Here is a 47176-nt window from a genome sequence, read left to right as displayed (position 1 = left end):
AAGGTTTATATACAATAAAGAAATATTAGATAAGTAAATGTTAAAGAAACCACCGCGCTAGCGGTTTAGTGCTATTCAAAAAATTGGATTTGTGATTTTTTATTACTCAATATTAAGAAAGTGTACAAGTTAGTTAGACCACTAAACATTATAAGAAGATGAAGTAGATGCTCTTAGGAAAAAAGAAAGTAATTAATATTTTATAAACGCTTAGGATTTAATTATCTTAGGTGTTTTTTACGTAATTTAAAAAGATGCACAATCTGTAAATTTTATATAGTAACTAAAAAATAGTTCTTTGAATAGTGTGATATAATACAATACATAACAGTAATTTGTTATAAGTTAATAAATTATGAGAAAGGTGGCATTAGTATGGGGATTTTTAATAGACTTTAATAGTCTATATGTAGAATGAAACACTAATTCTCCCATGTAGACTATATGAAAAATTTATTATGTTTATAATTGGGAGGTAAAAAATGTCTTATTTTGAGTATAAAAATTATAATATTTATTATAAAGAATATGGTAAAGGTATACCGTTACTTTTAATACATGGTGATTCAGCGTCTTCAAAGATGTTTATTCCAGAGTTAAAATTCTATTCTAAAAATTTTAGAGTAATTACGTTAGATTTAGTTGGTCAAGGAAAATCAAAGAGAGTATCTGAATTACCATTAAATTATTGGCATTTTAATGCTATGCTAATTATTGAATTATGTAAGCATATAGGTATAAGTAATGTGAATCTATTAGGTACAAGCGGGGGAGCTATTGTTGCATTAAATGCAGTGTTAGAAGAACCTAAGTTATTTAATAAGATAATTGCAGATAGTTTTTTAGGTGAAAAGATATCTTATGAGTTTGCTCAAAAAATTATAGATGATAGAGAAAAAGCAAAACATAAATTGAGTTCAAAGTTGTTTTGGTTTGTTATGCACGGACGTGATTGGGAATATGTTATTGATCAAAATACTGATTTAATTAACAATTTTTCGAAAAAGATAAGTTATTTTTATAATAACAGTGTAAGTAATATAGAAAATGAAATTATTATTACAGGAAGCAAGAAAGATAATTTAATACCTAATATTCAAAGTATATTAGAAAATATGAATTCAAAAATACAAAATTCTAAATTAGTTCTTTTTGAAAAAGGAAATCATCCAGCAATGTTTAGTAATAGTAAAGAATTTAGAAAATTAGTTTTAAATTTTTTTAGTTAGATTTATCTTAATAGATTTTACTAAGATGCATAATAAAAGTAAATAGAAGTTTTAAATATCACAGTATTCATTTTTAATTTTGAATAATGTGATATTTTTAATTTACGTTATAATTGATTCATAATAATAAGATTATGCGAAGTAATGATTATTTAAATAATCATTCATAAATCAAATATATATTTTTATATGTCATTATATTAAAAAAACGTCACTATAAATGTGACATTTTTCTAAATTTTTTGTTTTTATTATATCCAGCATACCATAAAACGTGAAAAATGTCAATGCTTGTAATATATTTAATAAATTGGTATTAATTATTAGAGGTGATAATTTTATGGAACAAAAAAGTATGACTGCACTCATAAGTGCATTTTCAAGAGCATATCATTCAATACAAAATACAGAGAAAGTTTTTGATGATTATTTAGCAAAAGATATTCTAACTCAGAATGAATATGAACAAATTGCTAGTAATATGTCAAAAGGTATCAAATTTTTCAATCCATCATTTGATGGAACACAAGATGAAGCATTACGCTTTATTGTTGATAATCAGTTATCTCCAACTCCAATTGGTAGAGCAGCATTTACAGAAAGGTTACTTGAAAATGCAGTAAAAATTGGTGTAAAGCAATATTTGATTTTTGCTGCTGGGTATGATACATTTGCATATCGTCAGCCTGATTGGGCAAGAAATATTCAAATATTTGAACTTGACCATCCTTTAACTGGTGAAGATAAGCAAAAGCGTATTCAAAAAGTAATGACAGAAATACCTTCTAATCTACACTATATACCTATTGATTTTACGGAAAAGACTTGGGAAAGAAATATAATTAAATGTTCTCAATTTGAGCAAAGTAAAGTAAGTTTTTGCAGTTTACTTGGGGTGAATTACTATTTGAGTAAGAAAGATTTTGCATATGCAATTAATACTATTTCAAGTATTGTGCCAAAAGGCAGTAGCATTGTTTTTGATTATCAAGATGAAGATACGTATACTCAAAAGGCAGGTGAAAGAGTTAAAAAGCAAATTGAGCTTACTAGTGCATCAAATGAAAAAATGCTTGCAAGTTATTCTTATTCAGAGCTAGAAAAACTATTGGCTGATAGCAATTTCTTAATTTATGAACATTTAACACCAAATGAAATAACTAAGCAGTATTTCAAAAAATATAACCAAGCAAATCCAGAGCATCCTATAAAAGCATTTGATAATGTGAATTATTGCTTGGCAGTTAAGAAATAAAAGCAAAATTGAAGAGATTAGTATCCTTGCTTAATTAATATATTTTTAGAAAAGATAACTTCTTATCTTCTTATATTCATATGTTGATAAAAATATAACTTCTTTTAATTTTGAATATTAGTTTTAATAAACAATTAAACTATTTTTATAGCAAATATAATATCAAATTTATTGTTTGCATAATAATATTCGTCTATAATATATAGTAAATATAACTATTTTATTTTTTGAAATTTATAGGAGATAAATTTAGATGAGTATAAATAAGCCAATTCGAGTATCATTAACTAAACAAATAGCAGATGAATTTGAAAATGCAATTTTACGAGGGGATTGGAAAGTTGGAGAAAAAATTCCTTCTGAACCTGAATTGTGTACCCAATTTAATGTAAGTAGAAATACTATTAGAGAAGCTCTTCAATCATTAATTCAAGCTAGTGTTTTATCGTCACGTCAAGGTTCAGGAACTTATGTTATAGCAAGTAGTAGATTTGAAGCGAATATGAAAGAGATGTTAACAAAATCTAGTGTTAATGAGATAGCAGAAGTTAGATGGTTCCTAGAAAAACAAATTGTACGTTTAGCTGCAGAAAGATGTAATGAAAATGATATTAGGAATATGAAAGAAGCTTTATTAGAAAGAAACACTATTAAAGATACTGTAAAGGAAAATTCTGTTGCAGACCTAAAGTTTCATATAGAGATTACAAAAGCTTGTCATAACTCTATTTTTTATGATTTATACAAAAGTATTTCTAAGTATATTCAAACTGAAATACATAATAAAAATCTTAAAAACTTAGATGAAAATAAAATAGATAATTTTCATATAGAGTTATTTGAAAATATATCTTCTCATAATCCTGATAAAGCATCTAATACAATAGAAAAAATATTAAATCTATAAATAAAATGCTATACTATATCAAAAGTAAATTTGATATAGTATAGCATCTTTATGTTTTTAACACTTTTCTACAGTTAAGTCTTCTAAAAAGTCATCTACAACTTCATTTTTCCCGCACTTTAATCCGCATCCAATTAATAATAAAATACAGAAATTTAGTATTATTAAGGGAATCATCCATGATGATGTAAAATCAAAAATAAATCCTAGCATAAAAGGACCAATTGCAGCAAATGCATATCCAGCTGATTGAGCCATTCCAGAAAGTTCAGTTGCTTTTTTATCATTTGGAGAACGAAGAGCTATAAATGCAATAGCAAGACTAATACTTCCACCCATACCAATACCTACAAAAATAAGTGAAATGATTATTAATGAAGTTGATTTGAAAACCATAAGAAAAATCATTCCTACAAAATATATTGCAGATGATAGAGTAGCTATTCCTCTTTGATTTTTAAACTTATCAGCTATTATGGGAAATAATAGAGTAGCTGGAAGTCCTACTAACTGAAATAAAAAAGACATAGTACCGGCAAATTCAGAACTCATTCCTTTTGAAATTATAATTGATGGTAACCATGCAACTAAGCAATAAAATATTAGGGATTGGATTCCCATAAACAAAGTAACCCACCAAGCAAGAGGAGATTTCCAAATAGATGAATTTTGTTTGTTTTCAGTATTATTGTTAGACATTTTAACTTGATTATTATTTTTAAGTTGTGGTATCCAAATAAACACAGTTATTAATGTTAGTATTGACCATATGCATAATGAATTTCTCCAACTTAAGTTGAATTTATTTACTAATGGTACACTTATACCAGATCCTACCGCTGCTAAAATACACATGCTTGTTGTATAAATACTTGTAATTACCCCTGTATTTTTTGAGAATTTTAGCTTTATAATACTTGGAATTAAAACATTACCTATAGCAATTCCAATTCCTATAATAGCAGTACCTAAAAATAATCCTAATGCATTTGTATAAGAACGTATTAGCTCTCCGATAAATATGAATGCTAGACCACCCATCATTGTTTTCCCATATCCTAGCTTAGAATTTATTTTAGAAACAAACGGTGAAAAAATAGCAAATATAATAAGAGGTACTGTTGTAATAAAGCCTGCAATACTATTACTTAAATTAAATTGGCCTTTTATTAAATTTATTATAGATCCAACGGAAGTAATTGGCGCTCTTAAATTAAAAGATATGAAAATTATTCCTAAAATTAAAAATATTTTTGTTGATTTTTTCATTTAAATCCTTCTTTCTTTCAATTAACTTGTCCAATCATTGGACAAGTTAATTATAATAATATATAATTCAAAAGTCAATAAAAATGATATCCTTTGAAAACTGAATAATGTGATGCTTATAAAGTATGTTATAATTAGTGCATTATCGTAAATTATTATGAAGATTGTAGATTTGGTACTAATTGAGGAGGGCTAATATGGATGTAATAAAAGCAATAGAAGAGCGTAGAAGTATAAGAAAATTCCAAGATAAAACAGTATCAAAAGAGATAATAGAAAAAGTTTTAGAATTAGCAACTAAAGCGCCTTCAGGGAAAAATCGTCAACCATGGAGGTTTATTGTCTTACAAGATAGAAGAAAAGAAGAATTGGTAAGCCTTATGAAGTGCTCCTTAAATAGAGATAAGGAACAGAATAAGTCTACTGGCAGTTTTGAGTTAAGTATTAATTCAATCAATGAAGCGTCAGCAGTAGTTTTAGTATTTAATACATTTTCTAATTTTGAAGAAGACTATAATCATTATAGATTGCTTACTGATACTCAATCAATTGGTGCTGCTATACAAACACTACTTTTAGCAGCACAGGATTTTAAATTAGGAACTCTTTGGATTTGTGATATATTTCATTGTGACAAAGAAATATGTTCATGGTTAAATATTAAAGATGAAATTGTAGCAGCAGTAGCAATTGGATACCCCAACCAATCACCATATCCAAGACCACGAAAATTGCTAGATAAAGTTATAAAATGGATATAAATTTTATTTAATTTTATTAATACATGAAATTCTTAGATCATGTATTAATAAAATTAAATAACAGGTTGTAAAGTCTCATTATTCAAGAGATTGAATTTGCGATTTTTTTACTGCTCAATACTAAGAAAGTCTACAAGTTAACAGTTTAAGCTTAACATGAGATGCACAATAAAATATCCTTATAGCTATAATTTTGATTGTGTAGCTATAAGGATATTTTTAACTTTTAATAATGTTATAAAAATAGTTACTGAAAATGTAACTAGCAATGTTACAAGATAGATTAGTAAGCTAAAATATTTTTAGAGAAGACAACTTCTTATCTTCTTATATTCATATGTTGATAAAAAGATAACTTCTCTTAATTTTAAATACTAGTTTTGCTAAAGAATTTAAGATTATCTTAGGACAAAAGAAGGTAACTAATATTTTTAGAAGCACTTAGGATTTAATTGTCTTATGTGTTTTTTTATATGCAATTTTATTAAAGCGCATAGTATTTAAATTTGATATAACAATTAATAAAATGATTTTTGAAAATTGAATAATTTAGTATTTATAAAATATGTTATAATCAACACATAATGGTAAATAAGTGAGATAATAATAATTCATAGTAATTATTTATTTAAAGGGGTTAAAATTATATGAAAAAAATAATATTAACAATGTTAATCATGTTATTAACTACAATCCTGATAGTTGGATATAGTAATCTTAGTAAAAATAAATCTGAAAATTTACAAGTTACAGCAAATAAAACAATTGGAAGCATTAATAATAGTACAAATGATAACATTCCACTTGAGCCTACTACGCCACAATGGTCATTGGAACAGATTACAGGAGCATCAATGGCAGAGATTGATTATGCATCAGGTGATATTGTGATATTTCATGGATATTTTGGTCTTTTTGTATATGATTTAAATAAATTAAAGATTATTCGTAGTTTAGATTTGAAACCAATTCATTGTAATTATACGCAAGGAGATTCATATTGTAATGTAGATGTGAGTAAAGATGGTAATACTGTACAATTACATGCTAATGATAGTAAAAAAATGTACGTATATTCTGTATGTGATAATACTTTATGTGAAACAAACTATAGTCCTATGGAAAATTCTTTTCAATGTCAACTTGTAAATATAGAAAAAGCTGTTGGTAAGCGTAATGGAACTTTTAGTTATTATGCAGTTGAATTTGATTCTGGAGAATATGGTTATTTAACTTCAGATGATGAAACGCTTGGAACATTAGATTATATACGTGATAATAAGATATACAAATTATTTAAATAAATGGCTATGTTTTAAGTGAATGTTGATTTTTTAGTATAAAGCCCATGGACGGGGGATTTGCTTTAAGAACTCTAAAATGACCATTAATAATTTTTTTAGTCATAAAAGGAGAATTGGAATTATGAAAAATAAGACCAGTAGATTAATTTATTTTGAGGAATATGCGCCCATTAATGGTATAAAACAATATATATTTCATGCTGGTACAAAGTATGATAATCCAGTAATGTTGTTTTTACACGGTGGGCCAGGTTTTGCAGAATCAACGCTTTCATATATTTTTCAGGAAAAATGGGAAGAAATTTTTACAGTAGTTCATTGGGATCAGCGTGGAGCAGGAAAAACGTTAACTAAAAATCCAGATGAATGTGTTACAATTGATTTATTAATAAAGGATTTATTTGAAATTATTCAATACTTAAAAAGAAAATATAATAAACAAAAGATAATTATATTTGGACATTCTTGGGGAACTGTTTTGGGAAGCATATTTATAAAAAAATATCCAGAAGAAGTAGCTTGTTATATTGGAGTTGGGCAAGTTATAAGTATGTTTGAGAATGAACGTGTTGGTTACGAAAAAGTTAAAGAATTAGCATTGCTAGCTAATGATAAAAAATCTCTAAAAGAGCTTGAAGCTTTAGGCAATTATCCAGGTGATAATCATGGTATTGCATTTAAGAAAAAATCTGAGAAACTACGTGCAGTTCAAGGTAAATATAATTTAGCTGCTAAGGGGAATCTTTCTGTAATTATAGGCTTAATTAAAAGTCCTATTTTTAAGTTATCGGATATTTCTGCATTGATAAAAATGGATAAATCAAATAAAGAAGTAATAGAGTTTTGGAGTAATTTTGATATAAGATTAGAAACGGTAGAATATAAAGTTCCAATTTATTATATTCTAGGTGAAAATGATTGGCAAACCCCTTATGTTATTGCTGAAGAATACTTTAAAAAAATTAATGCACCGTATAAAAAATTATATTTAATACCTAGGGCTGGACATATGACAATGATAGATCAACCTAACTTATTTTTTGATGCGTTGGTAGACATTAGTAAAAAAGAGAAAAAGCAAAGTAGATCCATAACAGTAATATAACTTTGATTAACAGAAGAAGTAGTAGATTACATTAGAGAAAAATAAGGTAATTAATATTTTTATAAGCACTTAGGATTTAATTGTCTTAGGTGTTTTTTATATGCAATTCATTAAAATATATAATATTTAGAAATGATTTAGCAAGTAATAAAAATAATTTTTGAAAATTGAATAATGTGATATTTACAAAATATGCTATAATCGATTTAGTACAGTAATTTATGATGTCAATAATTTTTACATGATGTAGATAAATGTTAGGGAGGTAAAAAATGAGTATTAGAAGTACAGCAAAAGCGATTATTATAAATAATAATAAAATTTTATTAAACAAGTGTTTTGATGAGAAGAATGGGGATTATTACTCATTACCAGGTGGAGGACAACATACAGATGAAACTTTACATGAAGCTACTATAAGAGAATGTCTTGAAGAAACAGGATACAATGTTATTCCAGTAAGATTTTCTGCCTTATATGAGGAAATATGCGATAATCCTAAATTTCGAGAGTTATATCCAGAATATATTCATAAAATGTATCATATTTTTATATGTAAATTAAAAAATGATAAAACTGTTGAACCAACAGAAATAGATGATATGCAAATTAAAAGTGAGTGGATTGATATTAATGATTTAAACAAAATATATTTATTACCTAGTTTTTTAAATGATAATATTTTAAAAATGATAAATAGTGAAACTCCTCAGTTTTTTGGTTCTGAACATATACCATATAATCATGGTTAAAAATATTTTTACAATTAAAGTAGCTATGGTATTTTAATAGGGTGTAAGTATAATCTATAAAATAAAATATGTAATTTGAAAATATAGCTATAGAAAGAGGATGTAAGCTAATTCATTTAGATACATTTGATTTTCAAGCAAAAGATTTTTATATAAAACAAGGATATGAAATTTTTGGAGTACTAAATAACTGTCTAGAAGATGATAAAAGATATTATATGAAAAAGGATATATAAAGATTATATATAATTTAAGGGGAAATAAAATGACTGAAATACAAATGTGGAATGAATATATTAAAACAAGAGTGAATGTGCGATTTTTTTACACAATGTTAAAAAGTGTATAATTTAATGAACAAACTTTATTGGAACTTATATAATTAAAGTAGATAAATAAGCTTTATTGTGTTTAAGGGGTAATGATAATGAAAAAGATATTAATTTTAATTATTGCAGGAATATTATTAATTTCATCTATAGGATGTAACATTAATTCTAAACAAAAAAACATTACATCTAATCAAGAAATTGAAACTTTAAATGAAAAGAAAGTTATAGATGAAAAAGTTAATCTTGATAATGTAACTGATATTGATATAGAAATCTGTGCAGCAAAGGCATCTATTAAGAGTTATGATGGGGAAGATGTAAGAGTGACAGGTGAACTTTATGAAAAAAGTAATGATATTGATATAAATAAAGATGGTAATAAAATTCAAATAATTGAAAAAAGGGATAAATTAAAAGGTCTTGATATTGATGCTGAAAATGATGTATCTAAGTTTGATATTTTAGTTCCCTCAAAATTTAATGGAAATTTTATATTTAAGCAGAAAGCAGGAACGGCTGATATAAAAGGAATAAAGGTTAAAAATATTGCTTTTACTGGTGATTCAGTAAAAGCAATATGTGAAAGTATTAAATTTGATAAGTTAAATCTAAGTTCAGGGGCTGGAGAATTTGATTTAAATTTAAAGGAAAAGTGTGGAGACATTGAAATTAAGGGAGGAGTGGGAAAATTAAATCTTAAAATGGCAGAAGTGGGAGGAAATCTTAAATATGAAGGAGGAGTAGGTGATATTAACATTACAATACCTAAAAATTCTCCAGTTAAGTTATTAGCAGAAAAAGGTCTTGGACATTGCAATATTGATGCTAAAACATCAGGTGAGGAAACTTATACTTTTGATTTAGAAGTTGGGGTTGGGTCAATAAATGTACGAAATTAGATTGAGGCAATCCTAAAAATGAAGAAAAGTAATTAATATTTTTAGAAACACTTAGGATTTAATTATCTTAGGTGTTTTTTATATGTAATTCTAAAAAAGTGTACAATATGTAGATTTAATATTGAAATTAAAGAGTTAAAAGGATTAAAAAAAGTGTAGATAAACCTAAGATTGATAATATGGGAGAATATGATATATTGAATAATTTATTAATAGGTTCACTAATGGTGATTACTTATTAATATTTATTATATAACTATTACATACAAATATGATAAATAGAGGTAATTTGCTGTTATAATTTATATGTAATAGAAAAAATGAGTTTAATCTACATAACATTGTTTTGGTACGTATTAATAAAGTAAATGAATAGGTCTAAACTAAAAAATTGAAACTTTATCACATTCTTCAAAGTCTAATGTGTGTAACATTGATATCAATAGAAAATGTTAACACTCATAAAGGAGAGATAAGAAAGGCATGGCTACTATGAAATCAAAAATACTTAATTTAAAAATAGATGATGAAACTCGTCTAATAAAAAAGTCCATAGCTGGAGATAAGCAGTGTTTTAGTGAGCTTATAAGAAAATATAAGATTTATCTGTTTAAAACAGCCTATACTTATGTAAAAAATGAAGAGGATGCAATAGAAATATTACAGGAATGCACTTATAGAGCTATGATTGGCATAGGGAAGCTTAAGAAATCTGAATATTTTAAAACATGGATAACTAGGATAGTTATAAATTGTTCTTTGGATTTTATAAACAAAGGTAACACTGTATATTCAATAAATAATGAAGTGAATATAAATACTATGAATATATCTATAGATGAAAAATTAGATTTATATAATGCCATAGATTTATTAAGAGATAACTATAAAACTGCAATTATTTTAAAATATTTTAATGATATGACCATAAAAAATATCGCAAGAGTAATGGAAGCACCAGAAAATACAGTTAAAACTTATTTAAGAAGAGCCAAGGAGAGTCTTAGTAAGATTTTAAAGGAGGATTACTTAAATGAACAATAATGAATTTTTTAATATAAAAATTACTGAAAGTCTTGAAAAAGCTATGGATAATGCTATAGATAAAGGTATAGAAAGAGCTTCTAGTGAGATAAAACCTAAAAAAATTAAGAAAAGAAAAATAGCAATTGGAATTACAGCAGCGTGTATTAGTTTTGTAGTTAGCTTTGGAGTTATAAATCCAGCTTTTGCTGCAAAATTACCTATAATCGGAACTGTATTTAAAGCAATTGAAAAAAATATTGAGTTTCCAGGAGATTACTCTCAATATGCTACATCGTTAAATGAAGTTGTATCAGATAATGGAATAAAGATTACTTTATCTGATATTTTATGTGATGGTGAAGAATTATATGTAACATATAAAGTGGAAAGCAAAGAACCTTTTAGATATGAGAAAGAAGGAGATGAACCATTAGACAGTGATCAACTTTTGGAAAATGAAGCATCTCATAAGGTTAGCTTTTCTGAAAAGGAATTAGTTATGGATGCGATTGGTGGATTAGATGGAAAATTTATAGATGAACATACATTTATAGGTATGAAAAAATATTATCTAAAGTTCTTGGATAAAGAAATACCTGACAGCTTTAATTTTGAGGTTAAAATAACTTCAATAGGAACTCATGTTTTTTATAATAATCCTAAGAATCAATTTTTTTATGGAAATTGGGCATTTAAGGTGCCGGTTAAAGTAGATAAATCTATAAGCAAAAATATAAATGTTAATTATAAAACAGATAATGGATTTTCTCTAGAGTCTATTATAATTACGCCTTTTAATGTGGTAATAAATAGCACTACTCCAGATTATGAATATTATGATATGAAAGTAATTGATGATAATAATAGAGAACTTGATTTTACTAATAGTGGATCACTTAATGATAATAAGAAAATAACTTATTTCAATGCTTTACCTAAAGATTGTAAGAGCTTAAGAGTTATTATATATAGAGATAAACTAGAGGAAAAAGAAACAATAAAAAATCTAGATGGTAGCTCTGAAACCACCTATGAGGATGTAGGGAATGAAATTTTTCTTGATAAAACTATAAGCATAGAGTAAAGTATATTCAAAAATATATCCCAAGAGAACATTTAATATCAATGTTCTCTTGAGATTTTTAAAGTTATAAGTAATGTTAAAAGTGTTATCACTTACTAAAAATTAATTAACTTTTTTTCTACTTTTAGCTTTAATGGTATCACCTATAATAACTAAACTAGTACCTAAGAATATTATAGTGCAGCCTAATAATACATTAGGTGAAATAGTTTGTGAAAAAGGAGGTAACATCAATATAATAGGTATCCAAAGTACATAAGTAATATTTAAAATCATTGCTGGAGCAACACTTATATATTTCATTGAAACATACCATAAAATATATGAAGCACCACCTATAAATGAACCTATTATAAATGTAGGTAATACAAGTGATTTATTAATATATGCAAACATATCTGAATATTGAATTCCACTATAAAATTCAATTATATATGAATATTCTCCACTTATAAGTAAAAATACTAACAAACATATTCCTAATATAACAATTGAATAAATATGTCTTATAGTGATTGTTACAATTGGATTTATATCATCTTTAATTAATTTATAACCAAATATAGCTTCTAATCCCCAACCAAAAGCAGGTATCAGTGCTATTATATATACAATTAAACTAACTGTTTGTAATTGATAAGTTGCCATAACCCCTAAAACAGCCATTATACCACCAATTATTTTTAATTTTGGTAATTTTTCTTTAAAGACTAAAAATGATGTTACTGCACCAACTACAGGATATAATGCTGAAAATGCTCCTGCAACTGGGGCTGATATGGCACTGGCAATTGCATAAGGTATTAACCCAAATGGTCCTGCTAATATAGCTGCTGGAATTACTCCAAATCCTTTTTGTGAGAATAATACACTTTTAAATTCATTAAGTAAATTCTTTTTACTTATTAAAATTAGCTCAAATACAATATTAAAAAATAAATCTACCAATGAAATTAAAATAGTAGTAATTATAATTAACATTACTCCATTTAAACTTAAAAGATCTCCTTTTGCATTAGCATACAAATTTAACACTGTATAGAGTATTATCGTATATAATCCCCATGTCAATCCAGAAAATAAGCCTATTGTATTTCCTTTTTTAATCAAGATCCATCCACTCTCCTCATTTGTTGTTTAAAATATAGCCTTTATTTAATAATTATTTTTAAATTCACTAAATGATATTTTTATAAAATAATAGAGTTCATTATTTGAACATTACATATAAAATAGCATATTAATTTTTCATTGTCAATGTATCATGATAGTATTTTTAGAAATGATAATTTATACATTGTAATCAATATAATAATTATTAATATTATGTACAAAAAATATATAGAAAATTTATTATTTGGATATAATATAATAGAAATTAAAATTATGAACTCTAGAAATAGAGTTCTTTTTATAATTTTGAAAAATAAATTAATCAAGTTTTGCAAGTGCCACTTGTTAAAGAATAATCAAAAAATAACAAGTCCATATGCCTAAAAGTAACAGGATATTGCAGAGTATTAAGAATAAACAAAAAGAGAATTTATTAAGATAAGTTGCAAATGTAAAAACATATATGGAAAAATTGAAATAAGAAAGGAAGGTGAAAACCGTTATAAATTTACTAATATTAAAAAATTGGAGTAATCTTATGACAGAACAATTTGAGTTAAATAAGGAATAAATCTTTAAATATTAGATTTTAGTAGATTTTATGTAACGGTGTTTTATTTGGATAATTATAAAGGAAGAGTAAAAAGATATTTAAAAACATTTACTATAATAATTATATTAGCTATTTTATGTATATTATTTTTATGGATAGGTAAAGGTGGAGAATATAAATTATATTATTCAGCAATAGGATGTCTATTAGGGGGAGTGGTTGGAGGTACAGGAACTTTAATAGCTGTTGTTATAAGTACAGAAGAAACAAGAAAAATTCAACAAGAAAATAAGAAAGCTATAATGTATAAAGATTATTTGGAAGATGTAAAAAGAAATAAACCAATATTAATATTAAAAGAACAAGATTTAGGAAATGATTATGTTAAAGAAGTGAGATTTAGCGTTGGGACAATATATAATACAAATGTAAATTTATATGAAATAAAAAATGTAGGAATAGGGATTGCTAAAGATATAAAAATAAGTGTAATAACTAAAAATAATTCTAATATTAGTGAATTCTATATCAATTTATTGGAAAAAGATGGAGTTATAAAAGATTATTCAATAAGAAGCTCTCAAGGAAATAGAATAGAGGGAATTGTAGAAAAAATAAAAATAGAATGTAAAGATATTTTTGATAATTTATATTGCACAATTTATGATGTAGAGGAGTTTAAAATTCAACATCAGGTATATTTAAAAATAACCAAAATTGAACATAATAAAAAAATTAAAATAAATAGTATTTAAATTAACAGTGACAATTAGGTACTAAAGCCAATCACCATATCTAAGACCACGAAAGTTACTAAATAAAGTTCTAAAATAGATGTAAACTTTATTTATTTATGTAATACATAAATTTTTTAGATTATAAATTTTATAAATGAGTATCTTTTAAAAAACGAATTATTGATAGCTAATATGGAACATTTACAAAACCTAAAACATATGATAATTCTGAAATAATATATAAAGGAAGAAATAAGATGAATAATTCTAGAATGTATACATCTGAGTATTATTCAAATAGCCCATACCATATATATAATAATAATTGGGATTATCCTAGTCCTCATTTTAAGGCTGTTCCATATACTACACTTTTTGATGATACAGAGTGTGGATTAAGATTTGATTCCTCAAAATTAGAAATAAGCAGCAATCAAATTGTATTAAAAGATTATGGTCCACAACCTTTAGTAATTAATATTGATAAAGCTACCAAGCAAAACAATAATTTTCGTACTGGTTTATGGACAGGGGAACATTTTCAAGTTACCTTAATGAGTATCAATGTTGGTGATGATATTGGTTTAGAGGTTCATCCAAATACGGATCAGTTTATACGTATTGAAGAAGGACAAGGTCTTGTTAAAATGGGAAGAAGTAAAGAAATATTAGATTTTCAAGCAAATGCTCATGATGACTTTGCAATTATCATACCTGCTGGTATGTGGCACAATATTATAAATACAGGTAATAAACCACTTAAAGTATATGCTATATATGCACCACCTGAACACTCTTATGGTGTGGTTGATGTGACTAAACCAGTTGAATAATTTGTTCAAGCAACTAGGAAATAATAAGAATAAATAATGTCTAACCATATATCAATTGATATCAGAGGGTTAGACTTTTTTATTAAATAAAGTTAAAATATTTATTTTCCATCTAGGGATATTTTATTAAAATTTTATTCTTTAAGATTTGTATTAAATTTCGATAATAAAATTATAATTACTATACGGTAAAGTTAGAATAGTAATTAAATATGTGTTTGTTGGAGGGAGATTATAATGGAAAATGGATATATTGCAATATTTTCTGCTTTCGTAGGTGCGTTTGTTTGTATTTTAGCTGCCATTAACAAAGTGAAAAAATAAAAGTTTCTTGATATTTATATAATAAAGAATGTATTTTTTAAGACTTGAACATAGTACATTTACAAAATATGATATAATTAATATTAGAATAGAAGATAAATGGATGTTAATATGAAGTATTAGAGGTGTATGATGAATAGAAAGAAAATAGTACTGTTTACAAAGATTCTCTATTCCATATTTATAATATGGACAATAATTTCATTTATTATTATTTATAGTAATATAAATAATAATATAGTTTCAAAATTTGTAATTGGATATGCACTATTTGCTTTCTTTATGTTATTTTATATTCCTATAATTACTATATTTAATGCAAGAAATTTAAAATGGAATTATTTAAAAAACGTATTGAATAAATTTATTTTTTTGTTTATAACAATTTTTGTTGTTAATTGTGCTTTTGATTATATTTTTAAAAGTTCTAATATAGAGGTTTTTAAATCGTTTTATCATGCTTTAGGTTTATCTTTTGGTTTGGCTTTCATGGATATTATATTCTTGAAAAAAGAAAAGGATTAGAATAGTTTAATGTATAAAGTTTTAATAATATGTATAAGTAAAAATGGCTAACATACTGAAATATCACATTTTCATTTTGGATAATGTGGTATTTTTTTTGTTTTATAAGTTTAAAAACAATGAAATATAAGTAATCATGGTACAGAAATTTTAACTAGTTTAGTTAATAGGGTAAGATTAAAGGTATTCTTAAAAAATTTAAGTAATTCTATTCTTATAAAACATAGCATAATTTTAATAAAGGAAAATAGTAAGTTTTAAAGTATATATTGCAATAATAAATCTACATCTAAAAATTTGTAAGAAGAAATAAACTTACAAATAATCTTTATGTGAAAATATAATTGCAACATATAATAATGCTAGATAAAATCTATGTTCTGTGAGGTTAATATGATTAAAAAGATACCAAGAAAAGTTGTTAAGCTATTATCTATTATAATGTTTATTATTGGATTTATATTTTTTTGTATCTGGCAAAATAATAGTATTACGATTTCAAAATATAATTATGTCAATTCTAAGATACCACAGAATTTTAACAATTTTACCATAGCTCATGTTTCTGATTTGCACAATAAAATGTTTGGAAAAGATCAAATTAAGTTATTAAATAAAGTCAAGAGCATTTCTCCAGATATAATTGTTATTACAGGTGATTTGGTAGACAGGCGTAAATATAATTTAGACACTGCTTTAATGTTTATTTCAGGTGCTGTAAAAATCTCTCCTGTATATTATGTTTCAGGTAATCATGAGGCTTGGTCTGGAAAATTTCCTTTGATAAAAGAAAAACTTATAGACATGGGTGTTCATATTCTTGATGATAAATCATTTAAACTTTCAAATGGTAGTAGTTCAATACATTTATTGGGTTTATCTGACCCAGATTTTCTTACATATAACTATAGAGATGGTACAGATACTAGTAAAATGGAAGAACAATTAAATATGTGGTCAACTGATAAAAATTTTAAAATCTTACTTTCTCATAGGCCTGAACTCTTCCATTTGTATGTTCAAAATAATATGGACTTGATTTTTACAGGACATGCACATGGTGGACAATTTAGAATTCCTGGTATAGGGGGAGTGGTTGCTCCTGATCAAGGAATATTTCCTAATTATACAGGTGGAAGCTACAATAAAGGTTTATCTACAATGTTTGTAAGCAGAGGACTAGGTAACAGTATTTTCCCTATAAGAATTTTTAATAGACCAGAAATCATTAAAGTAACATTAAAAACACAATAAATGAAATACACTATGTTTTAAGTGAATGTTGATATTGTAATATAAAGCTCATGGACAGAGGAATTTACTTTAAGAACACTAAAATAAAGCTTAGTCCAATTAATGCATGCTCCCACTCAAAGATTGCGGACAAGCAATTAATTGTACAAATCTTTATTAAGAGTTCTAAAAAGCAAATTCCAATGCCAGTTCGCCCTTATACTACAATATCAACATTGTTTTAAAACATAGTCATAAAATAAACACTAGTCATATATTATTATGTTTTATCATATACATAATAATGATTTATGATGGGAGATGGTGTTGTGAAGAAAAACTTATTTACAAGGGATCTAACAATTATTTTATTTATTGTTTCTATAATTGAATTTTTTATGTTGCTAATAAATATTAAGGTTCCATCTATAATGTTAATAATATCTACTATATTGATATTTGGTATTACTATATTGGAAGCTATCAAAACACAGGTTTTCAAGAAGTTATTATATCCATTAATTGCAGTTTACTTTCTTGTGGCAATCCCAATTATAAAGGGATTAATATCTAATAATATTTTGTTTATAGCCATAGTAATAGCAAGTTTTATTATTACTATGATGTTTTTATATAATGATTTATTAAAATTAAATAAAGAAAAGTTCTAAATAAATATGTTATAATTTGATCATATTTGCAAGTAAATACATTTAACTTAAAGCTATGTTTTAAAATATCAACATTCACTTAAAACATAGCATAATTTAAAAGGCGGTGAAGTGATTGAATTACTTTTCTTTAGGGACAATTTTTTCTATAATACTAATTATTTTTGTAACAGGTTTATTATTAACAGATTTATATGCAGCATACCATCATGGAAAATGTGTTATAAAAGTAAAAAAAAACAAGAAGTTAACTATTTTCTGGATTGTGATGTTAATAATATGGTTTATATTACTCTTGTCTAATATAAGTTTTTATATTAGTTATGAGAAAAATCATATTATTTATAATGTTTTAACAGATATATTTTGGATAGAATTTTCAATCTCAAATATAATAAAAGCATTAAGAAGTTTAGAAATAAGAGAAAATGGAATATATAAATGTGGTTATTTTTATAAATGGTCTAAAATTAAGAGTTATAATTGGATATCATCAAATACAATTCAATTTAAAGCAAATGCATTTTTAAAAACTCATAAAAATATTGAAATGACTATAAAAGAGGAATTTAAATTAATAGTAGATGAAGTAATACAAAAAAACATTACTTTATAATATACTATGACTATAAATTCTTACTAATAAGTATTTATAGATATCATTTAAAATAAACTGCACTCTGGTTAAGTAATACAGTAGAAGTACTGTTATAAAGTTTACTTAATGGAGTGTTTTTTTATTATCATTTTAGCAACATTTAGAATGTATTTATCTTAGGTACTTTTTCATTTCTGCTTATTTTTAGCTGCAATACAATTCTAACCATTTTATCCCCTTAAATATAATTTAAGTAAAGATACCCATAAATTAGACGATAATAACAGATATAACTGTAAAAAAGATGAAAATAATAGTTTTTATGTAGGATAATATTCAATATTAATAGAAATTTTTATTAGTAATTAATGTAAAATATATGAAGTAATTTATGAGTAAAAAGTTAGAAGAATCGGATCAAAATTAAATTAATAAAAAAGAGTAATCACAAACTTTGACCAGTTTTTGTGATAGCTCTGTAAATATAAGGAGATAATTATGGAAGATAAATTTAATGAGAATCTACCGGAACCAGAATTAATTACTAAAAGTAGAAAGATTTTAGATATTATACAAGCTGTATTAATAGGTTTTAGAGTTATAATGATTTTATTTTGTGTTATATTGTCAATTATGGGGGAAGAAGATATGAGAGGAAATGCCATAAAATTAGTTATAGAAATAGGTGTAATATGTGTCTTTTTACATATTATCAAAAATGGAAAAAAGCAAATTGCTATACTGCCTTTACTAGGAGGAATTAAATCTATAGTTGAAGTTTTTAGTCTGTCTGATAGTAGTATTATTGTTACATTTATAAGTTACTGTTTAGTATTTATGGTATTTTTTCAGATTTCATCTATGCTCTATATTCTTTATAGTAAAAAAATTGAATTTTATTGTCATTATGTTTTATATAATAGGAATAATTAAAAATAGCTCTGTAAATAATTTTGTGTAAACTGAATAAAATAAACTCCTTCTTGTAATAATTTGTTATCTTAATTATTACAAGAAGGAGTTTTTTATCGAATTGAATATGCTTTTTGTTTATTTTATTATAAATTAATTATTAATTTTTTGTGATAAGGCCAAAATAAATGTTTTAAAAGATTCTTGGCTAAGAATATTACAATAATATAATTCTCTAGTATTAAAATAAAATGAACTTTTATTTTTTAAAGCTATCTTAATTTCATCAGCAGTCTTATTAATTTTAAGCTTTTTTATGTCATTATGAGTGATTCGAATTCTTGCATCATATTCGACATTAATTTCTTTACCAAATTCATATGGTACAAAGTACATTTCATCATTACCAAATATAATGAAAAAGCTTGTACTTTCATAATGAGAAAAATGTCTATAACCAGTTAATAGACGTATAGCATCATCTTTTAGACCCTCTTTTAACATATCAGTAGTATTTTGTAATGTTTGTGCTGCAATAATTTCATATGTATAACTATTTTCTGTTACTTTTGCAATTATGGCTTTAATTTGGCTTAGATAATCAATTTTTTCAGAACTGTTTATTATTGCATCTCTACGTTTTTTAACAAAGATTAAAAAAGTTGCAATAAATGCTATTATAATGAATGGTATAATAATAAGTATAATTTTTCCTTCTGGTGTCATTTCTGGTGTCATTTGTTAGTTCTCCTTTCAAAAATATACCATCACATTATATCATAAATGGAATATATTTTAAAAGTTTTATAAATTTAACTTGTCATTATGTTTTATATAATAAGAATAATTAAAAATGTTAAAGCTTAAAGTTTATTAAAATAACTATACTTGTGCAGTGATTTGGATATATGTTCCAAAAAGCCAACATTCTATTATTTTTAAGCATAAATTTTAGAATTAAATAGATTTTAACTTGTTATATTTGAAAAATAAACCAAATTTATACAAAGGATTGAGTAGAGTATATCTGAAATCTATTATTTGATATTTAATAAACCTTGATTTTAAGCCAGTTGGTAAAATTACTCAATTTAGTACACAAGTCAAGTAAAATAAGTGACGTAATTAATAAAGTTACAAATAAATCTAATATATTGTATGTTTTAAAGTATAAATATAGTTTTAGACCATAACGAAATAGTTAAACCTATTATATTAATACTTTTAGCAATAACAATATTAAGGGTTTTATTAGTATATGTTAAGGAATATATTTATGATATAGCTAGTAGTAAGGTTCATGAAGAAATAAAAGATGATTTATTTACTCATATACAGGATTTAGAATTCAAATATTTTGATGATATGAATACTGGAAAACTTATGTCAAGAATAGGTTGGATACTGAAACAATTTGGGAAACCATAGCATTTCACTTAAGATTTATAGGATTAAAGGTTGTATGCATAGTATTTGTGATAAGATCGAAGAATTATTGAATCTGACAATCATGAAGAATTAATAAATAAGAAAATTATTTATGGTATTAAATTTCATAAGTTTAATATTAATTATAGTATTAATAATTTTTATATTTATTTAAATGTTTAAATTAAACTTAATTATAAAGTGTTTTTTTATGAAAAAAGTAAGATAAGTATAAATAATTAATGGTTTTATTTGTTAAGTTAAAAATTTTGAATAAACTTATTTCAATAGGACAATATAATAGGGTAATAATTTTAAAGGAGGTAATCAATATGGCAGGAAAAGCACAAGATTTTGTAAATCAAGGAATGGGTACTGTTCAAACTGCTGTAAATTCATTACAACAAGCTATGAATAAGGCAGAAAAACAACAAAATAAAGATGTAATTCAAAATGCTATTAATAATCTTAATAGTGCATGTAGTTCTTTATCAAATTATAAAGACTAACATAGTTTAAAACATTAAAAAGTTTAGACTTAACTGGTATTTTTAGTTAAGTCTAAACTTTTTTTGTGACTTAATTAATAATATCTAGTTATAAGCATACATATTATAAATTTTTATATAAATTTATAATTGTAGTGGTAAGTTATATCATTTATAAATTTTTTAAGATTTATATAAATTAATAAACTTTATTGAAACTTAGATATTAGAAAAGTTAATAGATTTTTAGTTTAAAATTCATACTAGTAAATATAATTTAATTATTTTATACAAAATATTGATAAACTCCTAGAATAATTACTGTAAATCCACATATCAAGTAAGAGTATTTAGTAATGAATTTTGAAAAAGAAGTTTTACTTAAATATTCTCCGACAATAATAGATAATATAGTAATTATAAAATTAAAGAAAACACTAATAGGTATATTTATTCCAATAAGTCCTCCTAAAATGCCAAATCCTAAATTATTTTTTGAAAGATTTAGTGACAATAATAGAGAGTTTTTAAAACTTATATTGTTGGAATTAGCAACTTTAGAAAAATCTCCTTCGTTTAAAATAACACTAAAGTTAGATGTATTTTCTACATAATAATAAGTATCTTTTCCTAAACTCTTTTTTTGCATTCTTATATATTCTACAAAGAAGTAAATCCCTATAAATATTAAGACAACACATCCAAACAAAACTAAAATTTCATTTAATAAAAACTTTTTAATAAAAACTCCTAAATACATCGAACAAAATGTTGAAATTGTTGTAATAATTGAAATGATTATAATTTGAAATTTGCTAATAGGTATCTTTTTTATTCCTTGAAAGTTTGAAATTCTAAAAGTATCTAAGTTTGATGAAATTGATAGTAATAATGGAGAAAAAAATTCCATATCGTACTCCAAAAAACATTGATTTAATATAGTATATTCTTATTAATCAAAAATGACTAAAAAATAGGTCTATTAACAAATAAATAAAAATATATTAAAATAATTAATAAAACATATAATAAAAGTCATATTTATTTTACATATAGTTAAAAATATGGTAAGATAATTCTAATTATTATTATATGTAAGTTATTTGTAATTAAAAAATAATATTAAAGAGGTGATTTAGGTGGGGTTAAGAAAGTAGACAAAAAAATTATATTTATTATAAAAATATATGGAATAATTGAGGGACTGCTTCTCTGTTTTTAAATTGATTTATATTTTAGGCATAATCAAAAAAATAATTAGGGTATTTTGTACTCATTATTTTTATTCATATGCCTTATAACACTTATTTAATTTGGGGAGATGATAAAATGTTAAATTATAAAAAATATAAAAGATTTGAAACAGTTAAGTTGGAAAATAGAAAATGGCCTAATAACGAAATAAAGAAGTCACCTATCTGGTGTAGTGTTGATTTAAGAGATGGAAACCAAGCTCTTATAAATCCAATGACGGTAGATGAAAAATTAGAAATGTTTAAATTACTTGTAAAACTTGGTTTTAAGGAGATTGAGGTAGGTTTTCCATCAGCATCTCAAATAGAATATGATTTTTTAAGAAGATTAATTGATGAAAATCATGTGCCAGATGATGTTGTATTACAAGTTTTAACACAGGCTAGACCTCATTTAATAACTAAAACTTTTGAATCACTAAAGGGGCTAAAAAAAGCTATTGTTCATATATACAATTCAACATCAGTACTTCAAAGAGATGTTGTTTTTAATATGAGTAAAGAAGAGATTAAAAAAATTGCTGTAGAGGGAACTGAATTAGTAAAAGAGTATTCTAAAAATTTTGATGGAGAGATATTACTAGAATATTCTCCAGAAAGTTTTACTGGCACAGAAGTGGAATATGCTTTAGAAATATGTGAAGCGGTGGCAGATGTATGGGAAGCCAGTAAAGATAAAAAAATAATTATAAATCTTCCATCAACAGTACAAATGGACACTCCTAATATATTTGCAGATCAAATAGAATGGATGTGTAGAAATTTTAAAGATAGGGAAAGAATCATTGTAAGTGTACATCCTCATAATGATAGGGGAACTGGAGTTGCAGATGCAGAATTAGCTCTTTTAGCAGGAGCAGATAGGGTTGAAGGAACTTTATTTGGAAATGGAGAAAGAACAGGAAATGTTGATATTTTAAATATAGCATATAATATGTTTTCACATGGAGTTAATCCAAATTTAAATATAGAAAATGTCAATGAGATTATTGATGTATGTGAGAGATGCGTTAAAATTCCAGTACATGTAAGACATCCATATGCGGGAAAACTTGTCTTTACAGCTTTTTCAGGCTCACATCAAGATGCTATTAATAAAGGCATGGACAAGTATAAGGAAAGAGAAAACAACATATGGGAAGTTCCATATTTGCCAGTTGATCCAAGTGATTTAGGAAGAGAATATGAAGCTTTAGTTAGAATAAATAGTCAATCTGGTAAAGGTGGAGTTGCTTTTGTTATGGATCATTGCTTTGGATTTAAGCTTCCTAAAATGATGCAAAAAGAGTTTTCAGATATAATACAAAAGTTATCAGAAGAAAAAGGTGAAATTGCACCTGATGAAATAATGGAACAATTCACTAAGGAATACTTAGATATTGAAAAACCATTTAAGTTAGTTAGTTGTATAATTACTGATATAGATGCTGAAGATTCCAAAGAAAATACTAAGGTTGATGTATTATTGATATACAAAGGGGATGAATTTAAACTTCAAGGCTTTGGCAATGGACCAATAGATTCATTAAAAAGAGCTTTAGTTTCAAGTAAATTAATAGATACTAGAATAATAGATTATAAAGAGCATGCTTTAAGTACTGGATCAGAGGCAAAAGCTGCTGCATACGTGTATATGGAAAGAAATGATACACATGAAAAAACTTTTGGTGTAGGTGTTAATAGCAATATTACAAGAGCTTCAATAAAATCAATATTTAGTGCTCTTAACCGTCTATATTCAAAAAAATAGACTATGTTTTAAGTGGATATTTATACTACAATATTAACACTTTTTTTAAACATAATCTAAAAATTAAAAAAGTACTAAAATAGAGACATTGTTAGATATGTCTCTATTTTTATACAATGATTTTTAAATTATCGTAATTTCTTTAAATCATCTAAAGTAAGAGTTCCTTTGACATCAATAATAATTTCATTATTGTTTACTTTAAAGTTTTTAATTTCTATACCTTTAAAATTATTAGCTAAGATAATATCTCCAGAATTTTTATCAATATATATAAATTCATTAGATTTTAATCTTGAAAAGACCAAATTTTTATTTATATTTATGAAGCCTAAATGTCCACTTTCATAGTGGAAAGTACATTTGTTATCTATTAATTTTCCAGTAAAAATCATATTACCTTCAATAGGAATTCCATTATATTTTAAATGAAATAGAATATTTATTTTATTATCATTTATATCCACTTTTAAGCCAGTTAACGTATCTGATATTTTATTATTGCTATCTTTAATTAAGCTAATAAATAAATCAGTTAAATCATCTTCAGAAAGAGTTAAAGAAGTTTCTAAAGATATTTCTTTAGATGAAAGATTTAGATGATTTGTAGTTAATTTATCTAATAAAAGTTTTTCATTAAAATTTGATGAAGAATTTATACTTTTAACCTCAGTTTTAGGATAAAAACTTATATAGTAAGTTGCACTTAAAGCTACAATTATAAAGAATATAGTTCCTAAAAATATGTTAGATTTTTTTAATTTACTCATGTTAAATTTCACTTCCTTAATTTGCTTTATATAATAAGTTATTATCTATATTTAATTCATAATAACTTATTTAATATATTTTACACTAAAATATATTAGTAATGTTATAAATTAGATAAATATTTGTATTATTATATTGTAACTTACATGATATAAAAAAGAAATGATTATAAATATTAAACAAATTTACAATAAAAATTCGTTTAATTCACTTTTTTTGTAAATTTAGGACATTTTTTTGAGTTTGTTAAATGTATTATTAAATGGTACAATTTATTAGACATAATAAGGGGGAATTTTACAATGAATAAAAAAATAGTCAAAATAGGAGCGATTGCGTTAATTGCAATATGTAGTAATAGTATACCTGCATTTGCTTATGATAAAAGTACAAGCTCAGAAGTTGAGATTTCTGAACAAGATAAATTTGAAGCTGAAAGAAATTGGCTTAATATGGAGGTAGCAGAGCAATTACATAAAGATTTAAGAGATCTTACAGAACAAGATTTTCTTAAAATCAAAAAGATTGATTTGCATTATAAGAGACTAGAAGGAGAAATACCAGAAACTATAAGCTTATTAAAGAATTTAGAGTATTTAAATTTAAATTATTGTAAATTAGATAAGGTACCAGAAAGTATAACAGAATTAACAAAGTTAACATATTTAGATTTAGGAGACAATAAATTTAGAGAATTACCAAAAAATTTCGAAGAAAAGATATCTTCTGGAAAATATGCATATGTAGATGTTGAAGGAAAAGATATTAGATTAAATGAAGGAATGTATTTTCTAAAAGGAAAATGGTCTTACTTAGATAGACATGGAGAAAGACTTACAGGAATTCAAAAGATAAATGGAAAGACTTATAATTTTGGTGAAGATGGAAATTTAAAAATTGGTTGGGATAAGATAGAAGAAAAGTGGTATTATTATGATACATCAGGAGAAATATTAAAGAATACATGGAAATTAATAAATGGTAAAACATATTACTTTAATGAAAATGGAGAAATGCAAAGAGGATTTCTTACAGTAGGATCTAATAAATATTATTTAAGTGAAAATGGTGAAAAAGTAACAGGCTGGAAAACTATAGATAATAAAACATATTATTTTAATAGTGATGGAGTTATGAAGACTGGATGGTTAAATATTGGAGAAGATAAGTATTACTTTGATGAAGATGGTACAATGGTAGCTGGAGAAGAAAGCGTTATAGATGGCAAGAAATATAGATTTTATGCAGAAGGTATGTTAGCTAAAAATTTATGGCTTGATGATTATACATATGTACAAGCTAATGGGGATGTTGTAAATACGTATTCTAATTATTCACATTCTAATGATCAATATAATGCATTTAAATATATGACAAATGTTAATAATCAAGTTAGTGTTCATAATAAAGCTATATATTTACATGGAGGAGAAACTAGTAATAATTGTGTATACTTTTTATCAGAGGTGTTAAGAAGAAATGGGGTATGGTTACCAGAACAAACATGTAATACGCATCAACTTGAAAGAGAATTAATAGATAAAGGATTTGTATCAAGTACTGATTTTACTCAATTAAAACCAGGGGATATTCTTTTTACAAATGGTTATACTCATGTTTATATGTTTATGTGCTGGAAGGACAACCAGTATGCATATATAGTAGATAATCAAAGAGATAAGTTTGGAAATAAAATACTTCATATAAGAAATGTATATAATGATGATGCTTTATATAGTACAGATAGAGCAACACATTTTTATTATTATCCATCTAGATAATATTTAAATTGGGGAGGGGATAAATATGGATATACAAATTAATAAAGAATATCTTTTAAATACAGCAAAAGAAATATTAGAATTCAATAGTCCAACTGGTTTTTGTTTTGAAATAATGGACAAGATAAAAGAGATAGCAGAAGGATTTGGATATGAATTTGAAACAACAAGAAAAGGCTGTGGAATAATAACTATAAAAGGAAGTTCTGATGATGAAGTAATAGGATTATCAGCTCATGTTGATACTTTAGGTGCAATGGTAAGATCAATAACAAGTGAAGGTAAATTAAAGTTTACATTACTTGGAGGTCCTATAGTTCCTACTTTAGATGGTGAGTATTGTACAATCAGAACAAGAGAAGGTAAACTTTATAGTGGAACATTTTTAAGTACAAGCCCTGCGGCACATGTGTTTGAGGATAGTTCAAGCAAAACACGTGAACCTAAAAATATGGAAATAAGAATTGATGAAATAGTGAAATCTAAAGAAGATACTGAAAAATTAGGTATTTGTCCAGGTGATTTTATATTTATTGATCCAAAAACTACAATAACTAAAAGTGGATTCATTAAATCAAGGTTTATAGATGATAAAGGAAGCGTATCTTGTTTAATGGCTTTATTAGAATTATTTAATAGAGAAAAAATAGTTCCTAAGTTTACAACTAAAATATTTATTTCAGTGTATGAAGAAGTAGGACATGGCTCTTCATATATTCCGGAAGATATTACAGAGATGATAGCAGTGGATATGGGATGTATAGGTGATGATTTAAGTTGTGCAGAATATGATGTTTCAATTTGTGCAAAAGATTCAGGTGGACCTTACGACTATAATATGGTTACAAAGTTAGTTAATTTAGCAAAAGGCAATAAATTAAATTATGCAGTAGATATATATCCAATGTACGGATCAGATGTAGGTGCAGCATTAAGAGGTGGTAACAATATTCGTGGAGCCCTTATAGGACCAGGAGTTCATGCATCTCATGGTATGGAAAGAACTCATTACAATGCTTTTGAAAATACAATTAAATTATTATATTTATACTTAACTAGATAGAAATTTTATTCATTGATTTTATATAAAAAATACATTCGTCAAAAAATTCGTCAAAAATAGATTAAAAAAGATTTTTATTATTACTAGCTGATTTCTGTATGATACAGGAATCAGCTTTTTATATTAGAGGTGGTATTGAGCTAAGTAAGAGGAAAATTATCTAAGTCAAATATTAAGACAATTGATAAATATTAGGAATAATCAAGAAATAACAAGTCCATCTACCAAGTCTATTTTTCATTATACTGCATCAGTAGATTTGTCTAATAGATTAGATATGAAGAAAATCTACTTTCTTGTCTAATGAAAAATAATCAGGGTATTTTGGACTCGTTATTTTTATTCATATGCTTTATTAATAAAATACTATAAAATCTAGAAGGAATTTCATAGCATTTTATATAATTAACTTATATGAGAGGAGGTAGATAACATGAAGGTCATTAATAAAGAAAGTAAATGTAATGCATGTCATAATATTGTAAAGTGGAATTGTATAATCTATGGTAAAAAATCGCCAGAACATATTAAAAGAGAAGGTATGGAAGCACAAGAGGTAATAGCAATTGGTGAAAGTGTAGGTAATGAGGGTATAGTAACAGAGTATATTGCAATTGTTAAATGTCCATTTTGCAATACAAAAAATAAATTTTCAATATAGAAGAATAGGTTAAGTTAATTTTCAGTTAAAAATAATAATATATAAAATTAAATTTTAAAATATGCCTAAAGTAATTAAACAAACAGACGATAATTAATTAAGTACGGCTAAATTATCCCAAAAATTAGAAAACTTAAATGGTAGTGATATATTAATTATGTTACTACCATTTATTTTTTATAACATTATTTGTAAAATTGTATGTTTAAGGAATAATTAATATAGTTGACAACAATATAGTAAAATTTACTAATAATATATTTATAGAAAGGATATGCAATTTAAATACCTACAGAAAATAATCAACTTAACCCTTAGAAAATTTATCATTACCTTTACAATTAAAGTCTTTTTTCCAAGCCTTATCAGCATATGGTTTAAAATCAGTCGCTAATTTATCAAGTTTATCTTGAAAAGTTTTATTACGTAGCATATTTTTACCACTATCATCAGTTGGGTATGCTTTTACTTTTTTACTTACCTCTCTAATTACATTTGTATTATCAATCATCATACATGGCATTAACATATTTTCATTATAAGGTTGTTTTTTTCTAAGTTCTTTGAATAACTCGCTTCTAAATATATCAATTAAGGATTTATTTTTTACATTATCACATGCTATATGAGCAAATACACATGGCTCTACATCACCGTTAGAATTTATATGACAATAATATTTGCTTGCAATACAACCACCAACATGAGGTGCATCATTAAAGAAATCTATAGTAAAATAAGGTTTTGTTAGTCTAATTTTCTTAGTTCTTCTACCAAGTTCTATTCTTTGAGTAGGAGTAAGCATATTGTCTAGATTTACTCCTTCACCAACAGGCATGTACATGAAATACCAGTTCATTTTTGAACCTTTTGTAATTAACATATCTATAAATTCATTAGATGTTACTGTATTCATATTATGAGTTGAAGTGGCAGAAGATACACCAAAAGGAATGCCCCTTTCTTTAAGAAGATCCATCCCAGCCATAACCATATCAAAAGTACCATCTCCTCTTCTTAAATCAGTTTCTTCTTTAAAACCTTCAAGTGAGAACATTGGCATAACATTACCTAAAGCAGATAATTTATCAGCTATATTTTCAGTAATTAAAGTTCCATTTGTAAAAGGAGTAAATAATATATCATTATATTTTTTATAAATATCATACATAAAATCAACGAAGAATGGTTCTCCACCTAAAACAATTATATAATGAATTCCTAAATCATGGGCCTCACCAATAATTTTATCTACTTCTTCATATGTAAGACCTTTAGATTTATCATATTTAGCAGCATAACATCCATTGCAATGTAAATTGCATTTCATTGATGGACTTATAAGTAAAACAAATGGAATTTTAGTATTTTCTGATAAAAGTATTTTTTTTCTTTTTTCTCCACCAGACCATATAGCATTACCTAAAAAATTTATAAAAAACTTTTTTAAAAATTTAGGATTTACTGTTGTTAATATATCTTGTACAAACTCTTTAACGGTAGGTATCTCATTATAATAAGAATGTATAGATTCTAAAGCAAGCTTGCTATGTTCATCTTTAGATAGCTTAGTAATTAAATTAAAAAGTTTTTCAGTATTTTTTTCGGGATTTTTTTCTAGAAATGAACATACTTTTGCCATAACTATATTTCGAGTTGAGTTTTTAAAATATTCATTAAAACTCATAATAAAATTTCCTCCTTAAAATATATAATATATGCATAAAACATATAGTATTTACTTTATAGATATATTCGACAAATATGAAAATATACTTCAGAATATGGTAGAAAGTATAAAAACAGTTTAATAAAAGAATTAAATATTTATATTTAATGAATAAAATTTATTGGAAATTATATATTAGAGTAGAATTAAGAGATTATAATTTGATGATATTAAAAATTTAGCTTTTACTATATAAATTATTTCTATTATAATATAGTAGGTGTAAGTTAGATAAAAACATAATAGCCAAATAAAGAGTATAATTATCTATTTTGCTATTAACTAAACTTGTTTAATTGCTTGACATAAAACATATAACACATCTTTGATTTGTTATTTAATTTTGTGTTTCTAAAGCAATTTTTTATAAATTATTTAAAGTAAAAATTAAGGTTGGTATATAACAATGGAAAAAAGAATTGATTTAACAGAAGGAAAAATTGTAGAAAAGCTTATAAAATTAGCTTTGCCTATTATGGGGACATCCTTTATTCAGATGGCTTATAATATGACAGATATGATATGGATTGGAAAAGTTGGTAGTAAAGCTGTTGCTGGAGTTGGAACAGCAGGATTTTTTCCATGGCTTGCTATAGCTTTTATAATGATTTCTAAGACTGGAGCTGAAATAAAGGTTGCTCAAAAGATAGGAGAAAAAAATATAAAGAAGGTACAATCATATATAACAAGTGCTATTCAAATAAATATAGTTCTTGCAATTATATATACATTAGTACTAATTATATTCAAAAATTCATTAATAGGATTTTTTAATTTAGGTGATTTAGAAGTAATATCGATGGCTAAGACTTATTTAATAATAGTGGCAATGGGAATGATTTTTACATTTATAAATCCTGTGTTTACAGCAGTATTTAATGGAGTTGGTAGCAGTAAAACACCATTTGTAATTAATACTATAGGACTTATCTTTAATATGGTTTTTGATCCTCTTTTAATATTAGGAATAGGACCTTTTCCTAGATGGGGAGTAGCAGGAGCAGCTATAGCAACAGTAGGAGCACAAGTTATTGTTAGTTTATGTTTTATATTTATTATTATTAACTCAAAAGAAGAGTATTTAAAAATAAATATTCTAAAAAGACCAGAATATAGGTATATAAAAATATTATTTCAGATAGGGCTTCCAGGAGGTATTCAAAATGGATTATTTACTATATTTTCTATGTGTATAGGAAGAATCATAGCTGTCTTTGGACCAGTTCCAATAGCGGTCCAAAAAGTAGGATCACAGATTGAAGCAATATCATGGATGACAGCAGGGGGATTTTCTACGGCTCTTGGAACTTTTGTAGGACAAAACTATGGAAGTAAAAAATATGAAAGAATTAATAAAGGTGTGAAAGTAACAATAATTATGTCTGTAATTATTGGTGTATTAGCTACTCTTTTATTAGTATTAGATGGGGAAAAGGTGTTTAAATTCTTTTTAAATGATCCTGAAGCTTTAGAACAAGGAAAAGTGTATCTAAGAATACTTGGATATTCACAACTATTTATGTGCATAGAAATAACTATAACAGGAGCTTTTAATGGACTTGGACGAACTTATATACCATCTATTTTAAGTACTATATTAACTGGAGCTAGAGTTCCGGCTTCATATATTTTATCTCAACCTAATTTACTTGGTATGGATGGAATTTGGTGGAGTATAAGTATAAGTAGTGTTTTAAAAGGAATAGTTTTAATTTCAATATACATATATCTATTAAGAAATAATAAATTATATAAAAAATCTTATAATAGTTGATAAGAACTTATAAGTTAATAAGTTTTATGCAATATTTCAGTTTAAAATAAACACTTTTTAAAAGATTATCCCCAAAATAAGATTTTTTTACATTAAATTCATAAAAATGTATAGAAATTGTACGAATATATATAGTGGAGGGGATTTAAAATGATAACTTGTAAAAATCTTTATGAAAATAAAAATATTGAAATTATAGAAGCTAAAGGAAATGTTAAAGTCCTTGAATATAAAAAGGATTTAAGTACAAATACTGCAAATGCAATGGCTTCATATTATGCGTCAGAAATGAATGTTAGAAAAAGACAAGTTTTAATTGAATTAAAAGGAAATGCTTATACAATCAGTGCAGGAGCGATGCAATGGACAGCAGGAAATGTTAGTATGTCTGCTGATGTTAAAGGAATTGGTGATTTTTTTGGAAAAGCATTATCATCTAAAGTAACAAAAGAATCTACAATTAAACCTAAATATCAAGGAAATGGATTGCTAATGTTAGAGCCAACGTATAAACATATTTTACTTGAAGATGTTTCACAATGGGATGGCATGGTACTTGATGATGGACTTTTTCTTGCTTGTGAATCAAAAATTCAACAAAAAGTAGTAGCTAGAACAAATCTTTCATCAGCAGTATTAGGAAAAGAAGGATTATTTAATTTATGTCTTAAAGGGGAAGGAATTGCTGTATTAGAAAGTCCTGTTCCAAGAGATGAACTTATAGAATTTGTATTAGATAACGATGAAGTTAGAATTGATGGAAATTTTGCAATTGCTTGGTCTAACTCATTAGATTTTAGAGTTGAAAAGTCTAGTAAAAGTTTAATTGGGTCTGCTGTTTCAGGAGAAGGATTTGTAAATGTATATCGTGGAACTGGAAGAATACTTATGGCTCCTATAGGATAATATAAAAATCTAATTTATAACTTATATTTGCGATACATATTAAAAAGAATGAGCTGTTTTAAAATAAAATTTAATTTATATAACAGCTCATCTTTATTCTTTATTTTAGAAATATGTTATGCTTTAAAATAGTGTTGATATTGTAGTATAAGAGCGAACTGGTATTGGAATTTGCTTAAAACATATCCTATTTTAAAATAAGATTAAGAAAAGTATAATTGCATATATAGAAAAATAATCATAATTTAATTATATAATCTCATATTTAACTTTAATTTTTCTTATTGCACGAGATTCATCATAATGATATTTTAATCCAGATTTAAAAATAGTATTTTTTCTTTTAAGAGTAGGGATTTTCTCAAGAGGAAAACATCCAAAATCTCTAATTATAAATTTAACCATACGCCCAAGCATTTGTTTAAACATGTCTTCAGGCATACCACCTTCAAAAAAATTTTCTATTTCAGGAATAACTCCTTCAATTGCAGGTCTATTCAATTTAGCGGCTTCAATCATATTGTATATACTTTTAGCTTCACATAAAAAATAAAATATTTTAGGCGTAAGATAAAAAGACTCATATTTTATATACATTCTATGTTCGGGTTGATTAAAAAAATCATCTACATCATACATAAAATCACTCCTAAGTTTTCTTAATTATTAAACGTTAATATAAAATACCTTGATTTAATATAACATAATAATAAAAATTTTACAATATTTATAAAAACACATATAAAAATCAATTATATATATAAATAATAAAATTAAGTAATATTTATAAGAGTTTTATTATAAATAAATATATAGAGTATTATTTTTTTATAGAATAGGAGGACAGTTTTTATGGTAAGTAAAATTGATATATTTTCTGGTTTTTTAGGAGCTGGAAAAACTATGTTAATAAAAAAATTATTGCAAGAAAAAATTTATAGTAAAAATACAGTAATAATAGAAAATGAATTTGGTGAAGTGGGAATAGATGGGTCTATATTAAGAGAAACAGAGATAGAGATAAAAGAAATAAACGCAGGATGTATTTGTTGTCAAGTAACAGGAAATTTTAAGGATGCCTTAATAGACGTTATAGAAAAATATTCTCCTGAAAATATTATTATTGAACCTTCAGGAGTAGCAAAACTAAGTGAAATATTGAAAATTCTTGATGATAATAAATTTAAAGAAAAATGTATAATTAATAATATAATTACAGTAATAGATACTCAAAGATATAGTATGTATATAAAAAATTTTAGTGATTTTTATAAAGATCAAATAAAAAATGCTAATACATTAGTATTAAGTAGATGTCAGTTAATAAATAGTAGTGAAATAGATTCAGTAATAAATTCTATTAGTAAACTTAATGCTAAAGCTCAAATTATTTATAAACCATGGGATAGTATAAAATCTAGTGAATGGAAAGAAATATATAAAATTAAACCTAAAAAACTTTATAATAAAAATGAATTTATAATAAATAAAATAGCTAAACATTCAGCATTTAGAAGAGAAATCAATCATTCAGCTAAAGAGTTTTTTGAAAGTTATCCTATAGATTTAAATGATAAGATGAGTGAGGAAGAACTAAGAACTAAATTTAAGATTATTGAAGAGAATAAAGAATATGGAAATATAATAAGAGCCAAAGGTATAGTTGAAGTTATAAATGGGGGGTACTATCAATTTGATTATGTACCAAATGAATTTCAAAGTAGAAAAATAAAATGGGCAAATAAAAGAGTGATTTCTATAATTGGAAGCAATTTAAACAAAAAAGAATTAGTTAGATTATTTAGCTAAGGTGGTATTAAAATGAAAACAGAAATAGAGATTGTAACAGGTTTTTTAGGTGCTGGTAAAACAAGTTTTACAAATTCATTAATAAAAGAAAGTTATGTAGATGGAGAGAAAATTATTGTAATCCAATTGGAAAATGGACAAAGCAACATAGATAAAAGTATAATAAATGAAAATTTAGTAGAAGTAGTTTATTTAAATCACTTAAATGAACTAGAAGATAGAATGTTAATTTTAATAAAAGAGAATTTACCAAACCGTATAATTATAGAATTTAATGGAACTTTTAATATAGAAGATTTATTTAAAATAATGAATGAAAGAGTATATAGAGAATGTATTAGAGTTGAAACAATATATTTTATTGGGGATAGCAAAAATTTAGAGTTATATATAAAAAATATGGGCAACTTTTTAGTTCCGTTTATAGAATATTCGAATATTTTAGTTTTAAATAATATAGAGAATTGTAATACTAAAGAAAGAGAAAATATACTAAAAATAGTAAATGAGTTAAATCCAAGTGCTTTTATTTTGGAAGTAAAAAATAAATATTTATTTAATTCATCTCTTATAGAAAATAAAGTACTAAATAATAATATATTTAAAAAAATAAAAATAAAACTAGGAAGATCTAATAACATTTTAAGGAGAAAAAAGAGTGAATAATAAAAGAAGAGGTTTTTTGTTTTTAGTATTTATTATTTTTTTTACAAGCATTTTACTATATAAATTAGGCATTGATGATAACGAAAAAATGCGAAATTTTTATAATATATTCACACATATAATAATAGAAGCAATTCCCTTTATTATTTTAGGTTCTATAGTTTCAGCTGTAATGCAGATATATATATCAAATGAAGCTATAACTAAAATTATACCTAAAAATAATATAATTGGATATTTTGGAGCAGCTTTAATAGGCTTAATTTTTCCAGTATGTGAATGTGCAATAATTCCAATAACTAGAGCACTTATAAAAAAGGGGGTACCATTAGGATTTGCTATAACATTTATGTTAGCAGTACCTATAATAAATCCAGTAGTTATAATGTCAACATATACTGCATTTTATGACATACCTTCAATGGTGATTATTAGAATTGTTGGTGGGATAGTCGGATCAATTTCAGTAGGAATTATTATAAGTTTACTTCAGGGAAGAAAAAATTATTTAAGATTAGATAATTTAATAGAAAATAGGTCTTATTGTAATTGTGGGTGTAATAATAATTTTTCTATTGATAAAAATACAAATAGATTAAAATTAGTATTAGAACATGCGATTAGAGAATTTTTTGATATATTAATTTATCTTTTAGCAGGAACTTTTATAGCAACAGGATTTCAAGTAGTAATATCTACTGATAATTTTAATAGTATTGGAAATGGAAAAATATTATCTATAATATTTATGATGATTTTAGCATTTATTCTTTCTATATGCTCAGAAGCAGATGCTTTTATAGGGAGAAGTCTACTTAATCAATATTCTTTTAGTAGTGTAGCTGTATTTTTAATCATGGGTCCTATGCTTGACATTAAAAATCTTATGATGTTATGTGGAACATTTAGAAAAGGCTTTGTGGTAAAACTATCAATAATAATTACTTTAGTTATTGGAACAATTGGATATATATTTGCAATATCAGGTTTATAATTACAATATTAACATTATTTTAAAATATAACAGAAAAATAAATAATAAGGTGTTGTTATTTATTTTAATAGAATATATTAACTCACCTTATTATATAAAAACTATTTATTAATTAAATTTTTAAGCTTAAAATCTTTATCAGCCATATGACTGAAAACTAAACCATATGATAAATTTAAGAGGGATTTTAGTTCATTATAGTTTTCATTATAGATATTATTTATATTTATATTTACAATTTGATTTTTAAATTCTTCATGTTCTAATAAGTGTTCTTCCAAATCAGAAACATTAAATTTTTTTAAATAAATTTCTTCATAATAAAAATGAAAGGTTAAAAACTCTCTAAAATCACAAATTATTTTAATAGCATCATCTACTTTATAAACACCTAATGGTGTTTCTAAAAGCATTTCAAGTGATCTACATAGATCAAAGAGATATTTGTGGTGAGCGTCTATAATTTTTATTCCAATTTTTAGGTTATCATCCCATTTGATCATTAGATAGTCCTCCTATTTATATAATATATCTGTCATTATATAAATTATACAATAAGTATATAATTAAACACAAATAAATATTTAATTTAATTAAAATATATGATTAAATCAAACAAAATAAACATTTTTTAAAGTCACAAATAGTAGAAGAAATATGATTATAAGAAAAACTATTAGTATTTTTGTGAAGAATATAAATTTTTATGCAAAAAAAGTACCTTAAAATATTTTCTTAATTATTTTAAGGTACTTTTTTATAATAAATATATAACTAATTATTATTGAGCATATTTTTCATCTAAAATAATTTCAACATAACTAAGTTTATTTTCAACTTTAGCATCCGAAGCTACTGTTATTCTAAATGTATTAAATTTATTATTCCAAACAAGTCCGATTGGAGCAGTTACATCTGGAGTATCTGCATTAATTCCTAATACATTTAATATATTAATTCCATCATTAGGATATCTCATAGTTTTTATAGGTGTTATTTTAATAATTGCAGATTTTGAATCAACATAAGTTATTTCAAATGTATAATTATCTTTTTGATAAGTAGACTTGTTGTCTTCAGTATTTTTAGGTTCTCCTAAAAGCTTATTAATTGCTTTTTGATCTTTTTCTTTTAAGTCAGAAAGAGTAACTACTTTTTTTACTTCTACAGTAGGAGTTTCAACATCTCCAGGTGTAGCAGGTTCTGGAACTGCTTCAGGTTCTTTTTCCTCACCATTTATTTGAGTCTGTTCAGTAGTTGAATTAGTATTATCATTTTGTTTATTACCACCACAAGAAATTAATGTTGTAGTAGATAGTATTCCAACTAATAGAAGAGTAATAATCTTTTTTTTCATAATCTTTCCCCCTAAATTACTAAATTTAATTTTAGTAAAATATATAATAAATTAAAATCAAATAATTTCTTCATTAAATTATAACATTATTTTATACTTATAAAATTAATTTAATAAAATCGTAATAAAGATTAAATTATAATTTAATCTTTTTAGAACTTTGAGGATTTAAACGGGAAGAAATTGTAAATCTATAAAAGTATTTACTTATTAAAGAAAAAGAAGGAATATTTTCTAATTGCATAGAAATATGTATATGGGAGGGGATAAATATGAATCATATAACATTTAAAACTATAGATGGTATTGTTTACACGGGAGAGATTATATATTTTGGAAAAGAAGAGATTTCAGTAAAAAATTTAATAATAGAAAATGGTGAAGAAGAGGATGAGGTTCCTAATTTAAAAGATAGATCGTGTAAATATAATGGAGAAGTATGGTTTTATAAAAATAAAATGATTTGGTATACTCAAAAAAATTAAATTTTTTTAAATATTAGATATATTAATATTTTAGTATAAACAGAGTTCTTATTAGGCAAAACTTATTTTTATAAGAATAAGAACTTGTTATCTATAGCCAGCAGTTGTTATTTAGATTACAAATGCTAGCTATAGGATAAAAAATATGCATATTTATATTAATTAAATAATGTGTTTGAATTAAACTTAGTAATTATATTTATTTAGAATTTTTAACGTCTTCTAATATTCCTTTATAGATTCTTTTTTCTTTAAAGTTAATATTAAATTCTTTTTCATATTTTGTAATTATATTCATTTGTTTATCTGTAGCTAAACAAATACAAGTACCATTTGCATTTCCTCTTGCAGTTCTACCAGATCTATGTAAATATTCATTAAGTTTTAATGGAAGATCAAGATTAAATACATGAGTTATATCTGGAATATCAAGACCTCTAGCTGATATATCAGATGAAACTAATATTTTAATCTTACCATTTCTAAAACTATCAATAGCTCTTTTTCTTTCTTCTTTAGATATATTTCCACTCATAGCAAAACAATCTTTATTATGATAATTAAGTTTTAATGTAGTTAATTCAATATCTTCATTACTATTAACAAATACTAAAGCTTTTGCAGGATTTTCTGCTGCAATAATCTTTCTAAGAACTTCAAATTTATCTCTTCTATCACATTTTACATATATATGTGAAATATTAGGATTAACAGAAGCTTTAACTTCAGATTTTAATACTAAAGGTTCTTTCATTAATTCTTTAGCAGTTTCAAGAGTTTCTTTTCTTATAGAAGCAGAAAAAGCCATAAGCTGTCTATCTCTCATAGTTGTTTTTATTACATCTTTAACAATAGATGATCTTTTAGGGTCTAAAAGATTGTCGGCTTCATCTATAACTATTGTTTTTATTGTATGAGCAGTTATTTTCTTCTTTCTTATAAGATCAAGCACTCTTCCAGTTGAACCTACGATTATATGTGGCTTATTCTCCTTAAGTTTTTTTATTTGATTATTGATATTAACATCACCAATTATCCCCATTGATTTTACAGGAATTCCTGAATTACTTGAAAGTAATTTTATTTGTGCATCTATTTGCATAACTAATTCATGTGTTGGTGCTAATATTATAGCCTGCATTTCCTTTTTTTCTGTATTTATTCTTTGAAATATAGGAAGAACATAAGCAAGAGTTTTACCGCTACCGGTAAAAGCTTCACCTATAATGTCTTTATTTTCTAAAGCTGGTTCAATTGTAACTGCTTGTATTTCAGTAGGAATTGTTATTCCTTGTTTTTCTAATCCTTTTATTATATCTAAATTTAAATTTAAATCTTTAAATGAAGTGTTCATAAAAAAAATTCTCCTTTGCTTAAAATTTACTTAAAAATAGTTAATATGCTTAATTATATACTTAAAATATTTATTTTTCTAGTTAAACTTGTATATGTAGGATATAATCATATAGTTGAGGTCTAATATTAAAGTTATACTTTAATATTTTAAAATATAATATTCTTAAATATAAATAATAAAAGAAATAGTAGTATTACTAATTGTGCATTTAATAGATATAATATTATATTTTTAAAACTATGATATATTAGTTATTTTATTAGGGGATAGCGATAATATATTTAACTATAAAATATTTACTTTAGGCTATATTTAAAATGAATATTATTTTAAATTATAGTTTTAGTTAAAGTAATATTAAAACTTAATTTTAGAGTTGTAAATTTGTTTATAAAGAATAAATGACGATATTATACTAATTTATATATAGTTTATGTATAAAACGAATTTTTATAGAGCAATCTTAATTATGATTAAATGAGGAGAATTTTAAAGAATGAATAAAGAATTTAAAAAATTTGAGCTTAGTGATGAAATTTTAAAATCTATCGAAAGCTTAGGATATAAAAAGCCATCAGAAGTTCAAGAAAAAGTAATACCTGAAATACTTAGAAATAAAGATTTAGTTGTAAAATCTCAAACAGGAAGTGGTAAAACAGCTGCTTTTGGTATTCCGTTATGTGAGAAAATAGATTGGGATGAAAATAAACCACAAGTATTAGTGCTTACACCAACTAGGGAACTTGCAGTTCAGGTGAATGAGGATATATGTAATATAGGAAGATTTAAGAGAATAAATTCAGTTGCTGTATTTGGTAAACAATCAATTGTAGAGCAAGAAAAAAAGTTAAAACAAAAAACTCATGTTGTTGTTGGTACTCCAGGGAGAATATTAGACCATATAGATAGAGGAAGTCTTGATGTATCGAAAATCAAATATTTTGTTATAGATGAAGCAGATGAAATGTTTAATATGGGATTCATAAGACAGGTAGAGGGTGTGATAAGAAGAATACCTAAAAATAGGATTACTTTATTATTTTCAGCTACTATTTCAGATGAGATAAAAGAATTATGTGACAAACACATGAAAAAACCAGTAAATATAGAGATAAAGGCTCAAAAATTAATAACTGATAAAATAGATCACTATATTTATTATGTAGAACATGATAAAAAATTAGAAACATTAAATAATTTACTTATATATGAAATACCTGAAACAGGAGTTGTATTTTGTAGAACAAAAGAAAATGTGGATAAGGTATTTGATTATTTAAAAGATAAGAATTATTCTATTGGAAAAATTCATGGAGGAATGCTTCAAAAAGAAAGACTTAATGCTATGGAGGAGTTTAGAAAAGGAAACTTTAGAATATTAATAGCAACTGATATAGCCTCAAGGGGAATTGATATAGAGGGAATAACTCATGTAATAAACTTTGATATTCCAGTAGAAAAGGAAGCATATGTACATAGAATAGGAAGAACAGGACGTGCTGGTGCAAAGGGGAAAGCTTTAACTTTTTGTAAAAATGAAGGGGATAGATATTTAAATCAGATTCAAGAATTTATTGGTTTTAATATAGAAGTTAAAGAAATTCCAAGCAAAGAAGAAGTGGATAAAAATTCAAAAAGTGGGATAGAATTTTTAAAAACAAGACCTAAGAAGAAAACAGAAAAAGCTAAGGTGATAAATAAGAATATAATGAAAATATATCTAAATGGAGGAAAGAAAAAAAAGATTCGTCCAGGGGATATAGTTGGAGCAATTACTAAAATATCAGGAGTAAATGGAGAAGATGTTGGAATAATTGATGTTCAAGATATGGGTTCATATGTTGATATACTGAATGGAAAAGGTAACATTGTTATCAATGCTTTAAAAACTACAACAATTAAAGGTAAGAAGCTTAGATGTGAAAAAGCAAGAAACTAAAAAGAAATTGTGGTAAAATATATATAATAGAACCATTTTTATGATTTCTAAGGTTATGTTTTAAAAAGATTGTTTATAATACAATATCATCATTTACTTAAGACATAGCATAATATAAGAGGGGAAATTAATTATAAAAATATATTTTTAATAATGGTCATAAAAATGAAATAGAGTAAAGAGGTGTAGTAAAAATGTTTTCAAATAGAAATGCTAAATGTTGGTGTGGCAGTGGATTAAAATATAAAAGATGTCACTTGGAATTTGATGAAAAACTAGAAAGTTTAAGATTAAAAGGTGAAATAGTTCCTGATAGAGATATAATAAAAAGTCAAGAGGATATAGAAGGAATAAGAAAGAGTTCAGAAGTTAATAATGGAGTTTTAGATTTAGTTGCAAGTAAGATAAAAGCAGGAATGTCTACGGCTGATATAGATAAATTAGTTTACGATTATACAGTAGAACATGGTGCAATACCTGCACCTTTAAATTTTGAAGGTTTTCCAAAGAGTGTATGTACTTCAATTAATAATGAAGTATGTCATGGTATACCAGATGAAAAAATAATTCTTAAAGAAGGAGATATTGTAAATGTAGATGTATCAACAATTCTTAATGGATATTATTCAGATGCATCAAGAATGTTTATGATAGGAGAAGTTAGCGAAGAAGCTAAAAAATTAGTTGAAGTAGCTAAAGAGTGTATGGAAGCTGGGGTAAAAGCTATAAAACCTTGGGGACACTTAGGAGATATTGGAGCAGCCTGTCAAGAAGTAGCTCATAAAAATGGTTATACAATAGTTAGAGCTTTAGGAGGACATGGAGTAGGAAATCAATTCCATGAAGAACCTTTTGTACCTCATATCGGAAAAAAAGGAACAGATATGGTTTTAGTACCTGGTATGGTATTAACAGTAGAACCAATGGTTAATGCTGGAGGATATGAAGTATATGTTGATGCAGAAAATGAATGGACTATATATACTGAAGATGATTCCTTATCAGCTCAATGGGAACATACAGTTTTAATAACTGAAACTGGAGTTGAAATTTTAGCTAAATAATTACAGGATATTTAATAATTGGCTATGTTTTAAGTGAATGTTGATATTGTAGTATAAAGCTCATGGACAGAGCTGAAATAGGAAACTTGACTCATATATATTCGTCCAGTAAGTTCGAGGAACAAAATATAAAATTTTGACTCTCACTTAAGAGTTCTAAAAAGTAAATTCCAATGCCAGTTCGCCCTTATATTAGAATATCAACACTGTTTTAAAACATAGCGTAATAATTAAAATGTTTATATAATTTTGAAATGGAATACTATCTTATGTTTTTTAAATATGGGATAGTATTTTTTATTTTTATAAAAATTTTAAAGTTTAGAAGTGTTATAAAATTTAAGGTTATAAAGATGTTATCAATTCTTCATTAAGCATGATAAAAGTTTGGATTTGAAATATGTAAGCTGAAATAAAACTTTATCATTTCTAGATACTGATGATTATGGAAAATCATTAAAGTAATATAGAAATTTACTTTATTAAAAGTCTACTTTATTATGAAAGTATTTGTTTTATAGCAAGAATATTTTTAGAACATTTATTTTAGATTGGTATAAATATATTATATGAGCACTTATTTTAGTAAAGTTTTATTAATATTAAGGAGTTTTTTATATGGAAGATGAACAAATAAAGGATATTATAGTAGCTTTAATAAACAATAAGATGTTTCCAGAGGGAAAAGATGAAGAACATACTGCTAAATATGTAGCTAGATTTGTTAAGACATTAAGAAAAGAACTAGAAAAGTAAGATTATTTTAAGTAAGAAAATGTAGCTTAAGAAAGAATGTTAAGAAACACCTAGAAATAAAATCTAGGTGTTAAAAATAGAACTTTAATGTTTTGTTTTAAATTTAGTAACATCATTTAAGATATTACTAGTAAGTGATAAAAGATGTTCAGAGCTTGCAGCGACTTCTTGAGCAGAAGCTGTCATTTGCTGTGCAGAAGCAGCTATTTCTTCAGATGAAGCTGAATTTTCTTCAGATACAGCAGAGGTATTTTCAATCTTATTTACTATAGTATCCTTTTGAGTAGTAACGTTAGTTGCTTCATTAGTTATATTTGATATTAGTGGTAAGATTTCTTCTACACCTTGAATAATATCTTTAAAAGATAAAATAGAATCTTCTATTACTGTAACTTGATTTGCAAGATCATTATTTACACTTGTAGTTGTTGATATTGTTCCATCAGCTTCAGAAGAAATAACCTGTACTAAAGTATTAATTTCTTCTGATGATTCTTTACTTTGTTCAGCAAGTTTTCTAATTTCATCTGCAACTACTGCAAAACCCCTACCAGATTCACCAGCTCTAGCAGCTTCTATTGCTGCATTAAGTGCTAATAGGTTAGTCTGTTCAGCAATAGTATTTATAAGTCCAGTAATATCATTAATTTTTTTGATGTTTAGGCCAAGATGAGATATATTACTGCTTACATTTCCAAAGGAATTACTAATATTATTAATAGATGTAACTAGATTTCCTAGTTGTTCATTACTACTTTTAGCCATACTATTTATATGGTTAGCTTTAGTATCTACATTTTGGATAGATGAAACTATATTGTTAATAGCAGTTGAGAAATTTCTAAGAGTAGATGACATATCCATTAATTCTTGTGTTTGTGATGTTGAACCTTGAGCTACACCTTGAATAGCAGTCGCTACTTCTTGAGATGATGAAGACATCTCTTCAGAAACTGAAGAAAGATTTTCAGCTTGGCCGTTTATCACAGAAGTATTATCTTTTATAGATTTTAACATAAAAGAAATTGAGTCAATAGTAGATCCAAGTTCTTTTTTCATTATACCAAACTCATTTGTTGATGATGTATCAACATCTACAGTAAAATCACCTGCTGATATAGTCTTTAGAGTAGAAACAAAATTTTTAATTGATGATTTTATAGTTAAGTAAATTAATAAAGATAGAATAGATATAAGCAATGCAGAAGCTACACAAATTAATATAAATTGTATTTTAGAGTTATTATAATAGTTTCCATTTTCTATATTGCGCTCTTGACCTTGTTTTTTATCTAGTTCAATTATTTCATTTAGTGAAGTACTTAAGGTATTGCCTAAAGAATCTAATTTTGTATTTAGTTCATTAGGAATAGCAACGTTTTGTTGTTTAAGTGATTTAGCTTGGTTAAAAAGTTCAAAGTATTCATTATAAGATTTATTGAACTTATCTAGTATGGCTTTACCTTCTGGACTTACGTTATCATATCCATATTTTTCTATTGATGCTTTTAGAGCTTTATCATATTTTTCAATTGAATCAACATAGGATTTATCATAGTTTCTCTCTAATAACTTTGAAAAATCATTTCTTATGACACCTAAACTGCCAATAGCATCAGCCATGAGTGAGATTCCTAGTAGATTTTCATCATAAATAATTTTAGCATTGGTATTCATGGACTTCATGTTTTTACTACCTAAAATACTTATAAATATAGTAGATAGTAAAGACAAAATTACAATAATGGAAATTGAAGTGGTTATTTTTATGTTCTTAAGCAAAAAAAATCCTCCTTTTATTTAATAAGATATTTTAGTTATTGTAAATTTTAGCTGAATTTATATCAATAACTATTGTTTCAAATATACTAACTGTTACAATAATGGCAGTTGTTAAAATCTTTGCGGAAATTATTTTTCTTATACTAGATAGTCCTCCTTTTCTTTTAATAGATAAATAATATGAATCTTTTAATATTTTGAATTCATTTTTACATATTTGTATTTATATTATCGATAGGTTTATATGTATATACAGCGGTAAATTATGGTAAGTAAAGAAGTGGAGAAATTTTTTTTGATATTAGATTCTTATATGAAAAAATTTATATTTTTCTTAGTTATTCATATTAGATTCTTAATTTTCTATTATCAGGAATTACAAAATTTTGTGGATAGCATATTATAATGCTAACTTCCATAACTGCTATATCTTTTGTCACATGCGTTAAATTTTTACCTTGCTCTGTAACTAACTTAATTATTAAAGTAGGTAAAATTATACTTATCAATAATATCTAAAATGAATTTTTGGTATTAATGTGTTTTATTGACAAATAACTTCTTTCACAATTATACTAACTATGGATGAATGTATAAATTTATGTACTGATGAGAGAATTGAAGAAGTATATTACTTTTGGAATAGAAAATATTAATAATATAAAAATGCTTGATATGGATATTGAAAAAAGTAAATTAAATAAGCGGGGGTAAAACAAGTGAAATTTAGTGGAAATGATATAGTTAAATTTATTTTCCCAGAGCTTCAGATAATTGAAGTTATTAAGGAGCATGGTTTTATAGTAAGACCTAGTGAAAATAAAAGACAAAAGCAAACTCAAAATATGAGGCAGAAATATAGCAAAGAAAGTTCATATTCAAGAGATGATCATATAAGTACCAATAATCTTATTAAGCAGACTTTTAGTAATAGAGCAAATGCAGAACAAAATGTAAATACAGCAGCATATCAACATAAAGATACTTCAAAAGTAAATAGTAATAATATATCTGATATATTTAATAGCATTAGAAGCGAAATAGGGAATTTAATAATAGGACAAACAGATTATTTAGATAATCTCTGCATAGCATTTAAGCGTCCTTTTGTAACAGGATATGATAAATTCAAGCCTAAAAATGTTATTTTTATTCTTGGAAATAAAGGTACAGGGAAGCATAGCAGTATATCTTTTATTTCAGGACTTCTTAAACAAAGGAAAATAATTAGCAGTGATGTTGTGTCGACTATAGACCTTTCTTTATATGCTACTGTTTCAGAATTTCAGATATTTTTATCAGATTTATACAAAGCGTTGTATGGTCAGTCTGACATCGTAATTTTTAATAATTTTGACAAGTGTCATTCTAGTATTATTGATATAATAGAAACTTTAACAAATTATGGGAAATATACTCTTAGCTCAAGATATGTATTTCAGAATAATAATCTTGTTGAGGCAAATGGAATGCTTCTGCAAGACTCAATAAGTGAGATAAGTGCTAATAACAAGTATTTTGTTTTTCCTTCAGAAAAGTCCGAGAAGGATGTAATGAATACCTTTGGAGCAAAGTTTATGGAATGTGTAGGTGATATACTTCATACTGAAAACTTTAGTTGTGATGAATTAAATAAAATAGCAGAAAAATTAATTGGAAAAAATAAGAGAAAATGTAGTGAAAATCTCTCAATAGTTTTACAGTGTGATAATACTGTTTCTCAGGTGATTGTATCAAACTATAGAAGTGTATCTGGAATAAATGGTCTGGAAAAGTACATTGATTCTAATATATACAAGCCATTGGCGGAGCTTAAACTTAAGATTATTATTAAAAATAATCAGAACGTATTTTTATCTGTTATAGATGGTAAATTTTCAGCACAAATTGATGATGATTTAATAAGATTAACTGATGTTTTACCACAAAAGAACATGTCTG

At 25.1% G+C, this 47176-nt stretch carries 43 protein-coding genes and 1 pseudogene (1 of these 44 only partly in view); 33 read left to right on the top strand and 11 right to left on the bottom strand.

Annotated elements, in window-relative coordinates; translation table 11 throughout:
* Positions 1–482: 482 nt before the first annotated feature.
* From KYD98_RS08745 to KYD98_RS08735, 3 genes are all read left to right on the top strand, one after another.
* Positions 483–1229 carry an alpha/beta fold hydrolase gene (locus KYD98_RS08745; protein ID WP_219779278.1) on the top strand — a complete coding sequence of 249 codons (747 nt, stop codon included), beginning with the start codon at positions 483–485 and terminating at the stop codon, positions 1227–1229.
* 340 nt (positions 1230–1569) lie between these two features.
* A complete protein-coding gene (locus KYD98_RS08740) occupies positions 1570–2484 on the top strand; it encodes a class I SAM-dependent methyltransferase (RefSeq protein ID WP_219779291.1) in 915 nt (304 codons plus the stop codon).
* 253 nt (positions 2485–2737) lie between these two features.
* A complete protein-coding gene (locus KYD98_RS08735; protein ID WP_219779276.1) occupies positions 2738–3391 on the top strand; it encodes a FadR/GntR family transcriptional regulator in 654 nt (217 codons plus the stop codon).
* Positions 3392–3448: 57 nt separating this feature from the next.
* On the opposite strand, the gene KYD98_RS08730 is transcribed toward KYD98_RS08735, so the two are convergent.
* Positions 3449–4660, bottom strand: a complete 1212-nt coding sequence (locus tag KYD98_RS08730; protein WP_219779275.1) for a CynX/NimT family MFS transporter — start codon at positions 4658–4660, stop codon at positions 3449–3451.
* Between the two features lie 197 nt (positions 4661–4857).
* On the opposite strand from KYD98_RS08730, the gene KYD98_RS08725 reads away from it, so the two are divergent.
* From KYD98_RS08725 to KYD98_RS08695, 8 genes and pseudogenes are all read left to right on the top strand, one after another.
* Entirely contained in the window at positions 4858–5421 is a 564-nt protein-coding gene (locus tag KYD98_RS08725; protein WP_219779274.1) for a nitroreductase family protein, read from the top strand.
* 647 nt (positions 5422–6068) lie between these two features.
* Positions 6069–6725 (top strand): hypothetical protein, encoded by a 657-nt coding sequence (locus KYD98_RS08720; protein WP_219779273.1) that lies wholly within the window; start codon positions 6069–6071, stop codon positions 6723–6725.
* 121 nt (positions 6726–6846) lie between these two features.
* Entirely contained in the window at positions 6847–7830 is a 984-nt protein-coding gene (locus KYD98_RS08715) for an alpha/beta fold hydrolase (protein ID WP_219779271.1), read from the top strand.
* A gap of 272 nt (positions 7831–8102) precedes the next feature.
* Positions 8103–8582 carry an NUDIX domain-containing protein gene (locus KYD98_RS08710; RefSeq protein ID WP_219779269.1) on the top strand — a complete coding sequence of 160 codons (480 nt, stop codon included), beginning with the start codon at positions 8103–8105 and terminating at the stop codon, positions 8580–8582.
* A 77-nt stretch (positions 8583–8659) separates the two neighbouring features.
* A pseudogene (locus tag KYD98_RS18185) lies at positions 8660–8818 on the top strand (N-acetyltransferase); the annotation flags it as partial.
* Positions 8819–9009: 191 nt separating this feature from the next.
* Positions 9010–9813: a DUF4097 family beta strand repeat-containing protein gene (locus KYD98_RS08705; RefSeq protein WP_219779268.1), complete on the top strand. Its 804-nt coding sequence runs from the start codon at positions 9010–9012 to the stop codon at positions 9811–9813.
* Between the two features lie 483 nt (positions 9814–10296).
* Positions 10297–10857, top strand: a complete 561-nt coding sequence (locus KYD98_RS08700; RefSeq protein ID WP_219779266.1) for a sigma-70 family RNA polymerase sigma factor — start codon at positions 10297–10299, stop codon at positions 10855–10857.
* On the top strand, positions 10847–11923 hold the full coding sequence (locus KYD98_RS08695; protein WP_219779264.1) for a DUF4179 domain-containing protein: 1077 nt from the start codon (positions 10847–10849) through the stop codon (positions 11921–11923). Before KYD98_RS08700 ends, KYD98_RS08695 begins: the two co-directional genes overlap by 11 nt.
* 102 nt (positions 11924–12025) lie before the next feature.
* On the opposite strand, the gene KYD98_RS08690 is transcribed toward KYD98_RS08695, so the two are convergent.
* Entirely contained in the window at positions 12026–13033 is a 1008-nt protein-coding gene (locus KYD98_RS08690) for an EamA family transporter (protein WP_219779263.1), read from the bottom strand.
* A 621-nt stretch (positions 13034–13654) separates the two neighbouring features.
* Here KYD98_RS08690 and KYD98_RS08685 point away from each other — a divergent pair.
* The 6 genes from KYD98_RS08685 to KYD98_RS08660 all read left to right on the top strand — a co-directional run bounded on the left by KYD98_RS08685 (position 13655) and on the right by KYD98_RS08660 (position 19443).
* Positions 13655–14344, top strand: coding sequence for a hypothetical protein (locus tag KYD98_RS08685; RefSeq protein WP_219779261.1), 690 nt, complete (start codon positions 13655–13657; stop codon positions 14342–14344).
* Positions 14345–14583: 239 nt separating this feature from the next.
* Positions 14584–15159, top strand: coding sequence for a cupin domain-containing protein (locus tag KYD98_RS08680; RefSeq protein ID WP_219779260.1), 576 nt, complete (start codon positions 14584–14586; stop codon positions 15157–15159).
* Between the two features lie 1242 nt (positions 15160–16401).
* The gene (locus KYD98_RS08675; RefSeq protein ID WP_258049697.1) at positions 16402–17262 is read left to right on the top strand and encodes a metallophosphoesterase; all 861 of its coding nucleotides are present in this window, start codon (positions 16402–16404) and stop codon (positions 17260–17262) included.
* A 308-nt stretch (positions 17263–17570) separates the two neighbouring features.
* Complete coding sequence (locus KYD98_RS08670) at positions 17571–17912, top strand: hypothetical protein (protein WP_219779257.1); 342 nt, start codon at positions 17571–17573, stop codon at positions 17910–17912.
* A gap of 115 nt (positions 17913–18027) precedes the next feature.
* Entirely contained in the window at positions 18028–18528 is a 501-nt protein-coding gene (locus KYD98_RS08665) for a DUF5673 domain-containing protein (RefSeq protein WP_258049696.1), read from the top strand.
* Positions 18529–19008: 480 nt separating this feature from the next.
* Positions 19009–19443 carry a hypothetical protein gene (locus KYD98_RS08660; RefSeq protein ID WP_219779255.1) on the top strand — a complete coding sequence of 145 codons (435 nt, stop codon included), beginning with the start codon at positions 19009–19011 and terminating at the stop codon, positions 19441–19443.
* Between the two features lie 132 nt (positions 19444–19575).
* On the opposite strand, the gene KYD98_RS08655 is transcribed toward KYD98_RS08660, so the two are convergent.
* On the bottom strand, positions 19576–20160 hold the full coding sequence (locus tag KYD98_RS08655) for a hypothetical protein (RefSeq protein ID WP_219779253.1): 585 nt from the start codon (positions 20158–20160) through the stop codon (positions 19576–19578).
* Between the two features lie 432 nt (positions 20161–20592).
* On the opposite strand from KYD98_RS08655, the gene KYD98_RS18510 reads away from it, so the two are divergent.
* Both KYD98_RS18510 and KYD98_RS08645 read left to right on the top strand, forming a co-directional pair.
* On the top strand, positions 20593–20850 hold the full coding sequence (locus tag KYD98_RS18510; protein ID WP_219779287.1) for an ABC transporter transmembrane domain-containing protein: 258 nt from the start codon (positions 20593–20595) through the stop codon (positions 20848–20850).
* A 332-nt stretch (positions 20851–21182) separates the two neighbouring features.
* A complete protein-coding gene (locus KYD98_RS08645; protein WP_219779252.1) occupies positions 21183–21359 on the top strand; it encodes a hypothetical protein in 177 nt (58 codons plus the stop codon).
* Positions 21360–21624: 265 nt separating this feature from the next.
* Here KYD98_RS08645 and KYD98_RS08640 read toward each other — a convergent pair whose 3' ends face one another.
* Positions 21625–22248, bottom strand: coding sequence for an MntP/YtaF family protein (locus KYD98_RS08640; RefSeq protein ID WP_219779250.1), 624 nt, complete (start codon positions 22246–22248; stop codon positions 21625–21627).
* Positions 22249–22667: 419 nt separating this feature from the next.
* Here KYD98_RS08640 and leuA point away from each other — a divergent pair, with 419 nt between their 5' ends.
* Positions 22668–24341, top strand: coding sequence for a 2-isopropylmalate synthase (gene leuA / locus KYD98_RS08635; RefSeq protein WP_219779249.1), 1674 nt, complete (start codon positions 22668–22670; stop codon positions 24339–24341).
* 128 nt (positions 24342–24469) lie between these two features.
* On the opposite strand, the gene KYD98_RS08630 is transcribed toward leuA, so the two are convergent.
* Positions 24470–25111, bottom strand: coding sequence for a hypothetical protein (locus tag KYD98_RS08630; RefSeq protein ID WP_219779248.1), 642 nt, complete (start codon positions 25109–25111; stop codon positions 24470–24472).
* A 303-nt stretch (positions 25112–25414) separates the two neighbouring features.
* Here KYD98_RS08630 and KYD98_RS08625 point away from each other — a divergent pair, with 303 nt between their 5' ends.
* The 3 genes from KYD98_RS08625 to KYD98_RS08615 all read left to right on the top strand — a co-directional run bounded on the left by KYD98_RS08625 (position 25415) and on the right by KYD98_RS08615 (position 28617).
* Positions 25415–26893, top strand: a complete 1479-nt coding sequence (locus KYD98_RS08625) for a leucine-rich repeat domain-containing protein (RefSeq protein WP_219779246.1) — start codon at positions 25415–25417, stop codon at positions 26891–26893.
* A 25-nt stretch (positions 26894–26918) separates the two neighbouring features.
* A complete protein-coding gene (locus tag KYD98_RS08620; RefSeq protein WP_219779244.1) occupies positions 26919–27956 on the top strand; it encodes a M42 family metallopeptidase in 1038 nt (345 codons plus the stop codon).
* A 433-nt stretch (positions 27957–28389) separates the two neighbouring features.
* A complete protein-coding gene (locus KYD98_RS08615; RefSeq protein ID WP_219779243.1) occupies positions 28390–28617 on the top strand; it encodes a carbon monoxide dehydrogenase in 228 nt (75 codons plus the stop codon).
* A 307-nt stretch (positions 28618–28924) separates the two neighbouring features.
* Here the strand turns inward: KYD98_RS08615 and KYD98_RS08610 are convergent, their stop codons facing one another.
* Positions 28925–30304 carry a radical SAM/SPASM domain-containing protein gene (locus KYD98_RS08610; RefSeq protein WP_219779241.1) on the bottom strand — a complete coding sequence of 460 codons (1380 nt, stop codon included), beginning with the start codon at positions 30302–30304 and terminating at the stop codon, positions 28925–28927.
* 448 nt (positions 30305–30752) lie between these two features.
* On the opposite strand from KYD98_RS08610, the gene KYD98_RS08605 reads away from it, so the two are divergent.
* A complete protein-coding gene (locus KYD98_RS08605; protein ID WP_219779238.1) occupies positions 30753–32120 on the top strand; it encodes an MATE family efflux transporter in 1368 nt (455 codons plus the stop codon).
* A 150-nt stretch (positions 32121–32270) separates the two neighbouring features.
* Positions 32271–33026, top strand: coding sequence for an AIM24 family protein (locus KYD98_RS08600; protein WP_219779236.1), 756 nt, complete (start codon positions 32271–32273; stop codon positions 33024–33026).
* A 249-nt stretch (positions 33027–33275) separates the two neighbouring features.
* Here the strand turns inward: KYD98_RS08600 and KYD98_RS08595 are convergent, their stop codons facing one another.
* Positions 33276–33665: a hypothetical protein gene (locus KYD98_RS08595; RefSeq protein ID WP_219779235.1), complete on the bottom strand. Its 390-nt coding sequence runs from the start codon at positions 33663–33665 to the stop codon at positions 33276–33278.
* 213 nt (positions 33666–33878) lie between these two features.
* Between KYD98_RS08595 and KYD98_RS08590 the strand changes: the two genes are divergently transcribed.
* The 3 genes from KYD98_RS08590 (at position 33879) to KYD98_RS08580 (ending at position 36495) form a co-directional block, all read left to right on the top strand.
* On the top strand, positions 33879–34835 hold the full coding sequence (locus KYD98_RS08590) for a GTP-binding protein (RefSeq protein WP_219779233.1): 957 nt from the start codon (positions 33879–33881) through the stop codon (positions 34833–34835).
* A gap of 12 nt (positions 34836–34847) precedes the next feature.
* Positions 34848–35501 carry a GTP-binding protein gene (locus tag KYD98_RS08585; RefSeq protein ID WP_219779232.1) on the top strand — a complete coding sequence of 218 codons (654 nt, stop codon included), beginning with the start codon at positions 34848–34850 and terminating at the stop codon, positions 35499–35501.
* Between the two features lie 70 nt (positions 35502–35571).
* Positions 35572–36495 carry a permease gene (locus KYD98_RS08580; protein WP_373368729.1) on the top strand — a complete coding sequence of 308 codons (924 nt, stop codon included), beginning with the start codon at positions 35572–35574 and terminating at the stop codon, positions 36493–36495.
* Between the two features lie 101 nt (positions 36496–36596).
* Here KYD98_RS08580 and KYD98_RS08575 read toward each other — a convergent pair whose 3' ends face one another.
* Both KYD98_RS08575 and KYD98_RS08570 read right to left on the bottom strand, forming a co-directional pair.
* Positions 36597–36998, bottom strand: a complete 402-nt coding sequence (locus KYD98_RS08575; RefSeq protein WP_219779228.1) for a hemerythrin domain-containing protein — start codon at positions 36996–36998, stop codon at positions 36597–36599.
* 278 nt (positions 36999–37276) lie between these two features.
* Complete coding sequence (locus KYD98_RS08570) at positions 37277–37852, bottom strand: hypothetical protein (protein WP_219779226.1); 576 nt, start codon at positions 37850–37852, stop codon at positions 37277–37279.
* A 272-nt stretch (positions 37853–38124) separates the two neighbouring features.
* On the opposite strand from KYD98_RS08570, the gene KYD98_RS08565 reads away from it, so the two are divergent.
* Positions 38125–38337, top strand: a complete 213-nt coding sequence (locus tag KYD98_RS08565) for a hypothetical protein (protein WP_219779225.1) — start codon at positions 38125–38127, stop codon at positions 38335–38337.
* 199 nt (positions 38338–38536) lie between these two features.
* Here the strand turns inward: KYD98_RS08565 and KYD98_RS08560 are convergent, their stop codons facing one another.
* Positions 38537–39691, bottom strand: coding sequence for a DEAD/DEAH box helicase (locus tag KYD98_RS08560; protein ID WP_219779224.1), 1155 nt, complete (start codon positions 39689–39691; stop codon positions 38537–38539).
* 499 nt (positions 39692–40190) lie between these two features.
* Between KYD98_RS08560 and KYD98_RS08555 the strand changes: the two genes are divergently transcribed.
* The 3 genes from KYD98_RS08555 to KYD98_RS08545 all read left to right on the top strand — a co-directional run bounded on the left by KYD98_RS08555 (position 40191) and on the right by KYD98_RS08545 (position 43453).
* A complete protein-coding gene (locus KYD98_RS08555; protein ID WP_219779221.1) occupies positions 40191–41633 on the top strand; it encodes a DEAD/DEAH box helicase in 1443 nt (480 codons plus the stop codon).
* A 194-nt stretch (positions 41634–41827) separates the two neighbouring features.
* The gene (locus KYD98_RS08550; RefSeq protein WP_219779220.1) at positions 41828–42697 is read left to right on the top strand and encodes a methionyl aminopeptidase; all 870 of its coding nucleotides are present in this window, start codon (positions 41828–41830) and stop codon (positions 42695–42697) included.
* 618 nt (positions 42698–43315) lie between these two features.
* Positions 43316–43453, top strand: a complete 138-nt coding sequence (locus tag KYD98_RS08545; RefSeq protein WP_219779219.1) for a hypothetical protein — start codon at positions 43316–43318, stop codon at positions 43451–43453.
* Between the two features lie 84 nt (positions 43454–43537).
* On the opposite strand, the gene KYD98_RS08540 is transcribed toward KYD98_RS08545, so the two are convergent.
* Complete coding sequence (locus KYD98_RS08540; protein ID WP_219779217.1) at positions 43538–45235, bottom strand: methyl-accepting chemotaxis protein; 1698 nt, start codon at positions 45233–45235, stop codon at positions 43538–43540.
* A gap of 719 nt (positions 45236–45954) precedes the next feature.
* On the opposite strand from KYD98_RS08540, the gene KYD98_RS18415 reads away from it, so the two are divergent.
* A protein-coding gene (locus tag KYD98_RS18415) for an AAA family ATPase (protein ID WP_219779216.1) crosses the window boundary here: on the top strand, positions 45955–47176 show its beginning. It continues 2417 nt past the right edge of the window; 1222 of the gene's 3639 nt are visible here — the first part of the coding sequence; its start codon is at positions 45955–45957; the stop codon falls past the right edge of the window.

Source organism: Clostridium weizhouense, from assembly GCF_019431045.1.
In the GTDB taxonomy this organism is placed as follows: Bacteria; Bacillota; Clostridia; order Clostridiales; family Clostridiaceae; genus Clostridium; species Clostridium weizhouense.
This window is presented reverse-complemented; position numbering and strand designations above follow the sequence as displayed.

Excerpts from the sequence above, each read along its gene's own strand:
- KYD98_RS08710 (WP_219779269.1), top strand. The coding sequence starts at position 8,103 with ATGAGTATTAGAAGTACAGCAAAAGCGATTATTATAAATAATAATAAA.
- KYD98_RS08625 (WP_219779246.1), top strand. The coding sequence starts at position 25,415 with ATGAATAAAAAAATAGTCAAAATAGGAGCGATTGCGTTAATTGCAATA.
- KYD98_RS08725 (WP_219779274.1), top strand. The coding sequence starts at position 4,858 with ATGGATGTAATAAAAGCAATAGAAGAGCGTAGAAGTATAAGAAAATTC.
- KYD98_RS08745 (WP_219779278.1), top strand. The coding sequence starts at position 483 with ATGTCTTATTTTGAGTATAAAAATTATAATATTTATTATAAAGAATAT.
- KYD98_RS08705 (WP_219779268.1), top strand. The coding sequence starts at position 9,010 with ATGAAAAAGATATTAATTTTAATTATTGCAGGAATATTATTAATTTCA.
- KYD98_RS08700 (WP_219779266.1), top strand. The coding sequence starts at position 10,297 with ATGGCTACTATGAAATCAAAAATACTTAATTTAAAAATAGATGATGAA.
- KYD98_RS08545 (WP_219779219.1), top strand. The coding sequence starts at position 43,316 with ATGGAAGATGAACAAATAAAGGATATTATAGTAGCTTTAATAAACAAT.
- KYD98_RS08590 (WP_219779233.1), top strand. The coding sequence starts at position 33,879 with ATGGTAAGTAAAATTGATATATTTTCTGGTTTTTTAGGAGCTGGAAAA.
- KYD98_RS08695 (WP_219779264.1), top strand. The coding sequence starts at position 10,847 with ATGAACAATAATGAATTTTTTAATATAAAAATTACTGAAAGTCTTGAA.
- KYD98_RS08640 (WP_219779250.1), bottom strand. The coding sequence starts at position 22,248 with ATGGAATTTTTTTCTCCATTATTACTATCAATTTCATCAAACTTAGAT.
- KYD98_RS08655 (WP_219779253.1), bottom strand. The coding sequence starts at position 20,160 with ATGACACCAGAAATGACACCAGAAGGAAAAATTATACTTATTATTATA.
- KYD98_RS08630 (WP_219779248.1), bottom strand. The coding sequence starts at position 25,111 with ATGAGTAAATTAAAAAAATCTAACATATTTTTAGGAACTATATTCTTT.
- KYD98_RS08555 (WP_219779221.1), top strand. The coding sequence starts at position 40,191 with ATGAATAAAGAATTTAAAAAATTTGAGCTTAGTGATGAAATTTTAAAA.
- KYD98_RS08740 (WP_219779291.1), top strand. The coding sequence starts at position 1,570 with ATGGAACAAAAAAGTATGACTGCACTCATAAGTGCATTTTCAAGAGCA.
- leuA (WP_219779249.1), top strand. The coding sequence starts at position 22,668 with ATGTTAAATTATAAAAAATATAAAAGATTTGAAACAGTTAAGTTGGAA.
- KYD98_RS08600 (WP_219779236.1), top strand. The coding sequence starts at position 32,271 with ATGATAACTTGTAAAAATCTTTATGAAAATAAAAATATTGAAATTATA.
- KYD98_RS08660 (WP_219779255.1), top strand. The coding sequence starts at position 19,009 with ATGGAAGATAAATTTAATGAGAATCTACCGGAACCAGAATTAATTACT.
- KYD98_RS08550 (WP_219779220.1), top strand. The coding sequence starts at position 41,828 with ATGTTTTCAAATAGAAATGCTAAATGTTGGTGTGGCAGTGGATTAAAA.
- KYD98_RS08565 (WP_219779225.1), top strand. The coding sequence starts at position 38,125 with ATGAATCATATAACATTTAAAACTATAGATGGTATTGTTTACACGGGA.
- KYD98_RS08575 (WP_219779228.1), bottom strand. The coding sequence starts at position 36,998 with ATGATCAAATGGGATGATAACCTAAAAATTGGAATAAAAATTATAGAC.
- KYD98_RS08570 (WP_219779226.1), bottom strand. The coding sequence starts at position 37,852 with ATGAAAAAAAAGATTATTACTCTTCTATTAGTTGGAATACTATCTACT.
- KYD98_RS08720 (WP_219779273.1), top strand. The coding sequence starts at position 6,069 with ATGAAAAAAATAATATTAACAATGTTAATCATGTTATTAACTACAATC.
- KYD98_RS08680 (WP_219779260.1), top strand. The coding sequence starts at position 14,584 with ATGAATAATTCTAGAATGTATACATCTGAGTATTATTCAAATAGCCCA.
- KYD98_RS08560 (WP_219779224.1), bottom strand. The coding sequence starts at position 39,691 with ATGAACACTTCATTTAAAGATTTAAATTTAAATTTAGATATAATAAAA.
- KYD98_RS08585 (WP_219779232.1), top strand. The coding sequence starts at position 34,848 with ATGAAAACAGAAATAGAGATTGTAACAGGTTTTTTAGGTGCTGGTAAA.
- KYD98_RS08735 (WP_219779276.1), top strand. The coding sequence starts at position 2,738 with ATGAGTATAAATAAGCCAATTCGAGTATCATTAACTAAACAAATAGCA.
- KYD98_RS08645 (WP_219779252.1), top strand. The coding sequence starts at position 21,183 with ATGGCAGGAAAAGCACAAGATTTTGTAAATCAAGGAATGGGTACTGTT.
- KYD98_RS08715 (WP_219779271.1), top strand. The coding sequence starts at position 6,847 with ATGAAAAATAAGACCAGTAGATTAATTTATTTTGAGGAATATGCGCCC.
- KYD98_RS08730 (WP_219779275.1), bottom strand. The coding sequence starts at position 4,660 with ATGAAAAAATCAACAAAAATATTTTTAATTTTAGGAATAATTTTCATA.
- KYD98_RS08610 (WP_219779241.1), bottom strand. The coding sequence starts at position 30,304 with ATGAGTTTTAATGAATATTTTAAAAACTCAACTCGAAATATAGTTATG.
- KYD98_RS08605 (WP_219779238.1), top strand. The coding sequence starts at position 30,753 with ATGGAAAAAAGAATTGATTTAACAGAAGGAAAAATTGTAGAAAAGCTT.
- KYD98_RS08595 (WP_219779235.1), bottom strand. The coding sequence starts at position 33,665 with ATGTATGATGTAGATGATTTTTTTAATCAACCCGAACATAGAATGTAT.
- KYD98_RS08675 (WP_258049697.1), top strand. The coding sequence starts at position 16,402 with ATGATTAAAAAGATACCAAGAAAAGTTGTTAAGCTATTATCTATTATA.
- KYD98_RS08615 (WP_219779243.1), top strand. The coding sequence starts at position 28,390 with ATGAAGGTCATTAATAAAGAAAGTAAATGTAATGCATGTCATAATATT.
- KYD98_RS08620 (WP_219779244.1), top strand. The coding sequence starts at position 26,919 with ATGGATATACAAATTAATAAAGAATATCTTTTAAATACAGCAAAAGAA.